This is a genomic window from Rheinheimera sp. MM224 (assembly GCF_947090785.1).
GTDB lineage: Bacteria > Pseudomonadota > Gammaproteobacteria > Enterobacterales > Alteromonadaceae > Pararheinheimera.
On the sequence record NZ_OX352320.1, the window covers coordinates 4,154,241 to 4,211,911 of the forward strand.

Consider the following 57,671-nt stretch of genomic DNA (forward strand, 5'->3'; position numbering starts at 1 on the left):
TAACAAGGCTGCAATAGCGGCAAAACCATTGTAAATTGCAAACAAAATGCCGACCCAATCTGCGCCTTCGTTATAAGCGGCTGAGGTGGTATCGCTGCTGCCATAATGAGTGGCAGTGACAGCGGCTGTGGTATAAATCCATAATGAAAACAACGCAAACCAGGAGAAAAATTGCACTACAGCTAAACGCCGCATAGTGATAGGCATGCTGTACAAATCATCGATGATCTGCACCAACATAGTGTAGTTTTCTTTGGTTTTGTACCAGCTGGTCAGCCATTGCAATAAACCAAAAGCAGCTAAACCGCCGCCAAGAATATACAGCTGTTTGTCCATATCCCAGTTGTACACAACCGTCAGACAGATAATACCGACCAACACAAAAGCCCAGCCACGGTGGAAATAGGTTTTACCTGAACCTGCAGGTTGCATAGCTGGCGCCTGATGATTTGGCTCGGCCAGTTCAGCTTTTTCATATTCAGCCAGTTCAGCAGGGCTGTATTCCTTGCTGCGGATCACAGTCCAAAGTACCGCCAGCAGCAATACAGCGCCGCCGACATAAAATGAATATTTCACTGAGTCAGGGATTTGGCCTTCAGGCGCTGTATTGGCAACCTCAAACCAGTTGGTCAGGATCCAGGGCAAAGCAGATGCTATAACTGCGCCCACGCCAATAAAGAAGCTTTGCATTGAAAAGCCCATAGGGCGTTGTTTGGCATTTAAATTGTCGCCAACAAAAGCACGGAATGGCTCCATAGTCACGTTAATAGCAGCGTCTAAAATCCACAACATACCAGCAGCAATCCACAAGCCAGGCGAGTTGGGCATAAAAAATAAAGCTAAGGTAGTGACTATAGCGCCATAGAGGAAAAACGGCCGACGACGGCCCAGCCTAGTCCAGGTTTTGTCACTAAAGTGGCCTATCAAAGGCTGCACTAATAAACCTGTTAAAGGGGCTGCAATCCAAAGAATTGGGATTTCATCAATACTGGCACCCAGCGTCTGGAAAATCCGGCTGACGTTACCATTTTGCAGAGCAAAACCAAACTGGATCCCCAGGAATCCAAAACACATATTCCAGATTTGCCAAAAACTGAGATTGGGCTTTTGTTGCATATCGTTGTCCTGTTGAGTCCGGCGGCTTTATTGAGGAATAAATCCATCAACCAGCCACTCTTGAATAAAATACGGGTTCGATCTCAGGTGAAGCACTTTGGCTTTTGGTCTGCTGACCTTTACCCTGCGATCTGCATGCAGTCTATCTATGCTGCACATTCTTTTGTAGGGTGCCCGATTAGAACAGCGATACATGCTGCACAACAAGATGAATACGTATTCAGGTCAGGCCCTGAACTGCTTTTATCCAGCAGTACTTGCCTTACTATGCCCTGCCTTACAGAAAAGTAAAAGGACGCTAAAAAGCGTCCTTTGATTTGCGTCCGGTTTGTTACCAGATTTTGACCCGAACCGCATCGTCGCGGTACATACCATCACCAGGTTTTACATCAAAAGTCTGATAAAACTCAGGCATATTCGACAGCACACCCAGCACACGGTACATGCCTGGTGAATGAGGTCCGGTGATCACTTGCTGACGTAAAGACGCGTCACGGAACTTAATACGCCATACCTGAGACCAGCCCATAAAGAAGCGCTGATCGCCGCTGAAGCCATCAATCACAGCAGCAGGTTTACCTTGCAGTGAAGTCTGGTAGGCTTTAAAGGCAACAGTTAAACCACCTAAGTCAGCAATGTTTTCACCTAAACCTAAAGCGCCCTGTAGTTTTAAATCATCAATAGGGTTAAAGGCACTGTACTGGTCAATCATCAGCTGAGCACGTTTCTGGAACTGCTCTGCATCTGTCGGCTGCCACCAATCGGTTAAGTTACCATTGCCATCCGAGCGGCGGCCCTGATCGTCAAAACCATGGGTAATTTCGTGGCCAATCACACCCCCAATGGCACCGTAGTTGACTGCATCATCGGCATCAACGTTAAAAAACGGTGGCTGCAGAATAGCGGCAGGGAATACGATTTCGTTCATTGTTGAGCTGTAGTAAGCATTGACAGTTTGTGGTGTCATACCCCATTCAGTGCGATCCACCGGCTTGCCTAGTTTAGCCACCATGCGGTCGAACTCACATTGGCTGCTGCGCTGCATATTGCCAACCAAATCACCGGCTTTTACTTCTAAACAGCTGTAGTCACGCCACACATCTGGGTAGCCAATTTTAGCGTTAAATTTGGTCAGTTTTTCCTGAGCCGCTTTTTTCGTTTCCGGGCTCATCCACTCCAGCCCATCAATAGCTTGTTTAAAAGCGACCCTCATGTTTTTAATCAACTGATCCATGCGTTCTTTGGCTTCAGGCTTGAAGTGACGTTCCACATAAATCTTGCCAAGCATAAAGCCCAAAGACTCTTCCAGCGCAGCTACAGCACGCTTTTCACGATCACGCTGAGCTTCTAAGCCAGATAAAGTTTTGCCATAAAATTCAAAACTGGCCTGATCAAAGCTGCTGGCTAACAACTGGCTGTTCGCACGAACCAGATGGAATTTTAAGTAAGTTTGCCAGTCTGCAACCGGAATTTCGCTTTGCAGTTTGGCGAAAGCTGTCAGGTAAGTCGGTTGACGTACTACTACGTCTTTTACATCAGCAAGTTTAGCTGCGCCCAATAAAGCGGCCCAATCAAAACCCGGAGCGGTTTCAGCAAGTTGTGCCAAAGTTAGCTTATTATAAGTAGCAGTGCGATCGCGGTTTTGTACACGGCTCCACTGTGCAGTCGCCAGTTTAGTTTCAATTGCGTACACAGTTGCTGCCACTTTGGCTGGGTCAGTCCAACCTGCCAGTTCGGCTACTTTACTGATATAAGCCTGATACTTTTGCTGGATTTCTTTCGACTTTTCATCGCTATTCAGATAGTAGTCGCGATCCGGCATACCTAAACCCGACTGGTTCGCCAGCGTAATGTATTGATCGGAGGCTTTCTGATCCTGGCCAACAAATAACACCACAGGAGTACCGGTACGCTCTGCCTGCAATTCACCCCAAAGTTTTGCTAGGTCAGCATGAGAGGTGACAGCATCCACTTTAGTAAATTCAGCTTTCAGCGGTTCCAGCCCCAAAGAATCCAGTGTGGCTGTATCCATATAAGAGCGGTAGAAGTCGGAAATTTTCTGGATATCTGTGCCTGGCTCTGCAGTTTTTGCGGCCAGTTCCTGCACTATAGCTAGTACTTGTTTATCGGCGTTTTCACGCAGTTCGTCAAAGCTGCCCCAACGGCCTTTATCCGCCGGAATTTCAGTTTTAGCCAGCCAGTTGCCGTTTACATAACGGAAAAAGTCCTGTTGAGGCTTTACGCTGGTGTCCATATTAGACAGCTCAACACCTGAGGTTAAGGTCTTCACTTCAGCCACAGCTGCAGGTGGAGTTTCAGTGGTTTGAGTTGGAGTTTGGGCTTTATCACAGCCTGCCAGTGCAAAAAGTACAGCAAGGGCCAGAGTAGATTTATTTAACATTATTGTTCCTGGAGTTGATTTTAGTTATTAGTTTTTACGCAAAACCAGTGTAAAGAAAAGAAGGGTATTGTCCAGTTTTTAGATTTTGACTGCGACTAGTGGTAATACTGACCAGACAAATGTCGGCTTTATTAATTGTTAAGGCGTCAACCAGGAGTCAGGTTTCCAGGCCTTCAGCAATTTGACTGGTCACCTGAACCAGCCATGGTCTGTCTTGCTCAATAGCAGGTAAATCAAGTTCAGCAATCACAGCGTGAGCCAGTTGCTCTAAGTTTTTTTGTAAGGCGAGTGACAAATGATTGTCCGGGTCTGTCACTAAACCTAAAACAGTGAACCAAAGTACACGCAGATCGGCCAAAGCTTTGCTTTGCTCCAATTCAGAAGCTTGGGCTGTCATTTCCAACTGATACAAGACGCGACGAAACACCTGAGCTTCAAGAGCTTTGGTGTTCGACGCTAAAAGGCGGGTAGTTCGATACAGATCCAGTGGGCTGCGCATCAGACCGGCTTAATTGAACAAACTCAGCAGAGAGCGGGCGCCTTGATCTTTGTTGCCTATGCCCATGGTTTGCTGCTTTAACTGCTGACGGGTTTCCTCTGCCTGTTTTAACAATGCAGCTCTGCTTTCCTCATCTGGTGCAGCCCGGGCTGAGTTACGGCCGCCAGTGCGCTCAGATTCCAGACTGTTAGCCGCCTTACTGACAGCTGTGGCCGTTTCTAACTGTGCTTTGAGTTTTTTATCTTCTTTTGCTAAACGTTCAGAGCTTTCGTTAACTGATTTTTCGGCCGAAGTAAGAGCACTGGTTTTGCCTTCTTTGCCATTTAACAACTCACGGGCTTCTGCCGCTGAACCAATTTTCTCTGGTAAACCAAGGCGTTTATCCAGTTTACTGCTGCCCAGTTCAGACTGGCTGCCATAACTATTAATAGTCACCTTGGTGCTGTCTTTATCTGTCAGTAAATTAACACCTTTACCAGCATCAGCGCCTTTATAGCTGGCCCCTTCCAGTGACTTCTCAATACCAGAACGTAAAGCTGAGTACTCTTTCTGTAATTTCTCGCGTTGTGGTGCAGCTAACGAATCATCTGCCAGCTTAGTCGCAACATCCCGCACCTTCACCAATGAGTCTTTAATATCAGTAGTGGCAGCCTGCGCGCTTTCCACAGCACCTTTGCCTTTGGCCAGGCTTTGCTGCACAGCAGAATAATCTTTAGCCGAATTACGGCCAGGGCTAAATTCCAGTTCTGCTTTTTTGCTGGTAGATGCTGAAGTACTGCTAGTGCCGGAAGTCGCACCTGAACTGGGTGCAGCTGCAGGATTTACTGTTGGTGTTGACGGAATAAAACCCGGGCTGACATTGTTGATCATTACAAACTCCATCTGATCTGGCGACCAGAAATTAAACTACTTACTAGTTTAACCTTATGGCGCTGTTTCGCCAGTTAAATACGGCTATTTTATCGTCAGAGATCCGCCTTAGGCAGTTTTCCGTTAAAGTGGTTGTTTTGATTACAGGGCGTCTTATGCAGCAACTACTACTGATTTACGATGGGGATTGCCCTTTTTGCCGCAACTTTGTTGCTGCACAACGGTTGCAACAGCAGTTTGGCGAACTGACGCTACTGAACGCGCGGGACTTGCCTGAACAAGCCCCACTATTGTTGGCCGAACTGCAGCATCAGAACTTGATCGTCAATCAAAGCATGTTGTTGCGGGTGGATGGGCGCTGGTTAAAAGGTGCAGAGGTGCTGCAATTACTGGCCTCACTCAATGAAAGCAACTGGCGCAACAAGCTCTGGTTGTACTGGTTTCAATCAGCACGCCGTGCCCGCTTTAGCTATCCTTTGCTGCGGGCCGGCCGTAATGTGTTGCTAAAACTGCTGAAAATTCCGCCTTTACCTTATTGAAGTTATAGTTTCAATTGCAGCATCAGACTGCCACGAGCAGGCAATTCCAGCTTGCCTTTGGTACTGATGTTTTTCCCTGTCAACAGATCGGTAAAACGCGCATTGGTTGGCATCAACTCTGAGTAGCGGTTTAAATCCACAGTTTTGGCTTCGGCATTTTTATTAAAAAACACCCAAACCTGTGTCTTACCCTGATAACGGGCGTAACTATAGACGCCATCTACAGGGCTGAAATGTTTCATCTGCCCTTGCTGCAACACAGTGTTGTTTTTGCGATAGTTGGCCAGTGTTTTTACCAGTTGTTGGGCCTGCTGTTGAGCTTTACTTAAACCTTTACCAGTAAAGGCATTGACAGTATCACCTGCCCAACCGCCAGGAAAATCACTGCGCACCAAACCATCGTCGCGCTGCTTCGGGCTTTGTTTCAGAATTTCGGTGCCATAATACAGCTGCGGAATACGAGGCGCCGTCAGCAGATAAATCATCGCCATCTGATACAAATCTCTGTCTTCATTTAATAATGAGAATATCCGCGCTGTATCGTGATTGCCTTCAAACAAGACTAAGTTGGTTGGGTCCGGATAGATCACATCGTTACCCAAAGCCTCATAGAGTTTGACCCAACCTTTATCCCAGGCTTCCTCTTCGGTCAGCGCCGCCAGCAAGGCGTAATAAAGCGGAAAATCCATCATGCTGGGTGTGGAAGACTGATAACCGTCTGAGTTTTGTTTGCCTTTCTGCCAATACGACACTACAACAGGGTTTGCACTCCACTCTTCGCCGACAATATTAAAATTCGGGTATTCGGTCATCAGGCGCTTCGACCATTGGGTCAAAAAGTCTTTGTCAGCATAAGAGTAGGTATCTTCACGAATACCGGATAAGTTCGCGTACTCCACCCACCAGACTGAGTTCTGGATCAGATAAGTCGCTAACAGTGGATGGCGCTGATTTAAATCCGGCATGCTGTCAACAAACCAGCCATCAACAAAAGCTTTGGCGTCGATTTTGGCGGCATAAGGATCCTGCACTGTAGTACGGGCATGGTTGGTCGGATGGAAACTGGAGTTGTAATTCAACCAGCTTTTTTCTGGCAAGTCTTTTAACCACCAATGGTTCGAGCCTATGTGATTTACTACGATGTCCTGAATCACACCGATCCCCAGTTTATTTGCTTCCAACACAAAGTTTTTATAGTCGCTGTTGCTGCCAAAACGTGGATCGATGTTGTACAGATCAGTAGCAGCATAGCCATGGTAAGAATAAGATGGGCCATTATTTTCGGTTAATGGCTGAGGCCAGATTTGTGTAACGCCCAGTTGTTGCAGATAAGGCAAAGCCTGCTGCATACCGGCAATATCCCCGCCATGGCGGCCACCTGGAGCTGCTCTGTTTAACCCTTCAGTTAAACCTTTCACTTCGTCATTGGTGGCATCGCCGTTTACAAAACGGTCTGGAGTGATCAGGTAAATTAAATCTTTTTGGCTAAACCCCTGACGCTGTGCAGAACCTTGCTGGCGAGCTAATAAGCTGTAGTTATGCTTGGCGACGACCTTGCCATTTTGCCTGAACGACAACTCAAAATTGCCGGGTTTCACATCAGGGCTTAGCTCTAAATCTACAAAAAGGTAATTGGGGTTTTCTACTTTTTGCAGCCCTGTAACTTTTACTCCTGGATAACTCAGCACCACTTGAGCCTGCTGAATATCCTTGGCATGCACCATCAGCTGCAGCTTAGGCTCTTTCATACCAGCCCACCAAAAGGCAGGCTCCAGATGTTCGATTTTAGCCGCATGCGCCACAGGAACCAGTAATGCCAGACTCAGCAGTGCTGCCTTTATTGGATGAATAGTTGTCATTGCAGCACCACCTTCAGTTTGGCCTGATCCCAATTCAGCTTCAGCCTCACTTGCTGTTTAGTTTGATCAAACCATGCTGTCCCTGCTGTCAGCTCTGCTTCAGAGCTGACCCATTTCAAGGTTTTGCCATTCACCAGCACTTCTGCGGGTTTAGCCAATTGATGCACAACCAATGTGACTTCACGCTGTTTTGGCATACCGGTGTAACCTAAACCGGTGCGGTTCAACTCCAGTGTCAGGCTGCTATTTGCCTTAGCATTAAAAGTCAGCAACTCATACTGGCCGCTTTTTAACGAATCCGGCGATACACCATCATCTTCATACATCTGGCCTTTGGCTGTGCTCACTGATGAGTCATGGTAATAATGCAGCTCCAACTGACGGCTGCTGTAGTCTTTTAAACTTTGCACAGCGCTCACCATAGGCACAAAAGAGCCAGCCCGCACCAGCACAGGCAAGGTGGTTAAATCGGTTGGCTGCTGAACAGTTTGCCCACCTTGATAGACTTTGTCTGTCCAGTAATCCAGCCAGACGCCTTGAGGTAATTGCACAGCTACAGACTTCACGCCAGCAGCTGTAACAGGCGTCACTAAAAAGGCATCGCCCCATAAGTAGCTGTCTTTGTTAGCGATTAAGCTGGTGTCCGCTTCATTTTCAAAAAATAGCGGCCGCATTAATGGCATACCTGTAGTGCTGTTTTGATAAGCCAAGCTGTAGTTGTACGGGAATAAACGGTAACGTAATTTCACATACTCACGCAGGATATCTTTGGTTTCTTTGTCGTGCAGTACAGGCTCTGGCGCTATTTGCTCCTGAGCATGAGGCCGGTACACAGGCTGGAATACACCATACTGCAACCAACGAATATACATTTCTTTATCAAACACCTCACCACCGGCAAAACCACCTAAATCTGAGTGGGTATAGGCCATACCTAATAAGCCCATTTGCAGCGACAACTCCACCTGAGGTTTTAAACCATCCCAGCTGCGACTGACATCACCTGTCCATGGGATCATGCCAAAACGTTGTGAACCGGCAAAACCAGAGCGCATCATAATCATAGGCCGTTGTGCTGGTTGCTGTTTCAAGCGATTTTGATACACCAGCTCAGCCCAACGATGACCATAAGCATTATGGATTTCATCTGCTGTGCCTACGCTATGAATCGCATCAGAGGGATGTACTTCAGGCTCGCCTAAATCGCCCCACCAGCCTGCCACACCATAGTCCGCCAACTCGTTATAAATACCTTCAAACCAGTGGGTGCCCTCTTTCGAGAACACATCGACCAGACCAGTGTTACCAAAATAAAAATCGAAGGTTTTAGGCTTACCCGCTAAATCTTTGGCTAAAGCTTTGGCTTTGACCGCTTCATCCCAACGGGTAGAAGTGCTTAATACAAAAGGCTCGGTGATTAATACTGTGTTGACGCCTTTGGCTTTAAAGTCGCTGATCATGCCCTTAGGATTTGGAAAGGCTTTTTTATCCCAGGCTAAGTTGCCCATATGCCCCTGAATATCTGGCCCAAACCAATATAAATCCAGTACTACAGCGTCCAGTGGGAAGTCTTCTGCAGCAAATTTATTCACTATGGCGCGGGTTTCTGCTTCAGTGTGATAACCAAAACGTGAAGCAAAATTACCAAAGGCCCAACGGGGTGGCAGCGGCTGTTTGCCAGTGACAGTCACATATTGCTCTATTAGAGCCGGATAAGTTGCTGCCGCCATCACTATGTAAGACGTACGGCCAGCCACTGCTTCGAATTGCAAAACATCTTTTTCTGTTTTACCTAAGTCGACAAAACCACTGGCGCTGTTATCAAACAGCACCAGATATTTTTTGCTCGACATGACAGCAGGCAAACCAAAATACATCTGCTGCGCTTCGGTGGTATAGCCATAACTGGCTTTGTTATATAACGGCAAACGCTGACCGCGTCTATCCATGCCGACAACGCGCTCGCCTGTACCTAACAACTTTTCGTCGTCCTGCAGCTGAAAGCGAAAACCACGCAGAGTTTCATGGGCAAAAAAACCTTGTTCCTCGGCCAATACCAGCTCATTACCACGGTAATAACTTAACTGAAAAGGTGCTTTACTGATCCGAACTTTAAGATCTGTAGTGGCAAATTCAAGCAGCTGTGGCTGCTCAGTCAGAGTAGCTGCAAGCTGTTGTTCTGGCGCAGCCAAAGCAAAAGACGGCAGCTGTTTCATACCGACTTTCTGGTACACAACTTCAACTGCGCTTTTGCTTTTAAAACTCAGGGATACGGTATATTCATCGGTTTGAAGTTGTAGCTTGTTGTCCTGCAGCTGATGTGACTGATAAGTAGCAGCCTGCGTAACAGTACTTACCAGCACCAGCACAAAAGTCAGGCAAATAAGAAATGGTCTCATATAAAAATCCTATCTAAAGCCAAACCATGAACTGGTCTGGCTAAATGCATTACTTTGCTGAAATACCACAAGCGCGGCGCAAAAACTCATCATGTGAAAACAGTTTGGCCAAAGGCTCTTGTTTAATCGCCTTGATGCCGCTGAGCATGTCTTTTAGTTGAGTATCAGAGAAGCTGTCTGCCAGAGGGTGATAATCACGTGGCATTAACCCCTGCCCTAACATCACCTGTAACCAGGAAGCATCATGAAATAAATCATGTTGTTCACGGAAAATACTGCCATCGGCCTGAAATAGCTCAATTTTGTGTTTTAGCGAATCAGGGATTTGCAGTTGACTCATATCACGCCAAAACTGACTGTCCCTGCGTTCTGTCACATGGTAATGCAGCAATAAAAAGTCGCGGATATAAACAAACTCGGCTTCAGATTGTTTGTTGTACTCAGCTACAGTCGCTTGTTCAATACCGTTATGTGGGAACATTTTTAACAAACGCACTATGCCAGACTGCACCAGGTGAATACTTGTCGATTCCAGCGGCTCCAGAAAACCACTGGATAAGCCAACAGCCAGCACATTGTGATGCCACTGCTTACGGGCACGGCCGGTTTTGAATTTAATCAGTTTAGGATCAGCCATTGGCGTGCTTTGCAGATTACCCATCAGCACATCCAAAGCTTGTTGTTCGGTGTAATGGGCGCTGCTGAACACCATGCCATTGCCATTACGGTGCTGCAACGGTATACGCCATTGCCAGCCGGCTTCATGAGCTATGGCTCTGGTGTAAGGCAGAGTCTGTTCAAAACGTTCAGTCGGTACAGCCCAGGCCCGGTCGCAGGGTAATAAGTGACTCCAGTCGTCATAACCAACACCTAGTTTGCGCTGTAATAACAAGCTGACAAAACCAGAGCAATCGATAAAAAAATCCCCCTTAACTTCGCGGCCGTCTTTGAGCAATAAACTTTTGATATGGCCGTTAGGGTGTTGAGTGACCTGGTCCACCATGCCTTCAGTACGCACCACTCCCAAAGGTTCGCTGAATTTACGCAGGAAAGCTGCATATAAACCCGCATCAAAATGGTAGGCGTAAGGCAATTCCAGGATAGGGTCTTTGGCCGTGATAGGAGCAAATTTACCTGCTTCAGCACAAAGATAGTTTAAATCGTACTGCCAGATAGGTGTCATATCACCAAATTGTTGCCGCGCCCTTAACCACAAATGATGAAAGTGGCAGAACGTCAGGCTGCGACCGGGCGCACCAAAGCTGTGATAATAACTGTCCCCCTGAGCGCGCCAGTTTTCAAATTTAATGGCCAGTTTGATAGTGGCTTTGGTTTCACGCAAAAACTCTGCTTCGTTAATGCCCAGCACCTGATTCAGCAGCCGAATAGGCGGAATAGTGGCTTCCCCAACACCTACAGTACCAATGGCATCAGATTCCACCAGCTCGATATCAACTACAGCACCCAGTACTTTTTTCAGCAGAGCGGCACTCAGCCAGCCTGCGGTACCACCACCCAGAATCACTACTTTTTTTATTGGAGACATACTTATTCCCTAAAGAAAAACCCAGCCATCAAGGCTGGGTTTTAAACAGAGTTTGTCAGTAGTCGGGCTGTCTTGCAGCACCGACACAACCTCAGCCTGTATTAGAACTTGTAGTTTAAGCCTAACAGGAAGTTACGGCCAAAGCTCTGATACTGAGTCACCTGACGAGAGTCGCCAGGGTTGTTCTGGATAGTTTTTTCATCCGTTAAGTTCTGACCTTGTAATGAAACACGCAGGCCATCCAACGCATCAATACCTGACTCGCTGAAATCATAACCAATCTGTGCATCCCACAACTCGCCGCCCTGATCCATAGTTGGAGCCAGGCTTAAACTCAGACCACGGGTCTCAGTGGCAAACTCATCACGTTTAGTGCCAGAGACACGAACTTCAAAACCTGCACGCTCATAATAAGCCGTCAGAGTGTAAATCTCTTCTGATAAACCTGGTACACGAACAGGACCAGTAACCTCATCTAACTCACCATCCATAAAGGTGGCGCTGGCGACTAAACCAAAACCATCCAGTACTTCGTCGATGATGTCAAATGGTACGCTGGCTTGCAGCTCGTAACCACGGACAAAACCAGTCAAACCATCCTGACGGATATCCAGACGACCTAAGGTAGTTGCCGGAGGTAAACCAGTACTTGTTTCATGGAATCCAGGTATGTAGTAATCAGCAAAATCATTGATTAAGGTAATATTACGGTGCCAGTTTTTCAGATCTTTATAGAAGAAACTTGCCGCAATAAAACCATTGTCATGGTAATAGTTTTCATAAGATAAATCGAACTGGTCAGCTTCTAACGGCTTCAGTTCAGCATTACCTGCGTTACCAGCAAAGGCGCTGTTTAATGGATTAGGATCCAGAATATTGGTGTCGTTAAAGTTAAAGGTCACCTGGCTGTTTGGACGCATATCGTCCAAGCGTGGGCGGCTCATTACTTTAGATACAGCAGTGCGGATAAACTGACTATCTGCCACTTCAAAACTCAGGTTCATGCTTGGTAATACATCAGTGTAATCAGCACCACCGGACACAGGGATCGCATTGGTGTAGCGATCTGCTCCAGAGGAGGCGTTAAAACCAAAACCTTCCTGATCAGATTTCACAATTTGTACGCCGATATTACCAGTCACAGGGATAGAACCTGCATCTGTATTAATATCTAACATACCGTATAAAGTGGTGATCTTTTCATTGATTTCGTAGGTATCACCAAAACGACCATTTTCCAGGAAAGCGGCATCTGTAGCAATGTAATAACCGTTGTTATACAGAGCTAAACTGTCGTACGCCAATACGCCGTTGATACCCACAAAGCTTAAATCTGCCACACCTAATACATCAGGAATAGCGTCAGAGTTTGGCCACACATTAGCGGTCAGGTAAGCACCGTTGTTTATTTTGCTCTTGGTGCGGTCTTTATACACCACACCAGTTTCCAGACCAGTGAAAATACCCCATTCAACTACGCCATTAAATTGCAGACGCACGCTGTCCAGCTCTTCTTCAAAGATTGGTTTATTTACAAAACCATCTTGTGCAGTAGTTGGACCAAAACCATTGCCTGTATCCTGAAAAGCCGGAACCGGCGCTAATGAACCACCCCAGGATTGTGGGCCAGCTAAACGAATGATGGATGGATCGGTCAGATCAACAGGTGCTATCGTTGGGTGATCACCAAACATTGCACCTGAAGGAGTCATTACCCATGAACGGGCAGTGATTGGTCTGTTATCCGGACCTGTACCACCAGCGCGGCCTACACCTGAATAACTTTCCACATCAGTGATGGTTTTATCTACTTTGCCAGTTGAAATATCGAGCTCAGTGGTCCAGTCATCATTGATGTTGTATTCAAGGTTCAGACCAAAAGTTTTCAGCTCAGCGTCTTGTTCACGCGCATCGTTACGGATCACTGAGAAGAAACCATCGTGATAAGCCGCAGTGGCTAAGCCATCCTGAACTTCAGTCACTGTATAAGCACCTGTGCCCCACTCCGCCATACCTTCTTCCAGACCACGACGTACGTCTGTTTCGTTAAAGTCGATATACAAAGCATCAAATTTAATTTTTAAATCATCGCTTGCATCATATTCGAAGATGGCGGCAATAGAATCACGTTCCAACATAGCAGAACGGGTAAAAGTGTCATGACCACCTAAAATCATAGTACCTGCTGGTACATCTACAGGATCTGTATCACGGCGTGGATTAACGAAATCACCATTGTCATCTACAGCCAGGTTAACATTAGGATAACCCCAGCCACGGAACTGCTGTTCCTGACGTGGTGATTCAAGTGAAGATAACACTAAAGCAAAACCTAACTTGTCATCGACAAATTTATCAATGTAGTTGATAGAAGCTTTGTGACCATGATCGTCAAAATCCGGGTTACCGGCTTCCTGATCGTTTTGCTCATAGTTCAGGTTGACTACAAAAGTATCTTCCGCCGTCAGAGGACGTACGGTTTGCAGATCCACAGTACCACCAATACCCTGCGCCATCAGAGAAGCGTCCGGAGTTTTGTAGACCATAGCAGTAGAAACGATTTCAGATGGGTACAGGTCGTATTCAACACCACGGTTGTCGCCCATACCTAATAATTCACGACCATTTAATGAGGTGCCTACGTAGTTTTCGTTAAAACCACGCACAGACAAACCACTGGTACGGCCGTTACGACGCTCACCGGCTAAACCAGGTAAACGTGCTAAAGATTCAGCCACGCTGGTGTCTGGCAGCTTACCAATGTCTTCTGCTGACAACACTTCAACGATGGAGTTTTCGCTCATTTTTACGGCTTGAGCTTTTTGCAGACTGCCACGGAAACCAGTAACACCTATAACTTCAATTTGTTCTTCTTTGGCAGGTGCTGCCTTGTTAGTTGCTTCGGCCTGTTGTGCGTAGCTGTGTGAGCTAACGCCAGCAGTAGCGATAGCCATGGTGAGTATGCTTAACTTAAATTTATTCATGCCTTATCCCCGGATTTGTTTGTTTTTTTGTTTCAGACTTATATCTGTCTGGTTTTGATAGTAGTCTGACCCTACTAGTTAAACTTATCGCCGCCAATGTTCAACATGAATACGTATTCACCTCCTATGTTGACGCCCCTTTGCAGGGCATTTGTGCAATTTTGCATTCTATTGGTGCAAGCAACCCACTGGATCACCTGATTTATTTGAAGGAATGGACCAGAGCCTGCGCTCTAACTTAATGCAAACTTAGCTCAGTTCATCAAAGTTGCAAGCGGCTATGCATTCAGTCATGCATAGCCGCGGCATGCAGACGTTACAGTGCGGTTGGCTCTGCGGTCAGCGAAGAAGAAATTACAGCACGTACTTTCTGGAAAAACGCCGAAAAAAAAGGCCGTTAAAAAAACGGCCTTTCGCTGGAGCTTTAATCTTCCATTTACTCTACTTTAGTAACATTCAACACTGGTGCTGCAGTGTCTGTTGCGGTGAGTGTGACCTTATAATCGGCCTGCTCGGTAATAGGTAGTTTCAGGTTCGAGCCACCTCTTGTCAGCACTTTATCTGTATCCAGACTGACCGTTTGATCCGCAGAGCCAAAATCTACTGTACTCCAGTCAGCCGAAGCTATCTTGAACTCATGATCCGCGGATACAGCAAGATTAAGTGTCACACTGTACACACCAGCACCGTCGTACTGCAGAGGATTAACTTCACCCCAGCCGTTCATGTTGCCTCGTAAATAGACAGTGGTCTCACCATAAGGCACGAATTCAGTCACAGTGAGCACCGGAGCTTCAGGAACGATAGCATTCACTCTGAAGGTATAAGTGGATGTTTTAGGGATGGTGATTTTCAGGTTAGAACCACCACGACTTAAGGTCTTCGCAGCCCCTAAAGTCACTTGTTGATCGGCTGAGCCAAAATCTACAGTGGACCAGTTCGCTGAAGCTATTTTAAACTCATAGTCACCCGCCGCAATAGTGATACTAGCGCTGTAGACTCCATCTCCATCGTAGCTCATCGCATCTGTTTCACCCCAACCATTCATAGCGCCACGCACGTAAATAGTGGTTAACTCGTATGGAGGTATGTCTGCGGCTCCCAGTGTAGCGTCAGCTTTTAAACCTTCACCCTGAGCACCATTCTGAGGTTTAACAAAAACGGCTGCAGTGTAAGCAGGTACAGTAAAAGTACCTTCTGTTGCAGCTTCGGCAAAGCTGGCATCCTGCACCTGACTATCGGCGGAAACCTGCTGCACCTGATGCAACACAAAACCTTTAGCTGTTGCAACTTCATGAGACTGCTCTGCTGCAGTGCCATTAATCACCACCACCACAGCATCGTGATCAGGATCCAAATCGGCTAAGCCTGTGCCATCGTCAATGCTCATCACAATCAAACCAGGTGTCAGATTTTTACCAATGTTGTGAAAACCCACCCGCTGCATCACATCCTGACCCGTTGTTAAACGAAACAGAGGGCTGCTTTTACGAATTTGCAGGAATTCGTTAAAGACATCAGATGAAAACTGAATGTCATCAGCAGCAGCTTTGGTATTCGCTTTGGTTGCAACAGATGCCATGGTCGCCCAATTGGCACTATTGTCCTGAGCCAGTGGTAAACCTACATTCCAGTTATTCGTTTCCTTGCTGAAATCAACAAAGTTAAACCAGTCACCTGCGTCATAGCTGTTGCGGTCCAGCGATTTAGAGCGCAATAAATCATCGCCCATTTGCAGGAAAGGGATACCCTGACTTAACAATGGGATAGCCAAAGCTATGCTGTTCACCCGCACCCGGTTTTCCAGACTCAAATCAACACCGGCATTATGTAGTTCCAGCTGTAATTTATCCCAGATGGCTTCGTTATCATGCTTGGATACATAGTTAATAATATCTGCCGGATCTGTAGCATAACCTGCAGGCTGAGAGTTCCAAATCACACTGGAAGCCGTGCCGGTATTGCCTCTGTAGTCTTTGATAATAAAGTCTTTTAAGGTGCCGGCTAAACCAATTTCAATATAGTTCTGCTGCTGACGTTCACCGTCTTCGCCTTTGCCAGTAAATAAGGCAGCACTGCGCACGCTGTCGCGTAAACGGTCATTAAAAGTACCTACTTCAGTCCCTGCCATATTGGCCTGACGCGCTTGCTCAAACAGACGATCATCAGCCACTTCACCAAAATTCCAGCCTTCGCCATAGAAGTAGGTGTCAGCATCAACAGCTCGCACAGCGTCACGGGCCGCTAAAATACCAGCTTTGGGATGATGCCCCATAATGTCAAAACGGAAGCCATCAAAGCTGTATTCACGAGCTAACAACACTAATGAGTCTTTGACGAATTTATCCATCATTTTATGTTCAATTGCCGTATTTTCGCAGCAAGTAGAACGCTCAATCATGCCGCTGGTTGGATTGTATCTGTGGAAGTAACCAGGCACTATTTTGTCAAAAACTGAGTTATCAAATACAGCGGACGAATTGGTGTGGTTGTACACCACATCCAGCACTACCCGCAGGCCGATGTCGTGCAGAGCTTTATTCATAGCGCGCATTTCTTTAATACGGGCGACCCCTTCAGCACTGGAAGCATAACTGCCTTCAGGCACATTAAAGTGATGTGGATCATAACCCCAGTTAAAGCCATCAGTAGCTCGCATATCCGCCACTAACTGCTGAGCCAGCTCGCCGGATGGTTGATAAGACTTCAGCAAATCCAGTAATACTGTCGCATCGTTTTCATCTGCACAGACTTTAGCTGCAGCGTTAACAGCACATAACTCGCCGACAGTGTCAGTGATTTCAACCCGCTTTGTGGCATCTTCATTAACAGTGGCCATATCTGTGGCAGGCAACATATGGAAATGCGTTACCCCACTTTCAGCCAGTTTTTTCAGATGCAAAACAGGGGCACTTTCCATCTCTGTAAAGGCCAGATATTTACCTCTGTTAGCTTCGCTGACACTAGTGTCACGGATACTGAAATCACGAATATGGCCTTCGTAAATTACTGTATCTTCTGGATTTTCAATAGTCGGAATAGTCTGGGTTGCCCAGCCTTCAGGTTTTAAATCCTCGTCGGCTAAATTAACAAACTGACTGAAACGACCGTTCGTCGACAAACTGACCGAATAAGGATCTGTGCTTTCTACGGTTTCCACTTTTTTGGTCGTCGGGTGATACACCTTCACTTCAAAGCGGTAGAAAGTGCGGTCCAGGTTGGCCTTGGTGCCGCTGTAACTCCAGATCCCTGTCGCGGCATCTAAGGTCATAGCCTGAGTAGAGGTTAGTGTTTTTGCAGCGTTATACAGCTTTAACGCCACACTTTGAGCAGTAGGCGCCCATAACGCAACCTTCACAGCATCACCTTCATAGCGGACACCTAAAGTGGCTTCATCAGCATCGGCTTCAGCACTGGTGTAAAGGTCATCCAGTACTTTCGCTGCTTGCACATAACTGGCGGTTGCAACTTTATTTTCTGTATCATAAGCAGCTAATACCATTTGGTCTTTGACTATAGATTTCGCCTCAGTTTCAGTGACATCGATCTCAAAAGCTGGCCAGTCAGCAATATGAGGTATCCCGGCCTTTTGGGTGTCTGTCAGCTCAGTTGCTACAAGATCAACCGTTTGGCCATTAATCTGGGCATCCACATTGATCTTGAGATCAGCCTGCGCCGTGTGGTGCAGTTTTACTTTTGACGCCAAAGCCCGGTCTACATTCCAGACAAAAGTGTCAGCGTCAATCCAATGCGCTGAACTGTCAGCAATCTGAGCGCCTAAAGAGGCAACAGGGTAGGTGTACACACTGCTTTTGCCATGAAAAGTCCAGGCCATACGTGCCACTTCAGGTACATCTTTTGGACCCACAGAAAACTTAAAGTCGCCAGCTCCCATAGCTTTACCAGCATCGTCAGTACCAATGTGGATAATAAAATTGGCGCAGGCATCAGCAGTTTCTGCGACACCATCTTTTAACTCCAATACCCAATAAGCTCCGTACACCTCATCCACACCAGTGTGCGTCAATCCTTTATCCCATCCTTCAGCAATGGAGACACTTTCATAAGCGTCACAGGCTTCATTATTCCAGGTATGTAACTTGTACCCTTCGTAGTTATCATCCGCTCTGTTGTAAAACAAAATCGCCTGATTCGGCCCCGGATATATTGAAGCTTTAGGTGCGTCCGGATTATAGCCAAGGATACATTCTTCATTTTTGGCATCTGGGAATTCAGGCGCCAGACATTTAATAGGAGGAGGGTCAATACAAGCAGTCCCCGTATCATTTGGGATCTGCGGTACAGAACAGGTCAGCAACTGTTTGCCGCCTTCTACCGAATCTTCTCCTCCACTGCCGCAAGCGGACAGTATCAATGCTGCGCAGCCAATCAGGCCTAGCTTCAAGCCTTGCGTTATAGTCAACATATAGTCGTGCTCCAATCAATTCTTGTTATGAGCACCCGTTCATTAACTGGGTGCTAAAGTCATCACCCGGGTCAGAACGTATAGTTCGCACCAACAAAATACTGGCGGCCAAAAAACTGGATAGTGCCGGTATTGGCTTCTTCGCCAAAATAACTTTTGGTCGGTTCGTCCGTCAGGTTATTCACCTGAAACAGCACACCAAAGTTATCGTTGATTTGATATGAAGCCTGGTAATCAATCACAGTTTCACCGTCGAAGTTCACAGTCTGAGCTTCTACAGCCACCTGTTCAGACACAAAATTGTCGCGGTAACGACCACTGACCCGGGTTTCAAAACCTTCGTATTCCCAGAACAGAGTCGCTGTCATGACGTTTTTCGATAGTCCAGGCAACGTAATATCTATGGTCTGTTCACCTAAGCTGACCTGTTGCTGGATTTCACTTTCTGTGTAGGAGTAGCTACCGCTAAAACCTAAACCTTGCCAAAAGGAAGGTAAAAATTTAAACACTTGGGTATAAGCGATTTCAGCACCACGGATATAACCGCCTTTCTCGTTATTCAACGCAGTAGTGTAATCTCCGGGTTTTGTAGATACAGTTGAACCGTTGTCGCGGACTATAAAATCCGGGATAGGAAAACCTGCAGCTTTAAAGTCAAAATCAGCGATAGTGAAAGTATTGATAAAAGACTCAATATCCTTGTAAAACAGGGCTGCTACAAAAGCGCCATCTGTTTCAGTAAAGTATTTTTCGTAAGAAATATCATATTGAGTGGCGTAAAAAGGTTTCAGGAAAGGACTATTAGACGACGACCCATTCACCTGTCCTGTATCCTCATCTATGGTATAGCTGGTGTTGGATGCTAAACGATCAATAGGTGGACGCGACATCACTTTCGCTGCAGCAAACCGCAGCTGATCACTGTCAGTTAAAGCAAAATTCAGATTCATTTGTGGCAGATAATCGCGGTAGCTCTGGCCTCGTATACTGGGTTTGTATTGTGTATTGACCAATCCAACTTCGTCAGTAATGTTTTGAGCACCTAAAGTGACGTCACCACCTACATTGGTCAGATCCGTTGCAAACTGATCAGTCTCAACCATACGTACACCGAAGTTACCCGTTACTGGAATAGAAAATAACTCAGTATCTATATTGGCCATCAGATAAGCCGCCAATACATCTTCGTACACTTCTCCACTTTGCAGTACAGACCAGGCACGGTCAGGCCCTCCAGGGACTTGCTGGCTTTCGATCACCCCCTGATTTCCTGTGCCCCAGGTTTGTACTGGTTGCGGAACACCTTGCGGAAACCAGGCATTGAGCGCTTTATCCATATCTATGGCTAAATAGCCCGGGAAATGAGAAAAGGCCCCGCTAAAGTTGACAACTTCGACCATATCTTCGGTCAAACGAAGTGGTGGTTGTGAATTTAAAAACGAAGAATCTGAACCATACTCGTACACTGAGCGATCATTGGAATAATCCCTTTCTGAATAACGCACACCAGCTTCTAACGAAGATATAAATCCTTCACTCTCCAGCTCGTACTTGCCATCCAGTTTATAAGCATTGACCTCGTCAGAGTTTACATAAGGGTAAATACCATATTTGCTGACCATCACTTTACTGATATCAGTAAAAGCGTCTGCCTGATTAAAACCAACATCAGGCAGGTTTAAACCATTCAGCTTGTAAACAATTTGCACATTGGTATCCAGTTCTGGATTTGCCACAGTGGCATCTTGAGCAACCAAAGACCACAACAGACCATTTCTGAAGTTACTGGTCGCTTTTGAGTGGGATACATCAAAATTGAAGCTCAACTGATCAGTAGCTGCAAAATCGGCATTAAAACCGAAGCTTTTCACTTCATCTTCATCTGTGTTGTCATCATTTACTAATTCAACACGGGTATGTCCATCTGTTGTCCGGTTAAACACACCACCAGTCAGCAGATTGCCATTAATGATCGGGTTGTTAATAGCAGCAGTGCGTCCTTCCAGTTTTACCCTGAAACCACGGGCAAAAGCTTCAGTATCAAATTTGGATAAAAAGGCGTCCGCTTTTAAGGTTAACTTGTCAGTAGGCACCCATTCCAGTGCTGCCATATAGCCATTACGGGTTTCTTCGCCTCCCCGATGCTGCATCTCAAAACCTTCACTGACCAGCTCCTCAGGGTCATCTTCTGCAGCACCATCTATATCAACCGGAGCGTTATAAGCGAGGCCCACAAACTGCGTTGACACGCTAGGCTGATACAAACGGGCAAAACCAAAAGCCACACCTAAGGTTTCATCTAAAAACTTGCCCTGATAAGACAAACTAAAACGATCACCAGTCTCCTGACCATTGGGGATTTCATCCGCCCTGTCGTTGTACATACCACGGGCATTGACGGTGAAGTTATGCATTTCTTTGGCTTGAAGCGGGCTGGCGGTTTTTAACTCCACTGTACCTGCAACTCCACCTTCAATCAGAGACACTTTAGGAGATTTATACACAGAGGCTGAAGAAATCAGCTCGGACGGATATTGATCAAATTCGATATTACGTTGACCGCTGGTGGATACCTGCTCACGGCCATTTAAGGTTGAAAATACAAAACCGCCCGCCATACCCCGAATGTTGATTTCAGAAGCCTGGCCACCGGTTCTTACTGCTGAAATACCAGGTAAACGTGTTAAAGCATCAGCCATAGAGACATCAGGTAAAGCACCTAAATCGTCTGCTGAAATGGACTCCACCACTGTGTCGGCAAAACGTTTGTCGTTCAGTGATTTAATTAAACTGCTGGAGAAGCCTTTAACTTCAATGACTTCGACTTCTTCTCTGGTTTTGCTGGTGTTCGAACCAGCACTGACCTGCTCTTCCTGCTGTGCGAGTTGCTGGTTTGCTTCTTCTGCACTGATGCTGCAACTAAAACCTGCTGCAGCAATAGCGAGCGTCAGCAAACTATGCTTATAGTTTGACATGCCTCTTGTCCCCGATTTGGATTGTTATAGACATTCCTTGTACAACACAATCAAAGGACGTCCTGGTTTTTATAAAATCTTCCGTGAACAGTTATTAACCAAGCTGAGCCGCCTCACAACATGAATACGTATTCATGACATACGCTAGTCACAAACTGGTGCAGACCAGGCTGTTTATATAAAAACGGGGACAGACAGAAATTTTCGACACTGCAAACATTGCTTTCAAATGTAACGAAAACCATGATTTAAGCAGCGATATTACGAGATGAAAGGGGTTTCATTTCCAAACATTTAATTGCACTAATTTAGGTTAATTGCGGCTAAAGCAGTGCAAAACGCTAAAAAATAAAGGCCACTTGCGTGGCCTTATTCGTTAAATTTACACCCGATACGAAGCAGCCTGCTGCTGCAAACGTGCAGCTAATTGGGCTAATGAGGTGCTGGCATCCGCACTGTGGGTTGCGCTGCGGGTCATCTCGCCGATACTGACGCTAAACTCACTGATATTTTTATTAATATCTTCGGCCACTATGGTTTGTTGTTCAGTCGCAGCAGAAATTTGCACGTTCATATCCACTATAGTGCCAACAGCAGATTTAATATCCTCAAGCACCACTCCAGCTTCCTGTGCATTGGTGACACTGGTGCTGGCGTATTGACCTGATTGCGCCATTGCCTGCACTGCTTCGCGGGCTGAGGCTTGTAAAGTGTCAATCATGGTACGTATTGATTCGGTCGCTTTTTGAGTATTGGTCGCTAAAGTTCGCACTTCATCTGCCACCACAGCAAAACCCCGGCCTGCTTCACCGGCACGAGCTGCTTCAATGGCTGCGTTTAACGCCAGCAAGTTAGTTTGACCTGCTATCGTTTGGATCACCGCCAGCACCGCCGTTATTTTCTCAGACTCGCCATTGAGTTGCTCTATCACCAGGCTGGCGCCGTTCACTACTTTGGATAACTGCTCAATAGAACTGACATTCTGGATGACTTTTTGATAACCCTGCTGGGTTTTATGATCCACATCATTGGCTTGCTCTGACGTTGCCAAAGCGCTGTTAGCCACTTCCTGAATAGCGGCCGACATTTGATTGACAGCTGTGGCTATTAAATTAGCCTGCTGCTCCTGCTCAAAGGCGGTGCCGCTGACCTGCTGGCTAATTTGGCTCATCTCTTCTGAAGCGGCTGCCAGCTGTGACACTGCATCACCTAACTCAGTAAAAAACTGGTGCACACGGCTGATCGTCTGATTAAAAGCTATGGCGGTAATTGCAATTTCGTCAGTACCGGTAATTTGTGCTCTGATCCGTAAATCAGATTTATCTCCAACCACAGAAATAGCCTGTTGCAACTGATTCAGAGGCTTATGAATAGAGCGGTAAATTAACCAGGACAAAACCCCTAAACATATAAACACCAACAACAGCGCAATCACAAAAAGTTGTAGAAAAAACTGATACTGCTCTGCCGCTTCGACCTTAAATTTCTCAGCCTCCACTAACTGCACATCAATTAAAGCCGCCAAAGATGCACTCAGTGGATCAGCCAGTTGATACAGCTCTGTATTAAAGTCTTTCGCACTACGCTGCACTAAGCTGCCATCGCTGATTTGCCCCTGATACTCTTGCAGTTTTTGCCGAAACACTGACATTTGTTGTTTAGCTTTTTTAGCCAATCCAGCTTCTTCTGTGGTTAAAGTCGTTGCCAGATAAGCCTGCCACACCTGATCGGCCAGCTGGCCTTGTTGCTGCAACTGCTGCACAGTTTCAGAAGCACTTATCACCTCACCACGATATTTATGCAACAGATCAACTGAAGTCACGGCATAAGCATCAGCCACCTGCTTAATTTGCTTCAGCGGCACAACGCGGTCTTCATAAATACTGGTGGCTCCATCACTTAAATGGCCCATTTCCCTGACCGAAATCAAACTAATGGTAATTAACACCAGTAATGGCACACAAACCAACAGCAACAAGCGGATTTTTACCGACATTTGATTTAACATTGGGGTGAACTCCTTAACAGATCAGTAACTTAGCGATTTAACTTTCCTATTGAGCATAGCCCAAAACTGGCAGGTTCAACGGATTAACACAAAATGCGCTTTGATTCAGTTGTTGCCTTTTGTCCGGCTTTTCTGGATCATCGGCAAAGCCCCTCAATTTAATGAAAGGATTTTCTAATGAGTGAAACTTTATTGGCCTCTGTGGCTGGTTTTCCTGAATTTATCAGCTTCTTTTTTCTGGCCATTTTATTAATAGCTTTGTTTTGTCGTTTCTACACCTGGATCACACCACAAGACGAACTCGCCCTGATCAAAGAAAACAACAGCGCTGCAGCCATAGCTTTTGCCGGTGCTTTAATTGGTTTTGCTTTGCCGTTATCCAGCGCTATCACCCATTCACTGTCGTTAGCCGACTGTGCTATCTGGGGTGCTATTGCCTTAGTGGTTCAGGTGCTGACCTTTGCCGTGGTCCGTTTTGCTCTAAAACAACTGCCGGAACGTATCAATAAAGGCGAAGTGGCTGCTGGTGTGTTTTCTGCCGGTTGTTCTATTGCCATTGGTTTGATTAACTCTGCCAGCATGACCTATTAATTTGCACAAACTATTAAGGAGTCACTGATGAAACAAAAAGTGCTGAAACGCAGTAAAAAAGCAGCTTTAGTGTTGATGGTGCCTACTGCAACTTTTTTAATGGCAGGTTGTGGTCAGGAAGAGGCGGTGCAAACTGCAGCTTTTGAAACCGTCGACCAATGTGCCGCTTATTACAATCCTGAACAATGTAAAGCTGACTTAGGTCAGGCTTTGGCTATGCATACCCAGGTTGCGCCTAAATACACAGACAAAGCCGCTTGTGAAACGGACTTTGGTGTAGGCCAATGTGAAACACCGGCTCAGGCCGCAGCAACAGCGGGAACAGAGCAAGTACCACAACAAGCTCAAGCCTCCAGTGGCGGCTTTTTTATGCCAATGATGATGGGCTTTTTAGCAGGTCAAATGTTGAACCGTTCAGGCTCACAGTTAAAACAACCAGTGCAGGCTCAGCCTTTGTATAAATCAAGGGACGACCGAAGCACCTTCCGCACTGCAACCAATACACCCGTAGCTAAAGGTGTAGGCCCAACTTATATCAAACCTTCTTCGGTGCAACCTAAACCTGCAGGTATGGTCAATAGAGGTGGTTTTGGTGCTCAGGCGCAAAAACGTTCCAGCTCAGCCAGCAGCTTTGGTGGTTAAAAGCGCATGAAAAAAGTAGCTTGTGACGAGCGACCGGGCTGGCGCTCTTATGCTGAATCTGTAGGTTTTGAGTTTCATACTTTTGATGGCGAAGCCTATTGGGATGAAACAGCGTATTACCAGTTTAACCTGCGCCAGATTGAGCAGGATTTAGAAGAGCCTACCGAAGAGCTGCATCAAATGGCTTTAGGTTTAGTGGACGACGTCATTCGTGATGAAGAAAAGCTAAGGCAATTAGCCATACCAGAAAAATTCTGGGATTTTGTCGCAGACTCCTGGCGCAACAAAGCGCCGTCTTTATACGGCCGGCTGGATTTAGTCTACGACGGCACTGGCCCTGCTAAATTGCTGGAACTGAATTACGACACTCCAACTTCCTTATTTGAAACAGGTTTTTTCCAGTGGGTTTGGCTGGAAGATCAGATTATGCGCGGCAAGGTGCCACAAGGCGCCGATCAGTTTAATTCTCTGCAAGACCAGTTAGAGGCCGCTTTTGCTAATCTGCCTTTGGCCAATCCATTGTATTTTGCTTCTGTTGCCAACAGTATTGAAGACAAAGGTACAGTAATGTATCTGATGGATATTGCCAAACAAGCAGGGGTCGACAGCCGTTTTATCGAACTGGAGCAGTTAGGCGAAGCCAGTGGTCAACTGGTGGATATGGACGGTTATGCCATAGGTGGTTTGTTTAAGCTGTATCCATGGGAATTTATGGTGCAGGAAGATTTTGCTTCCGTCATTTTAAGTAGTGAGACCCAATGGCTGGAACCAGGCTGGAAAATGTTGTTGTCGAACAAAGGCATATTGCCTTTACTGTGGCAAAAATACCAAGGCCACCCGAATTTGCTGGAAAGTCATTTCGAGCAACCAGGCCAAAGCTTTGGAGCTGGTTGGGTACGTAAACCGCTGTTTTCCCGCGAAGGCGCGAATGTTGAATTAGTCACGCTAAGCGGCGAAAAAATCAGTGAACCGGGCCCTTACGCCGACTCGCCTTTTATCCGCCAGAAGTTGCATCCTTTGCCAAAGTTTGGCGACAGCTACACTATGATTGGCAGTTGGGTCGTAGGCAACAGCGCCGCTGGCATTGGCATTCGGGAAGATAACTCCTTGATTACCAAAGACAGTTCACGCTTTTTACCTCATATTATTTTGGATTAACTCCATTCAGACAGGCCAGATTGATGCTGGCCTGTTGTTATCGATTGTGTTTTTATCACTCGCAGAAACAAGATTGAACAACACAGGGCAAGATCACGAAGTTTTTTGAACAATTTCAACTCGTTGTTTGCATGCTTTTGAACTCAACAGGCATGTTTAGTTTTACCTTTTAAGTTAGCCAGTTCGATCGTTAAACAACGGTAAGAAAATTAACACTCACGCCACTGCAGTAAGACCAGCACCAGCTCTATTTTCTGCTCATGACCCCTCTACTGATCTGACCCAAAGATATCTCAGACACATCAATGTGGTTAAAATACATCCAGCTAACAACTGGTGATACACAATATTCTGATAGAGTAAACCTTCCTTCATGGTTGAATGAGGCTGGTTATGTCAGTAATTAGGCATTTTAAAAATATTAGAGTGGTGGTTTGGACACTTTCGATGATGTTCGTTGGATTTGCTCTTGGTCAAAAGGGACATTCAATTGACTTGAAAAATATACTATTTTCAAGTGGGTCAGGAGCATTAGTTGGTTTTATTATTGGTATGGTTATAGAAAAACTTCATCTGAAGGATCGCTAGTCAGAGCAAATTAAAAAATCAATCCCCCCATCGGCCAAGCTACATCCGCTATTTATCCGCTTTTCATCAGCTCAACGTAAGGATTTTCAGTGTTTTAGTTTTTATTCTGTCAGCCTGGATATCAGCTATTTTCAGTCAGACAGGAATATAAGATGAGCCTACTATCAGCGTCAAAACAAATCAACCTGATCATGTTTAGCACTTTATGGCTGCTGGCCTCTTGCGGAGGAGGCGGCGATAACGGCGCGGCACCTGTTAAAGAGGTGAACACCAATTTTCCGGTAGGTTTGCCTGTGCCGGACAACAGATTTGTCGACACTTATTCACTGTTGGTTTTTGGTAACAGCCATGTGCGCTCTCACAATCTGGCCGATTTGATTGTTCAGATGATACAAACAGGCAGGCCAGGTGCAAAAGCTACAGCAGAACTTGCTGCTGGCATTCTTTTTCTGGATGAGCGCTTCAATAATCAAAACGACCTTAGATTGCTGCAATCCAAAACCTGGACACATTTGATCCTGCAAGGACAAAAATATTCCACCAGTGGTATTTACTACTATCCAACAGATAAAACTGTGACCTGGGTAAAAGCCAGTAAAGCACAACAGGTGACTCCCATACTTTTTCCTGAGCACCCTACAGCAGGGAATAAGACAGAAGGCATGAGGGTGCATCAGTTACATCAGTCAATTCAGCAAGAGGAGAGCAGTTGCCTTGCTCCTGTCGGATTAGCGTGGGATAAGGCGCTGGAGTTATACCCACAACTAGCGCTGCACAGCTCTGATGGCAATCATGCGGCTTTGGCGGGTGCATTTTTAACGGCTCTGGTGTTGTATCAAAGCATTACAGGCGATAATGCCGACACCTTACCACAGCTGAGCAACATAGCCTTATCGGCTCAAAGCCAGCAACAGCTGCGCCAGGCTGCAGCGGCAACTTTGCAGCAGTATCCTGCCTGCCCGTTCTAAGCATTAATAGCCACAAAAGACTTAAAATATATTCATGCACTAAAAGAGGATAAAAAACCAACACAAGGCTAAATGAAAAATCATAAACATATGATAAAAAACAACTTTATTAAAAACACTAAATCCAGTTAAATTAACTGTTGGTTATTTATCCAAAATTGTTTAAAGTGCGCGCTCATTTGTGCTGCCTATACTGCGCCAGCTCTGGCTTTTGCATTCCTTTGCTATGCTTAAGCCGCTGTCGTATTCCTGTCACAAGGCAGCCTTAGTCTTATTTTGTTTTTGCCAGAAGGAAACAAAGTGCGCACCACAGAACTTGTTGATGGCTTTCGTCAGTCCGCCCCTTATGTGAACTCTCACCGTGGCAAAACCTTTGTGGTGATGCTTGGTGGTGAAGCTATAGATCAGCCCGGCTTTCGCAGCATTATTAATGACATAGCTTTGCTAAATACCCTCGGCATTAAGATAGTGCTGGTGTATGGCGCACGGCCACAAATTAATAAAGCGTTGGAAAAAGCCGGTTTAAATTGCGATTACCACAACCGTATCCGGGTGACGGACGATGATTCCTTCCATGTGATCAAACAAGTCGCAGGTGCTTTGCAGTTAGATATTACCGCCCGTTTATCCATGAGCTTAAGCAATACGCCAATGCACAATGCTCAAATCAACGTGGTGAGCGGTAACTTTGTCATAGCTCAGCCTTTGGGTGTGGACGATGGCATCGACTACTTGCACAGCGGCCGTGTGCGTCGTATTGATGTGCAGGGTATTCGCCGCCAGTTGGATAACAACGGCATCGTATTAATGGGCCCAGTGGCGGCTTCTGTAACCGGCGAAAGTTTTAACCTGACAGCCGAAGAAATTGCCACTCAGGTCGCGATAAAACTCAAAGCTGAAAAAATTATCGGCTTTAACGAAGCCGGCGGTATTGTTGGTGAAGATGGCGATATTACCGCTGAACTGATGCCCAATTACGCTGAACATTTAATGTGGCAGATGGAACAAAAAGAAGATGTATGCACAGCAACAGTCGCCTTTTTGCATGCCGCTATTACCGCCTGTCGCTCTGGCGTTTCGCGTTGTCACTTAGTCAGTTATGGCGACAATGGCGCTATGTTGCAGGAATTATTCTCCCGTGATGGTATTGGTACTCAGATAGTGACCGAGGCAGCAGAACGTTTACGTGCTGCCAGCATTACTGACATAGGCGGTATTCTGGATTTGATACGTCCACTGGAGCAACAAGGTTTATTAGTGCGTCGTTCGCGTGAACAGCTGGAAATGGAAATAGACCAGTTTGTGGTGATTGAACGTGATGGTTTAATTATTGGCTGTGCTGCGCTTTATCCATTCCCGGAAGAAAACGTTGGTGAATTTGCCTGCTTAGCTGTGCATGAACAATACCGTGATGCCGACCGTGGCAGCGCCTTGCTGAAAAATATTATTCAGCTGGCTCGCCAACGTAAATATTACCGTTTATTTGCGCTGACCACCCGCAGTATTCACTGGTTCCAGGAGCATGGCTTTGAGCTGGTGACAGTGCAGGATTTACCAGAGAAAAAACAACAGCTGTATAACTATCAACGCCGCTCTAAAATTCTGGCTTTGGATTTATAAAGCTTTTTTCTGTTGTATTTGCTCTACCACAGTCCGGGCTAAGGCCCTGGCTGTGGTCCACTTGCCTCCGGATACAGTCAGCAACTGCTGCTGCCAATTTAATGCATACTCCCGACTGGCGGTGCTGGCACTGTCGCTGCCTCCCAATAAAGGCCTGACTCCGGCAAATTTCCCCAACACATCGGCATCACACAATGGGCTGGCAAAATAGTGGTTATACAATTTCAGCAAATAGGCCTGCTCTTCGTCACTGCACTCTATCGGTTCTGCCAGACTTTGCCGTACTTCTGTAGTGCCCAATAAAGTTTTCCCCTGATAAGGCAATACAAAGACAATACGGCGCTCCCCCGGCACTTCCAGCATATGACCATAACGACTTACTGCAGGCACCAGCAAATGACTGCCACGCACCAGATCCAAAGCTTGTTGCAGCGGCAGCTCCGATTGCTCCAATAGCTGATTACTCCATGGCCCCGCCACATTCACCACTAGATCAAAGACTTGCCAGTCAGAACTGTTAGCCGCAAATACCCCACCGCTGGCCGTAATTTGCGTTACCGGGCAATGCTGGTGAATTTGCACTCCGGCTTTGATGGCTTGTTCTGCCACCCAAAGCCCAAGTTTACGGTCGTCCATCTGGCCATCAAAAAACAAATAAGCCCCTGTTAAACCATCAGTTTTTAATTCAGGCGAACAACGTTTTGCCTGCTCTGCCGTCAGCCAGCGATGCCGGCCTATGCCTTTTTTTCCACTCAGTACGTCATAAAGCCACAAACCAATTTTGATTTGCCAGCGCGGCCTTTGGCCATTTTGATAGATAGGATAAAGCAGAGGTAATCTTTTGGTTAAGTGTGGCGCTTTCTTCAACCACCAGCGTCTTTCCTGCAAGGCTTCATGCACCAGACGAAACTCGCCCTGTTCCAGATAACGTAAACCACCATGCAGTAATTTAGAGGAGGATTTGCTGGTCGCCTGCATCAGCTCATCGCGTTCAAACAAGGTCACCTGATGGCCAGCCAACGCCAATTGCCAGGCGGATGACAAGCCATTAATACCACCACCTATAACAGCTATGTTCATATGCTAATCCATTAAGTCTTTGATCTATCAAAGCAGAACACAGCTGCTTTGTCGAACTGCTTTGCCGAACTACTTTGCTGGCTCTGGCTGGCTGATAAGCAGCATGATCTGGCCTGAATTCTGGCAGACAGTTCATGCTGTCTCTGCTGAAATAGGTTGAAATGAATTAACAGGAGACGGCGATGTTAGAACTCAGACCCAACTGTGAGTGTTGTGATGCCGATTTAGCACCAGCAGAACCAGCCTATATCTGCTCTTTTGAATGCACCTTTTGCCCGGATTGCAGCCACAAACTGGCTAGGGTCTGCCCAAACTGCGGCGGAGAATTAGTCAGACGGCCGATACGCCCTGCTTCTAAACTAGCCGCCAATCCACCTTCAGCGGTACGGGTGTTTAAACCTGATTGCAAAACAAAAACAACACCTTAGTTCATCAGCGCCATAGCGGTTTGAATTTGTTGTTCAGTTAAACCCTGATCCTGCATTGAGCTGACTAAATTATTTTTAGAGTCCACTAAACCCCGACTTAAACTACTGACTTCTGCTTGTAACGCCTTTACCTTTTCCTGTTTTTCTTCAGGTGGCATAGAACTGTTACTCATCAGTTGTTGCAGCTCTTGTTGTTTTTTCTCAAGCTCTTCCTGCTTATCACGAATAGCTTTCAGTGACTGCTTAACGCTGTCCGGCAGTTCACTTTCGTCTATATCTTTATCTCTTTCCGCTTTTTTGGATTTTTGTAATCCCAGTGGCGATAGATCCACATGGATACCCACAGGAGCTTTACTGCTGTCTTTTTCCGGGGCTGAGGTTTTGTCATCAGAAACAGGGGCTGCCTGCGTTGCTGCAGGCACTGCGTTTTGAATGCTCAGATTGAGCATCTGGTTTAAGTCCATTTTTAACATCAGCTTTGCACCGAAAATAGAGAATCACTCTATTATCGGTACCAGCTCCATAAACTTTAATTAGCTTTAGCGGGTTTGACCGTCGCCTATCACTATGTACTTTTCTGTGGTCAAGGATTCCAGCCCCATGGGGCCATAGGCGTGCAGCTTAGAGGTTGAAATCCCAATCTCGGCGCCTAAGCCCAGTTCGCCACCATCGCTAAAACGTGAGGACGCATTCACCATCACCACAGCGCTGTTAATTTGCTTTAAAAAACGTTGTGCTGTACTGATATCCTGAGTGCAAATCACCTCGGTATGATTGGAGCTGTGCTGTTGGATATGCACAATGGCGTCATCGTAGCTGGCTACTATTTTCAGTGAAATTGCCAAACGCAGATATTCGGTATCGAACTGTTGGGGTTGTGCGACAACGGCATTAGTGAAATAGGCAGCCGATTGCTCGCAGGCAAACACTTCAACCTGATATGGCGCTAATGCAGCTGCAGCCAAGCGCAAAAATTCAGGGGCTACGGCCTGATGCACCAACAAGGTTTCCAGCGAATTACAGGCACTGGGTCTTTGGACTTTACCATTTATAAGTAAAGCGATTGCCTTCTCAAGGTCTGCCTCTTTATCCACGTACAGATGACAGACACCTTTGTAGTGTTGAATCACCGGAATTTTACTATTGTCGCTGACAAAATGAATTAAACCTTCGCCGCCTCGTGGTATCACTAAATCGACCGTGTCTTTTTGCTGCAGCAATTCCAGTAATAAAGCCCGGTCCGGATCTGGGATTACACTAATAGCTGCTGGATCAATACCCTGCTGCGTCATGGCTTTATGCAAAGAAGCTGCAATAGCCAGGCTTGAATTTAAGGCTTCACGGCCTCCGCGCAAAATCACCGCGTTGCCTGATTTTAAACACAAAGCCCCAGCGTCTGCTGTGACATTAGGCCTGGCTTCGTAAATCATCGCGATGACGCCAAGCGGAATACGCATTTTACCCACTTGAATGCCGTTAGGCCTTGGTGCCATCTGGCGAATTTGCCCTACAGGGTCTGGTAAGGCCGCTATATAACGCACTGCATTGGCTAAGGTTTTAATCCGATCTTCAGTCAAAAGCAGGCGGTCCAACATAGCCTCTGCTAACTGCTTTTCGCGCCCTGCCGCCATATCTTTGGCATTGCCAGCCAGAATCAAAGCGGTATCGGCTTCCAGTTGATCAGCCATTGCCAGCAGTAACTGATTTTTATCGGCCTCGGATAACTGCGCCAGTTGCAAGGCCGCGATTTTAGCTTGCTGGCAAATAGCTTTAATATTTACGCTTGTCATGCTCAGCCCTCCACCAGCGCTAAATCGTCGCGGTGCACCACCACTTCGCTTGGGCAATAACCCAAAATACTTTCAATCTGCTGACTATGTACGCCACGGATTTTACCAAGCTCAGCCACACTGTATTGGCTGATACCTTTGGCCAGTTGTTTACCGGCTTGGTCACACAACCAAATAGCGTCACCTTTATCAAAATCACCGCTGATGCTGCTGATACCTTTTGGTAGCAAAGAGGCACCTTTATGCAATAACGCCTGCACAGCGCCGCTGTCGAGCTGTAGCTCACCCCGGGTTTTTAAACTGTGTAACAACCAGTGTTTTTTTGCACTTAAACGTTCCTGCTGTTTATGAAACAGCGTGCCACAGGCTTTACCAGCCAGCAGAGCTGCAAAGCTGTCGGCTTTCTGGCCGTTAATAATTAAAGTATCAATGCCTTGTGACGTGGCTTTACTGGCCGCCTGCAACTTGGTCGTCATGCCACCTGTGCCAATGGCATGGTGACTGCCTCCCGCCATGGCATAAATTTCCGGCGTGATTAGATGTACTTCAGGAATAAGCAGCGCATTGCTGTCAGAACGTGGATTAGATGTATATAAACCATCGACATCAGAGCAAATAATCAAAGCATCGGCATCAACCACTGTAGCGACCAAAGCAGCCAGATTGTCGTTATCCCCTACTTTCAACTCAGCGGTTGCTACCGTATCGTTTTCATTCACTATAGGAAGCACGCCGTGATCGAGCAAAGTACGCAGCGTATTGTGGATATTTAAATAACGGTTACGGTGCTGTAAATCATCATGTGTCAGCAGAATTTGCGCACAATCCACATCCAGCAAATTGCGCCAGCTTTGCATCATGCGGGTTTGGCCTACAGCGGCCATAGCTTGTTTAACATTAATGGGTAAGGGGTGATGGGCAAAGGGAATTGCAGCACGGCCTGCAGCCACACTACCAGAAGATACCAATACCACTTCAACCCCTTGTTGCCTGCACTCGCTGATAAACCCAGCGATGGCCAGCAAATAACGGGTGGAGCAACCTTTTGCTTCCGGTGCAATCAGGGCACTGCCCACTTTAAGCACCAGACGTCGCCACTTTAACCCAGCCATAAAACCCATTTATCTCCAGTTATAATTTAACCACCCGAGCATACCTATTTAGACGTATATATGTCTATAGCCTTCGTACTTGCAACCACAGCGGCGTTGACTGCGTGCTCTCGCCCCAGTCACTTATTTCAGCAGACTAATTTTGCTTACTGGCGAGTATTCGCCTCAATCCATAAACACATAGTGAACTATGCTCCTGAGGTCTCCATCACTTGTCGCCTTGCTGCAGCTGCAATTACTTTGGCTACTCGTTTTGGCCTCAAAATAACGCATAACAACAGTAAATGGCGTATAGCATAAGTAAAAGGTATTTCGGTAAAATCTGACCAACAATGCATTACTTTTTTGTCCTAAGCAGAGCCTGATGTCGCACAACACTATTTCACTGAACCAACAGCGCCAACCTTTGGATCACCTCGACTCTGTCTGGCTGTTTGGTTACGGCTCACTGATTTATAAAACTGACTTTGACTATTTGGCCGCTAAACCAGCCTGCATTTATGGTTGGGAACGCCGTTTTTGGCAGGGCTCACATGATCATCGTGGTACGCCTGAGGCGCCTGGGAGGGTGCTAACCCTGATTGAAGCACCAGGATCACGTTGCGCCGGCATGGCTTATCAAGTAACACCAGCGACCTTTGAACATTTGGACCATCGTGAAAAAAATGGATATTTGCGTGTGTTTACTCCACTACATTGGCTCAGCGAAGCGGGTGAAACTCAAGGCGTGGTGTATTTAGCCAGCCCAGATAATGAGGCTTATCTGGGCACGGATACAGAAACCGCTATCGCCGCGCATATAGCACGAAGTCATGGTCCAAGTGGGCCGAACAGTGAATACGTGCTTCAACTGGCACAGGCGCTGCGCGATATGAATGAGCAAGACGAACATGTGTTTGCGATTGAGTGCGAACTGTTAAGGCTGTTAAAGCAAACCTGATCGCTGCACCATTCCTTCACCCAAATACTGGGGGAGCTTCTTACTTTGGCTCTGTTCAGCTTTATTCATCGCCATCCATGGCGATCTCTCCAAAGAGCCAAGGCTCCGCGTTGTTAAGCATTGACCCGGGCAATGTTTTTAGTTCAGCGCTAATTCAGTTCAACTGAGGTACAATTGCGTCACAATAATTCAGGAGATTTCGCATGATAGCCAAACAGTTAGGTTTAGTTGCCTTATGCAGCACTTTAGTTTTATCCGGTTGTGCCAGTATGAATATCGCACCGGAAAATCAGAACACCGCCAAAGGCGCAGCCATTGGTGCTGGTGTAGGTGCAGTGCTGGGTAAAGCAACAGGCAACCACAAAAACAAAAGGCTGGCTATTGGTGCAGCTATTGGCGCTTTAGCAGGCGCTGCCGTGGGTCGTTATATGGACCATCAGGAAATGGCTTTGCGTGATCAGTTATCCGGTACTGGTGTCAAAGTGCACCGTGACGGCGATATTTTACGTTTAGAAATTCCATCACAAATTACTTTTGCTGTGAATCAGTCATCTATCCAGCCTCAGCTGTATCCGGTGCTGAATGATGTAGCTAAAGTACTGGGTGAATACGACAAAACTATGCTGGTCATAAGCGGTCATACCGACGATACCGGTGCTTATGATTACAATATGCAGCTGTCAAAAAAACGTGCTGAAAGCGTAAAAGATTATTTAGTGGCGCAGCGTTTAAACCCAATCCGAATTGAAACTCAGGGTTTAGGCCCAAGCTACCCAGCTGTACCTAACAATTCTGAAAGCAACAGAGCGATGAACCGCCGCGTTGAGATTCATATCGAAGCTATAACGGAATAGGATGGCTTAGGCTAAAGCTTTTAAACATATAAAGCTGTTAAAAGTGTAAAGCTGTTAAAAATTTAAAACTCCGGCTATGCTGCCGCTGCATTTATTGCAGTAGCAGCATAGCCGGAGTTTTTTTATGGGTTTATTGTGGTTAGTCACGCTGATTTGGGCTTTTAGTTTTTCCTTGATCGGCGAATTTTTATCTGGCCGGGTTGACCCTTACCTGGCTGTCAGCAGCCGTATGCTGCTGGCCTTAGTGTTATTCCTGCCCTGGTTACTGAAAAGCACCAGCTCCCGCTTTCAGGCTATGGCTCTTGCCGCTATTGGTGCTATCCAGTTGGGGCTGATGTACCTGCTGCTGTATCACAGTTTCCTGTATTTAAGTGTCGCTGAAGTACTGCTGTTTACCATTCTAACCCCTGCCTATATCTCAATACTGGATTACTTCTGGCGTTATAAAAAGCTGCATCTGCGCTGGTTAGGCCCTGCCTTGCTGGCTATTGTGGGTGCTTTAGTCATTCGCTATCAAAACTTAAGCGCAGATTTCTGGTGGGGTTTAGTGCTGATACAAGCGGCCAACTTATGTTTTGCTTTTGGTCAGGTGGCTTATCGCCAGCTGGATTTGGGTTCAACAGGCTCACAACGCTATAACTTCGGTTGGTTTTTTGTTGGTGCCACTCTCATCAGCTTACTAGCGACAGCGCTGTTTGCCGATTGGAACAAAATGCCAACGACCACTCTGGATTACGGCATTTTAGTCTGGTTAGGTCTGGTTGCTTCTGGTTTAGGTTATTGGTTATGGAATGCTGGCGCCCGACAAGTGAATGCGAACCAGTTGGCGGTGATGAATAACGTGCTGATCCCGGCAGGCCTGGTAGTGAACTTTGTATTTTGGCAACAAAACGTCAACTGGTGGACTTTATCCGCAGGTTCCGTATTAATTTTAGCCAGCTTAGGCTGGGCAAGCTGGCAGAAAAACCTGAAACAGAATTGAACTCTTGATATCAAATCAATAAGATAAAATCATAGAAAACAAGGATGTGAGATTTTTATGTGGATTATTATCCGGCTGTTGCTGAGTCTGGCTGTCGCTGTGTCGCGAATGATTTACCGGCTGAGTCCCAAGGCATTGCCAGAGGCAGGGAATTATCAGGGTATGCCTTATTACCTCGATACCAGCGAGGATAAAGAAGGAGACAGAATTGCATTCCAGCTGGGGATGCCGTTTCCTACAGAAAGCCTGTTTAAATTTGGACCAGAAGGAAACGCCGCCAGGCTATGTAAAGCTTTGGGGATCAGCACTGAATATCAGAGCGGTGATACAAACTTCGATGAAAAAATCTATCTGGCCTGCGACCATCCAGTGCTGTTGCAACAACTGGGCAACAGTACTCAAAGCCGTGATTTAATTCTGGAGTTATTGGTCAACCGGCAGTTTGTCAGCATCTGGTCTGACGGTGAAGTGTTGTGGGCTTCAAAAAACAGCGATCAAGATCCAAGTGAAACTGAAATCCAGTTACTGGCTCAGCTGGTTGCGAGCCTGATGCCAGTTTGTCAGGCCGCCCTGCAACACAAAACATCTTTTTTCTGGCGGTTTTTATGGGTTGAAGCTTTTGTCTGGGGATTGTTTGGCTACGCTGCGACAGTCTTTTTGGAAAACCGTTTTAATCATCATGACTACCACCTGGACTCTGTGACTCTGTTTCAATACGGTCTTGTTGCAGCAGCTCTGCTGATGGCTGTCCTGATGTTGATTATCATACTGTTACTCAGAAAATCATCCCGCGGTCATACCATAATAACGGAAAGCTTTGTGTTGTTACTGCTGACGTTACCTCTCTGTGGCATGCAACTGGTATCAGATATCAACCGCAACTTTGACAGCGCTGAGGCACAGCAGCAGATTGGTATTATTAATTCTGTCACCAAAAGAACCAGCAGTGGCCGCAGATCCGGCCTATGGACACCACGCACGACCTACCAACTGAAACTACAGGACCAGTTATCGGCATTTGGTACCCAAGTACCGCAACGAATTGATATATCAGAAAGCACTTATCAGCACGCAGACGAGGGCAAACAGTTACTGCTGAGTATTAAACCCGGTTTTTTAGGCTTACCCTGGTATGAAAAAATGACGGTGTATCCAGCACACACCAAAATTCAGCCATAAACATAAAGTAGGGGCGACCTTTATGGTCGCCCGCCATTCCATCATTTCTCTGCAAAAGCCTTCTTTACAAAATTAGGCAAAGCCATAGCAGCCTGATGCACTTCGGCATTGTAATACTGGGTTTCAAAGGCAGGGTTTTGTGCCGCGGCAACGCGGAAGCCGTCCAATTTGGTCTCTTTACGAGCCAAAGTACAAGTCCACCAACCTGATGGATACACCATCTGCGGGAACAACAGGCTTTGTAAATCAGCAAAACCAGCGTCTGACATGGCATCACGCATGGCTTTTAAAAGTGGCATATGGATCAGTGGCGACTCGCTTTGTTGCACTAAAATGCCACCTGGGCGCAGTGCTTTTAAGCAGCTTTCATAAAATGCTCTGTTAAATAAACCTTCACCCGGCCCTATAGGGTCGGTGGAGTCGACGATCACTACATCCAAAGATTCTGGTGCAACATCACGCATAAACTGAATACCGTCGGCAAATTTTAAGGTTGCGCGTGGGTCGTTATTGGATGCACAGAGTTCAGGAAAGTATTTTTCCGCCATGCGGGTCACTTGTTCGTCGATATCAATTTGAGTGACTTGTTCGATATCAGGGTGTTTTAATACTTCACGCAAAGTACCGCAGTCACCACCACCTATAATCACCACCTGTTTTGGCGCTGGGTGAGTAAATAACACAGGGTGGCTTAACATTTCGTGATATAGGAAATTGTCACGGCTGCTCAGCATAATAACGCCATCAATCACCATCAGATTACCAAAATGCGTAGTCTCAAACATTTCGATATGTTGAAAAGGCGACTGCACCTCATCCAGTTTTTTGGTGATGGCCAAACCAAAAGCACTACCACTGGCCGCAAAAATTTCGGTGAACCATTTGTTGTCGCCCGACATACTTATCTCCTGAAAATCAACTAAGCTGGGTATTTTGCCAGTCAGGGCAATATGAGACAAACTTTTCATGTTTTTTTCACTGCATTGGCTTTAAAATAGCGCATCATTTTTTTAAGGGCACGACAATGGCAGATTGGGGTATCGAAAAAGCACGATCCATATATAACGTAGCAGTCTGGAGTGAAGGCTATTTTGATGTTAACAACAATGGCGACCTGGTAGCTTATCCGGATCAGGACCATAAAAAACCTGGTATTAATTTCCCGGAACTGACTGCCCGTTTTAAAGAGGAAGGCTTAACCCTGCCCGTATTGGTACGTTTTACCGATATTCTGCAGCACCGTGTTGGCACCTTAATTAATTCTTTTGCTCAGGCCAAACAAGAGCGTGAGTACAAAGGCGAATACACAGCCGTTTACCCTATCAAAGTAAACCAGCAATTTTCTGTAGTGAAAAAGCTGGTGAGCCATGACAGCGGTAAAGTAGGTTTAGAAGCGGGTTCCAAACCTGAGCTGATGGCTATTTTAGGTGTCACCGACAAACCTTTGCGTATTGTCTGTAACGGCTACAAAGATTCTGAATTCCTGCGTTTAGCCACTATTGGCCAGATGATGGGTCATCAGGTTTATGTGGTAGTTGAGAAAATCACTGAATTAAAAACCTTAATCCGCGAGATCGACAGTTTAGGTCAGGCGCCTATGATTGGTATCCGTATCAAGCTGAACTCAGTCGGTAAAGGCAAATGGCAAAACACCGGTGGTGAAAAAGGCAAGTTTGGTTTAACAGCCACTCAAGTGCTGCAAGCCATCGACATTCTGCGTGACGCTGGCAAACTGGACTTATTGCAGTTAGTGCACTTCCATATCGGCTCTCAGATTGCCAATATTCGTGATATTCACAATGCGATTCGTGAATGTGCCCGTCACTACGCTGAACTGCGCACTTTAGGTGTGCCTATCACTACGGTTGACGTAGGTGGTGGTTTAGGTGTGGATTACGAAGGTTCAAACTCACGTTCAGCCTGTTCGATGAACTACACCATGCTGGAATACGCCCGCAACGTGGTGTACGGCTTAAAAGAAGTCTGTGACGAATACGACTTGCCACATCCGAACATTATCACTGAATCTGGCCGTGCTATGACTGCACACCATGCTGTGTTAATTACCGATGCAATTGACGTTGAACGCGCTCCGGGCTTAGTGAATATGCCAGAGCCAAGCGAAGATTCACCGGCCGTGATTTGGGCTTTGTGGGATTCGTATAAAAACGTTACGCCACGTACAGCGGTAGAAGCCTACCACGATGCAGTGCATTATTTTACCGATGCCCACGCTCAGTATGTGCATGGTTTGCTGACGTTAAAAGACTGGTCTTTGCTGGAGCAAATTTACTTTGCCACCATCAACAAAGTGAAAAACAAGCTGGATTTATCCTCGCGTTCACACCGGGATATTCACGATGAGTTAAACGAGAAATTAGCCGACAAGCTGTTTGTGAACTTCTCTTTGTTCCAGTCTATGCCGGATGCCTGGGGTATTGACCAGTTATTCCCCGTGATGCCACTGGAACGCATGAATGAGTCGCTGGAACACCGCGCTATTATTCAGGACATTACTTGTGACTCTGACGGTGTACTGAAAAGTTATGCCGACGGTAACGGTATTGAATCCAGCTTGCCACTGCCTTCTTACAAAGAAGACTCGCAGTTCCTGTTGGGTATGTTTATGGTCGGCGCTTACCAGGAAATTCTGGGCGACTTACACAACCTGTTTGGTGACACAGACTCAGTCCATGTTGAATTGGATGACGAAGGCGGTTACCGTCTGACCAATGCGATTAAAGGCGACACAGTGGCTGACGTTTTACGTTATGTACAGTTTGACGCGAAGAAGCTGCTTGCCTCTTATCAGAAGCAATTAGCGCGGATGGACTTTAGCCCGGAGATGCAGGCGTCTTATTTAGATGAACTGAAATCCGGGGTTTATGGTTACACCTACTTCGAAGATTAAGGTAAACTTGCCACTGATCGGATGAGAGAAAAGCAGGCCAGCCTGCTTTTCTTTTTTAAACTAATGATTAGGTGGTGACTGAATGCTGCATTTTCTACCAGCCCCAATACGTGGCTCGATTTCTTTTCTGCTGTACTTTATCAACACTATTTTTTGGGCCACCCCTATCCTGATCCTGGCCATAGTGAAGTTGCCTCCGGTAAAAACCTGGCAAACCTGGATCACCTATTTACTCGACTTCTGTGCTACCAGCTGGATCACGTTAAATAACTTAACCAGCCGAACCTTTACCCGCATTCGCTGGGATATCAAAGGCATAGATAATTTAAGCGTCAAAGATTGGTATCTGGTGATGGCGAATCATCAGTCCTGGGTTGATATTCTGGTGCTGCAAAAAGTCTTTAACCACAAAGCGCCGTTTTTAAAGTTTTTCCTGAAAAAAGAACTGATTTATGTGCCTGTAATTGGCTTGTGCTGGTGGGCACTGGATTTTCCTTTTATGCAGCGTTTAACAGCAAAACAGCTGGCGGAAAAGCCTGAACTCAAAGGCACTGATATAGCAACGACCCGTAAAGCCTGCGAAAAGTTTCGCTACAAACCAGTCTCTGTGATGAATTTTCTTGAAGGCACCCGCTTTACTCAATACAAACATGACAAACAACAATCGCCTTTTACCCACTTGCTCAAACCAAAAGCGGGTGGCATTTCTTTTGTACTGAATGCTATGGGTGAACATTTGCACAAGCTGCTGGATGTGACCATTTGTTACCCTAAAGAAATCCCTACGTTCTGGGATTACATTTCCGGCAAGGTACAGGATATTAAAGTGCGGGTACGGGTATTACCTATAGATCCCAACCTGATTGGGGATTATGAAGATCCGGTGTTTAAACAAAGATTTCAAGCCTGGGTGAATCAACTCTGGTTAGATAAGGATCAGTTACTAAGCGAGCTGAAACAGGGAGAACGGAGCTAATGTTGTATTGGTTACCTGTAGTACTTAAAGCCCCTTTGGCGTTTTTGCTGTTTAGCTGCAATCTGGCAGTGTGGGGCACGCTGGTCACGCTGATTGGCATAGCCAAGTTGTTGTCGCCAAGCGCAACAGCCAGAGCATTCTGGTCTAAACCTGCACACTGGTGTTACCGCGGCTGGTCACGTTACAACAAGCTATTAATGGAGCTGTTTAACAAAGTCGAATGGCAGGTCAGCGGCGTGGCTGAACTGAAAAAAGACAGCTGGTATCTACTGATATCCAACCATAAAAGCTGGCTGGATATTCCGGTGTTAAGCCAGTTTGCGTTAAACCGTATTCCTGAACCTAAGTTCTTTTTAAAAGAAGAGCTGAAATGGGTGCCTTTTATTGGTTCAGGGTCCTGGGCTTTGGATATGCCTTTTATGAAGCGCTACAGCCAGGCACAAGTCGCGAAGAACCCAGAGCTTAAAGGCAAAGACATAGAAACTACCCGCGCCTCCTGCGAAAAGTTTAAAAATACCCCGACTACTATTATTAACTTTGTCGAAGGTTCACGTTTTACCACAGAAAAACATAAGCAAAAACGCAGCCCGTTCCGGCATTTATTGCCGCCCAAAGCCGGTGGTATTGCCTTTACTTTGGCCAGTATGGGCCCCCAATTTCATTCAGTACTGGATGTCACCATTCTGTACCCTGACAATCCGGGCCATGTGGCTTTAGATATGCTTTGTGGCCGCTTAAAACGCGTTGTAGTCTTAGTTGAAATTCTACCGGTAGATAATGAAATTATTGGCGATTATTTTAACGACGAAGCTTTTAGAGTCACCTTCCAGAACTGGCTGAATCAGCGCTGGCTGAAAAAAGATCAGGCTATTGCGGCTTATCATCAACCAGAGACATCAGCTTCGGAAAACGCCTTGTGTTAGATCAATATTTACAACAAGCGGCCAGTTATTTTGGCCAGACTATACCGCCAGAGCATTTGCTGATGTTAGCCATCCGGCTCGTGTTGGCATTGGTATTGTTATGCCTGCTTTTTGCCCTGGCCCGCCGTTATCTGATGCCTGTCATAGCTCATCTGCTGGATAAAGTAGATGGCGAATTAGAACATCAAACCCAAAGAGAACGGCTGCAACTGGCCAGCCATGTTGCGCATTTAGTGCCTGCGGTGGTACTGATTAGCTCTGCCGAAAAGTTTTTCCTGCACTGGCCTGATTTTATGTCTGCTGTGCATCTTGGTCTTTGGATTTACCTCTATTGTTTTGCAGGTATGGCTTTTGCTGCACTGATTAATTTTGCTGCTGCCATTTATAGTGCTGTAGACCGTCAGAGTAATGTGCCTTATCTGGGGCTGGCCCAAATTCTGAAATTACTCGACTTTATCGTAGTAGGCATACTGATCTTAAGCATGCTGCTGGACAAATCTCCGGTCTATTTACTCAGCGGTTTAGGCGCTTTAACAGCGGTATTATTGCTGGTGTTCAAAGACACTATTTTAGGTTTAGTCGCCAGTATTCAGTTAGCCACCAATAACATGGTGAACCGCGGCGACTGGATTGAAATGCCGAAATACGGCGCAGATGGTGCCGTGACTGAAGTAGCATTGACCACTGTTAAAGTACAGAACTGGGACAATACCATCACCACTATTCCTACTTATGCGCTGATTTCCGACTCCTTTAAAAACTGGCGTGGTATGCAACAATCCGGTGGCCGCCGTATTAAAAGAGCCATCAAAATTGATATCCACAGCATAGGTTTTCTGGACGAAGCGGAAATACAACAACTGTTGGAGCAACAAGTACTGCAGCCATTTTTTGCGACACAAAATGCGAAGGACTTGTTACAGCAACCGCACCTGACCAACCTGAAGCTGTTTCGTTATTATACCCAGTGGCTATTGCAGCAAAACCCAAACATTAATCAGGATATGACTTTGATGGTGCGTCAGCTGGAATCTAACGAAGTCGGTTTACCGCTTGAAGTCTATTGCTTCAGTGCAGATAAAGTCTGGGGTAACTATGAGCAAATTCAGGCCGAAATTTTCGAAACCTTATTTGCCACTTTACCGCTTTTTACTTTGAGCACTTTCCAGCGGATAGGTGGCAGACAGCAGGAGCTTTAACTTTTACTGGCGCTAATCATCAGATTACGGGGTGTCAGTTGATAGTCACAGAATTGTTTAACCTGTACCTGATAGCCTTGTTGTTGCAAAAACAAGGCTCTGTCCAGTACTAGCCACTGCTCCAGTAAAGGCCGGAACAAGGATCGAACCAGCTGCATTTTTTGTACTAATAAATGCCGTTGTTGCCCAAGCTGCAGATAATGCTCCCAGTTTGTATCTGCCTGAATTTGCCATTGATGCTGCTCTGCGGCCCAGCTTGCAAAAGCACTGAACTCGCCACTAAACCAATGCTTAGGCACAGAAGACAAAGGCCGGTATTGAGTCCCCCCTTGCAATGCCTGATACAACTCCTGATAGGCCAGACGCCACATCACTTCGATGTGACGCAAGCGTGTCACCCGCTCTCCTGCTGTGACCTGAGCCTGCACTGCCAGCTTGAGTTCGTCACGGCTTAACTGGCCCAAAAAACTTTGCTGAGCTTGTGTTGATAACGCCTGATACTGCTCGCAAGCTATTAAATGATAACAACAAGGCACTATGTCCAGTTGCTTTGTGCCAACACGGCTTGCCAGTTGTAGCAAGCGGATATGCAAATCACCACAGGCGTGCAAAGCCACAACCTGCTGACCTGCTTGGAGGTGCTTTGAGCTGTCTTCGGATAACACATCTGCCTGAATAAAATGGTGTGACAGCTTGAGTTTTTGCGCCTGCTGTTGGCCCTCAACACAAAGCGCCTCTTGCCATTCCAGGCTGGTTACCTCTCGCTGCTGGCTAAAACAAAGCCAGCGTCCTAAATGGCCTTTGCCAGCACACCATTCCAGCACGGGCAAATCCACCTTTTTCATCTCTGTCGCAAAAGCCTGAATTTGTTCCAGTTTCCGTCCTTTAATATCACGGCTAAACCAGAATGGCAGCTCAGTTTGCGTTGGCTTTTTGCTGTCAGGTGTTGCAAGGTCAAAAGGACTGAACTGATTTAGCTCAGGAAAGAACTCAGAAAAATAGCTGCGCCGATACACTTCATCCTGATCAAGTTGCTCTATTTCTGCAGCAGTGAGCCGCTGTAAATTCTGCCCTACTGTTGTATCAGCCCAGGGCAAAACAGTGAAATGAAAAGGGCTGAAGCGCCAGAACTGCTGGTACTGAGTGAGCAATAAATCCAAGTGTAAAAACTGGTCAGATAAAAGCTGAGGCATAAGCGGATAAAACATCTGTAACTCGAAAATGTGTCGCTACTATACCACCGCAGGCTGCAAAAGCGGTCTGAGCTTTTTCCTTAGTATTTGTTCAGCATCACCAGACTTCAACTGGCATCAAGACTAAAAATAATGCACACTCAGTCACATAGATCATGACCCGAACAAAGAGACATTGCGGTGACAGAACTCAAACGTATTATGCATGTGGAAGACGATCCATCCATTCAGGCCGTGGCTAAAGTCGCATTAGAGGTGGTGGGTGGTTTTACCGTCGAAACCTGTAGTGGCGGTGAAGAGGCTTTAAAAGGTTTTCACGCTTTTCAACCGCAGCTGATTTTACTGGATGTGATGATGCCAGGTATGGACGGCCCCAGTACCTTAAAAAAAATGCAGTCGGATTTTGACTTAAGCGCCATTCCTGTGGTGTTTATGACAGCTAAAGTGCAGGCTAATGAAATTGAATCTTACAAAGCCTTAGGCGCTGCCGATGTAGTAGTGAAACCTTTTGACCCTATGACTTTGTCGGATCAAATCCGCGCAATCTGGCAGAAGCTTCAGGGGGCAGAGTCTTGACTCTGACCCCAAAATCGAAGACCGAGCTGAATTCAATAGGAGGGTCAGAGCTTGCGCTCTGACCCTTTATTCTTTATCCGACGCCTGCCGCTTCTGTTCAACCTGCTCAAATAACTTTTGTAAGTCCTGCTCGTACTGCTGCATATCTTTGCCTTGCCCCAGATAAAAAGGCAGAGGTAATAAACGTGAATCGTACTGCAAGCTGCGATCAAAAGGCGAAGGAGGAGTGAGTAAAGCTGCCCACTGGCCTGAGGTCGCCAATAAAGCAACGGCCACAGCAACAGAGGTTTGAGCCTTGATGGACCAGTGCGTTGCCAGCCATAAATTGCCACTAAACAAAGCAGCTAAGATCAAGGTATAACCCAGTACTTCAACTACCTGTGCCACAGCTGAACCATCCAGATTAAAACCCAGCCAATAACAAAATGCGCCCCAGACAGAGCTGCTTGCCAGCGCCGCATAGGTCAGGCTTAACTGAGGCAGAAAATGACTTTCCTGCTGATTAAACCTGCTCCAGAGCGCCAGAATGGCGGGCCAGATACAGAATATCAACAAGGTTTTAGGCAATTCCAACAACCGGACAGTCCATAAATGCTCCAGTTGCTTTGGTAAAGTTAACCAGATGTCGACCACCTGATCAGCCGCCAATATCAAAGCAAATAGTAGGATAAAGGCCCAATGCCCCATCGCCTGTAACCGCTGGGCTGTCACACTGAAAGGCATAGTTTCAGCGACAGGGTGTGCATCGTCATACAAGCGCAGTGCCTGTTCACCTAACCAACAAATCTCACCCGAACGCAGCGGCTCTTTCGCCACTACAGCTTTTCGATCCAGCACAAAACTGCCATTGACTGAACTTAAATCTTCCAGCCACCAATGACCTTTTTCGTCCTGTTGCAGCTTGGCGTGATAAGGGCAAACATGTTTATTAAACAAAATAACATCGTTATCAAAAGCACGGCCTAACTTCACCTGGGGCTGTGAAAACTTATGCCGCTCTGTGACTTTTTGCTGCTTGTTCAGTACTTCCACTATTACTGCCATACCACAGCTCCAATAAACTTACGGCTGAACTCTAAGGCCATTTTTTGATCAACACCTGCTAATGTAAAGTGGCTGATCACGCCTTGTTGCTGATGGTCTAAAGAAGCAGAAATATAAGCCACATCAAAAAGTTGCGGATAATTACGATAGGCTCTTAAACAAAATACTGCCTTGGCATGCTGACCTTCCACCGGACTCACCAGCTGATTCTGGCAGGAATAAGCGGTCACATCGTCTTCACCTGCACTGTTGTCGGCATTCATCTGATTGATGCTGTGCTGGTAACGGCGGAAAAACTGCAGTGGGTGTAAGTCTTTGGCCTGCAGCCATTCAAACTGCATTTCGATGCGGCCTGTACTGAATTCTGATGATAAAAAGATTTCTTCCGGCTGATTACAAAAGGCATTTACTCTTTTGACATCGTCTTTGTCTTTTTCCACATTGGACGTGCCCCAGCAGCGGATAAAAGGCACTATTTCGTCCGGCACTGTGGCAGGACCAAAGTTTTTCAGCTGCCAGTCTGCCTGCAGAATTTGCTGAAACATCGCTTGCTGGTTACTGATCAGTTGCTGGTGAATATCCTGTTTTATATCAGCCACAGGCTGTTTCGCCAGTAGCTTTTGTAAGGCTGCTGCTGGTACTAAAAACCCCAAATCATTACCGGCTGACGCCACATTGACGCCAATCACCTCACCTGTTTCATTCACCGCAGGGCCACCGCTCATGCCGCTGTTAATAGCGCCGGTAAAATGAATACGAGGGTAAAAGCTATGTTTTTGCAGACCGTTGTAGGTACCAGGTACCACTATTAGGCCTAAATCATGAGGATTTCCCAAAGAATACACTGCAGCCCCTTGCACCGGAGCCTGCTGTTGCACCTGAAAACTCTTGGCTGCTTTGTAGTCGGTTTTTAGCAGAGCTAAATCGTTGACCACATCAACGGCCACTATTTCAAGTTTGCCCTTTTGCTGATTTTGCGCCAGAAATTCCAGCTGATACTTCTGCGGGAATAACACAGCTTCGGACACTACATGGTAGTTGGTGACCACCAGATTAGGTTCGGCCAGTAAAAAACCACTGCCTATCGCCGACTTAGCGCCTGAAGCATGCTCCAGTACTTTAATTTGCAACAAGGCATCGGCGTAATCGGCAAATACTTTTTCAGCCACAGCAGCACTGTAACCGGGGGCTGAGCAACAGCACAGAACCAGCAACAACAAGCTGGTCCATGTTTTTTGCAGCATAGGGAATCCTTTCAAATCAGGAATTAATACAACAGGCTATAGAGTTTACGTCTGTAGCTGGACGCTAAAGGCTCACCTTTTGGTAAAGTGGCCAGAATATCCAGATAGAGCTTTTTCGCCTCACCAAAGTTCAGATCCTGCTTCAATATTTCAAACAGCAAGGCCAAAGCTTCAGCAGAACGTTGCACCTGATGGTACTGCACGGCCAGTTTTTGTTGCAGTTCTTTGTTATCAGGGTCTGTGACTAAAGCCTGTTCCAACGCTTTCACTTCAGGGCTATCAGCAGCTTGTTGCGCTAACTCTAAACGCGCTTTGACACTGTGATACAACGCATCCTGATCGGCCATCAATACAGTCGCCAGGGCTTTTTCGGCAGCCTCTAACTGACCCAGCTCCACTTGCACCAAGGCCAGTTGTAAACGGATATCCACCCGGTCAACGGCCAGTTCATTGGCTTGTTTTAGCAATGGATAAGCTTCAGTCCAGTTTTGTTGCTCCAGCAAAGGCATAGCCTGCTGCAACAACTGATCTTCAGGCTTAGGTAAGAAGGCGCTTAAACGCTGCAAAATAGCCTGTTCAGGTTCTTCACCAGCAAAACCATCCACTGGCTGACCTTCTTTAATAAAGAGCACTGTAGGCACTGAACGCACACCAAAATGAGCTGCAAGCTGCTGCTCCTGATCACAATCCACTACGGCCAGCGTCAGCGCATCCGGATAATTTTGGGCAATACGCTGTAAAACAGGGCCTAAATTTAAGCAGGCCGGACTGCGCTCAGAATAAAAATAAAACAGCACAGGCTGGGCAAAAGAGAGCTCTAACAGTTCACGAACATTTTCTATAGTAACGGGCTTGATATTGGCTGACACAACTCACCTATTTTTATTCAAACCGGACAGCTCCGGTTTTATGGAATGCTTTGAACCACTATGTGGCCGGCACCTTAGATTTGCAAGTCGGGGGTGAGCATTGTTCATATAACGCCATAGCATCCTTTAAAAGCTTTTCGCCTTTGGCGAGATCGCTTTTAATGTCGTTGAAGCAATTGGTCCCAATATTAAAATCTATCCCGAAGATTTAGTACTTCTCGCTTTCCATTGTGCTCCTCTCCAGAGCTCCGCATCGCATCACTACAACAACGAGACTTTTTTTGGTCAGACCAGAAAAAGCGGTCGACTTTCAATGCTTCTTCCCTTAAATTAGCCATCAAGCCTGCTAAATAAAATATAAAAACGACCACTGAGTCGGATCCATACCTCAAGGTATACAGGCACATAGTTTTGACAGACCCCTTACTCTGTCCGTCCACGTAAAAGAAATTATGCTGTTCTGCTTCGGCTGAGCAGTGATTTTTGCTTTGAGCTCAATTGCGCCCGCAATAGGGCTTAAAGTTCGCACGTGCAAACTATGAGACCTGAACAATGACAAGCCAAAACACCCAACCAGAACTGCTGTCTGGTGGAGCCATGCTGATCCGCGCCTTAGCTGACGAAGGCGTTGAGTATGTCTATGGTTACCCCGGCGGTGCCGTGTTACACATTTACGATGCGATGTTTCAACAGCATCAGGTGAAACACGTGCTGGTCCGCCATGAGCAAGCCGCGACCCATATGGCGGACGCCTACGCAAGAGCAAGCGGCAAAGCTGGTGTAGTGCTCGTCACCTCTGGCCCTGGTGCTACTAACGCTGTTACCGGCATAGCCACAGCCTATATGGATTCAATTCCTATGGTAGTGATCTGTGGTCAGGTGATGAGCCATCTGATTGGCGACGATGCCTTTCAGGAAACCGATATGCTGGGTATTTCCCGCCCTATCGTGAAACACAATATGTCGGTGCGTCGCCCCGAAGATATTCCGTATTTAGTGAAAAAAGCCTTTTATATAGCGCAAAGCGGCCGGCCAGGTCCTGTGGTATTGGATATTCCAAAGGATATGACGATTCCAAGCCAGAAGTTCCCGTACGAATATCCAAAAGATATCAAGCTACGCTCTTACAACCCGAACGCTAAAGGCCATCCTGGCCAGATTAAAAAAGCCCTGACCACTTTGTTAGCTGCGAAAAAACCTGTGCTTTATGCAGGCGGTGGTGTGATTTTAGGTCAGGCTTCAGAAGAGCTGACAGTGCTCGCCCGTAAGCTGAATGTTCCGGTCACCAATACTTTAATGGGCCTGGGCGCTTATCCTGCGTCCGATCCACAGTTTATTGGCATGTTGGGCATGCACGGTAGTTATGAAGCCAATCAGGTGATGCATAACGCCGATGTGATTTTTGCCGTAGGCGCGCGTTTTGACGATCGTGTGACTAACGCCACCAAAAAATTCTGCCCCAATGCCACCATTATTCATATCGATATTGACCCGGCCAGTATTTCCAAAACCATCAATGCGCATATTCCTATTGTCGGTTTAGTGAAACCTGTATTGCAGGAAATGCTGCATCAGCTGGAGAAAAACAAAGGCGAATTGGATAAAGAAGCTTTAAGCCAATGGTGGCAACAAATCAAACAATGGCGTGAAGTGCATGGTGGCCGGTATGACCAAAGCCCGTCGCATTTAAAACCTCAGGCTGTGATTGAAGCTGTGCACCGTCACACCAAGGGCGATGCTTATGTCACCTCAGACGTAGGCCAGCATCAGATGTTTGCTGCTCAGTATTACAAGTTTGATAAACCTAACCGCTGGATCAACTCAGGTGGCCTCGGCACCATGGGTTTTGGTTTACCGGCCGCTATGGGCGTCAAGCTGCATTACCCTGATGCTGAAGTGGTCTGTGTGACAGGCGAAGGCTCTATTCAGATGAATATTCAGGAGCTGTCCACCTGCAAACAGTATGGCCTTGGCGTCAAAATTATTAACCTGAATAACGGTTATTTGGGCATGGTAAAACAGTGGCAGGATATGAACTACGACAGCCGCTATTCCAGCTCTTATATGGATTCCTTGCCTGACTTTGTGAAGTTAGCCGAAGCTTATGGCCATGTGGGTATTCGTGTCACCAAAGCTGAAGAGTTAGAGCCTGCGTTAGAGCGCGCTTTTGCCCTCAAAGACAAGCTGGTGTTTTTAGATATTCATGTCGACCCGACCGAGCATGTCTATCCAATGCAAATACCAGGCGGCGCCATGAATGAAATGTTTTTAAGCAAAACGGAGCGGACTTAAGATGCGGCATATTTTATCTGTATTGCTGGAAAACGAGTCCGGCGCTTTAGCCCGCGTGGTAGGTTTATTTGCCCAGCGTGGTTATAACATTGATTCACTTACAGTCGCAGCTACTGAAGACCCTACTATCTCGCGTTTGACGCTGGTGACCCGGGGTGATGATCAGGTGATAGAACAAATCACCAAGCAGCTGCATAAACTGATTGAAGTCGTCAAATTGGCCGATTTAAGTGAATCGGCTCATATTGAACGTGAATTGATGATGGTCAAAGTCAAAACCACGGCCGAGCAACGCGAAGAAGTAAAACGCTGCGCCGATATCTTCCGTGGTCAGATTATTGATATCACAGCCAATACCTATACCATTCAGGTAGTCGGCACTTCAGACAAACTGGAAGCTTTTATTCAGGCATTAAACGGTACACAAATACTGGAAACAGTGCGCAGTGGTGTGTCTGGTATTTCCCGCGGTGAGCGAACTTTAAGTTTGTAACAACTGGTTTTATTTAATTTAATAAAGCGGACTATGGTCCGCTTTATTATTTTTATGACACTAGCTCTCACTTACAACCTGTGCTGATACAGCACTTTTCTCTACAACTTTCTGCTTCATATGCCGTCCATACACCAGCTCAAACAGTGGAGTGGCCATTAGTGTAGTGACTATCGCCATCAGCACCATAATGGAAAACAACGCAGGTTCTATCACGCCAAACTTCAGCGCTATATTGATAATAATCAGCTCCATCAAACCACGGGCATTCATTAAAGCGCCAACAGCCATAGCAGTTCTGTTATCACTGCCGGTTAAACGGGCCGCGGCCCAACAGGCTATACCTTTAGCAAAAACTGAAGCTGCCAGTATTACCAGAGCGACAGACATTACTTCCCAGTCCGCCAATATAGTCAGCTGAGTTTTTAAGCCTGAATAGGTGAAAAACATCGGCAACAATACAAAAATAGTGATTTTTTCTAAGCGCTTACGTAAGTGTTCCACTATGGCACCCCGTGGCATGGCGATGCCTAAAATAAAGCCACCAAAGACGGCATGAAGCCCGACCCATTCCATCGAATAAGCAGACATAGCAAAGAGCACCAGCAGGAAAGCAAACTGGCCCCAGCTCATTTCGCCTTTCGCTTCAATCCGATCGGCCAAAGGCTGCAGCCAGCCCGTCACTTTGGTAAACATTAAAGTCGCGTAAGCCACCCCACCCACTACAGCTTTCACGGCTAACAAAGCACCACCACCAAAACTGGCCAGTACTACAGCCATCACGGTCCAGGCTGCCGCATCATCAATAGCACCGGCAGCCAAAGCCAGAGCACCTAAAGAAGTACCGGACAAACCTCGTTCATAAATAATGCGGGCCAACATAGGAAAAGCGGTAATAGCGATGGCAGCACCTAAAAACAACGCGGCATTACCGTAAGAAATATCGGCCGCAAATAAACCCGGCATGTCCAACAGCCATAAACACAACAAAGCAGCAACGGTAAAGGGCACTAACATGCCAGCCAAAGAGACAGCAATAGCGCTGCGGGCCTGCTGTTTAAACAAGTTGGTATTAAACTCCAGCCCGACTAGAAACATATACAAACCCACACCCAACTGAGCACCAAAATACAGTACAGGCATAGTGTCGGCAGGGAAAATTTGTTGCTGTATTTCAGGCCAGAACAGGCCAAACAATGAAGGTCCTAATATAACGCCAGCGATCATTTCGCCAACCACTTTCGGCTGACCAATAAAACGAGCCAGATAACCAAAGACTTGGGCTGCGACCAGAATAAAAGCCAGTTGCAGCAAAAAGGTGCCCACAAACTCCAATGAATTCATCATTTATACTTCTATAGTTGTTGATGTATAGGTTGTTGTTTTATCGGGGAAAAGGTTGTGCTCTGTTACCGTGCTGCCAGTTTAAACCGGTCTCTGAATTCGAGACTACAGAGCGGTTTAAACCAGCGCAAGCGGATTTCTGTAATTTCAGCTTAAGCGAATGATTGTATGGGCATTTTATTTATTCAGGCTATTTACTCAGATACCACCAGATAAACAGCAGTGCAAAACCAAATAAATAGGTTAATCCCAGCCAGGATAACAAGCGGATCCAGGGCTGCATCAGATGTTTTTGCTGACCCCGCATCAGGCGGTAATTCAGCCAGGCAAACACCGGGGTCGTGACAAAAGCCAGACTCATGGCAAAAGTCAGCATAGGGCCTAAAGCAGATTTAAAAAATAAAATCACCGCCATACCAGAAGCAGCCTGAGCCAACAGCCAAAGGTTGTAGCTATTTTTCCGTTCTGTTTTTTGCCAGCCCAGCAATTGAAAGGATTCATTGATAGTACGGGCATAACCATCCAGCACTGTCAGTGTAGTGCCAAACATACAAAGAAAGGCCACCAAAGCCACCAGCAACTTTGACCAGTCGCCTATAGTGCTGGCATACATCGAAACAAACTGATTGGTATAAGCTGCTCCAGCTAATTCTACTTTCTGATCTGAGCCATACTGCACCAAAGCACCTAAAGCCAGAAACACCAGCGCCAGTGCAGTAGTGCTCCAGTAGCCTAAGTTAAAGTCAAACAAACCATCCTGTTTATTGACAGGGGTATGCTGCTGCTTGGCTTTCAGCCACAACGAATTAATAGCGGAAATTTCAATAGGAGCAGGCATCCAGCCCATCAACGCCACTAAAAAGCCTAAATACATCAATTGCCATGGCGAAGGGCCAACAAAATCCGGCGCAGCAGTTGGACCTTTGTTAAAGGCAATAATGGCTGCCGCTACAGTGGTGATCGTCAGCAACACCATCACCCATTTGGATACACTGTCGAGTAACTTGTATTGGCCAGCCAATAAAATCAGCAAACAAACCGCCAGCAAGATCAGACAAAGCACGGTCAAGGACAACTGCACCGGCATAAAAAACTGCAACAAGCTGGCGGTCAACAGTAATACACCAGCCGTATTCACCACTGCTGCTATTAAATTCAGCCAGACAAAACTTAATAAATAACCCCGACCTTGTTTTTTATAACCTTCGAGTAAGGTTTCACCGCTTTGCAGGCTGTACTCCACACCGAAGCGGAAAAAAGGGTATTTCAGCACGTTCACCAGCAGAATCAGTATCGCCAGTTGCCAGCCAAACAAAGCACCAGCCTGAGTAGAAGCCACTATATGTGAGCCACCAATAGCAGCAGTAGCCAATAAAATTCCTGGCCCTAAAGCTTTTAGCCTGCTGTGCCAGTTCGACGAATATCCCTGTTGCATAAGTTTTTGTTTTTATGTTTAAAAAGCCGTGGCCCAGCTTAGCCAAAGCCAAAGCGGAACACCATCAGGCCGGAGTAAAAACTTCAGAGGTCGGTCCTTCGGCTTGCCGCTTTGCCTGTGCTCTGGCATGCTGCGCGCATAGATACATCTGTCCGGAAAAAAACGAATGAGTCAGGAACCCTTAGTCGATCAGGAAATTATTTTTGAAGTGCTGGAAAATCAGCTGGCCGACAATAATCCCAAGCAAGTAAAAGAAACCCTGATGCGTTTATGCATGACAGGCCATAGCAGAGAAGATGCGTTGGAACTGATGGCTTGCGCTTTAGCGCCAGAAATGGAGGCGGTGATTGAACGCAACGAAGCCTTTAATCTGCAGCGTTACATCGAGCATCTGGCGTTATTACCGGAAATGCCTTGGGTGACAGAATAATCTGATTGGCATCTATTGGACGCTGGACGGGCGGGGATAAACCCGCGCCCCTACAACGCAATCCGCAAAATAAATTCGTAGGGGTGACCTTTATGGTCTCCCGCCTGGTGAGCGAGAGCAGTCAACGCCGCTGTGGCGCCAAGGACGACGGATTTTCAGAAATAGATAATCATCTCTGCTGCTTCACAGCGACAATCAAAACCACAACGCACACATTCATAACCGTTATGACTATCTTCCCGCCATTTATCTGGATGGATTTTTACCAGCTGCCCACCCTGTTTACTGAAATACTTCACTGCAGCATTACCCGGGCTTTGCCGCCATAAATGTGCCACACCGGCTTTTGCGCCTTGTTGTTTTAACGCAGCTATAGAGCGGTTCATCAGCTCAGCGCCCACACCCCGGCCCTGCCAAAGTGGGGCTATGGTGTTGCATTTAAAATAGCTGGTATCGGCGACAGCGCTTTGCCAAAGCTCTGTACTGCACCATTGATCAGGTTGCCATTGTCCGGCAGCCCAACATAAACGAAAACCCACCAGTTGTTGATCTGCATAAGCCACAAAGCTGGCATCTATGCCTTGTTTAATACTTAACTGATGGTAATAAGCCAAAGACTGCTGATCCAGATAGCCATCACCATGCACCTGATTGGCTAATTGCAGCAAAGCAGCATAGTCCTGCAATTGCAGTTGGCGGTACTGAATAGCGATGGAAAACATAAATGGCTCTTGGTTTTTTATCTGCTTCTTGCCATGATCACTAAAAATCTCATCCAATACAATATAGTCGCAAGACAAAAGGAAAAACGGATGTACGACCCGCTTATCGACCCCCATCCGGGCCAGGGACAACCTTACCCAAATAGCTACTGGGCTGCTCATTCAGGCACAGCCCCTGCGGATGATGGCCAGCTGCAACAGGATTTGACGGTAGATGTCGCCATTGTTGGCGCTGGTTATACAGGTTTATCCTGCGCTTATCATCTGGCGACTGAACATGGTGTAAAGGCCGTGGTGCTGGAGGCAAATCAAACGGCCTGGGGTTGCAGCGGCCGTAATGCCGGTTTTGTGCTGAAATCATCTGGCCGAAAACCCTATTCAGTCATGCGCTCGCAGTATGGCGAAGCCGCTATGCGTGGTATTTATAACGAATTTTGTGCAGGTCTTGAAACCGTCAAATCGCTGATCGCCACAGGCATAAACTGTGACCAACAAGAAGCTGGTTATTTACGTATGGCGCATAAGCCATCAATGATTAAAACCCTGCAGCAACAAGCCAGCTTGTTACAAAAGGAATTTGGTTACCAGGTGGAGCTATTCAGCCGTGATGAGTTACAACAAAAATTTGTCGCCGACCAGCATGCCTACGCCGCCCTACGTTTTTATGATGGTTTTGGCGTCAACCCATTAAAACTAGCCTGGGGTTATCAGCAACTGGCGCAAAAAGCTGGCGCTAAAATTTATAGTGCAAGCCCTGTCACTCAGTGGCAACAAGATGGCGAACACCAACTGTTAATCACTCCAAAAGGCAATGTCAGAGCGAAAAAGGTGGTAATTGCCAGCAATGGTTATACGCCTAAGCAGTTGCACTGCGGTGTGCAATCCCGCACCTTGCCGGTTTTATCGCAAATTATTGTCACCGAACCTTTGTCTGAAACTCAACTGGCTGCCTGTAATTTTTTAACCTCGCAAGTCATTATGGATACCCGCGCTTTAAAGTATTACTACCGTAAATTACCCGACAACAGAATTCTGTTTGGTGGCCGTGGCGCTATTACAGGTCAGGGTGCTGAAGATCCTTATTTCGCCAGGCGTTTGCTTGAGGTGCTTAAACTCAGTTTTCCGGCCTTGCAATCATTAACCTATGACTACAGCTGGTCAGGCTGGATTTGTATGACTCTGGATGATATTCCGCATCTGGCGCAGGCCGATGATAAAGGCAATGTGCTTTACAGTATGGGTTATTGCGGCAGTGGCCTGACCTTTTCAGTTCAGGCTGGCAAACGATTAGCGGAACGTTTAATGGGAGTTCCTTTGCCTGAAATTCCGTTATATCAGAGTGCCTTACCCCAGTTTCCGCTACCAGCTTTGCGTCGTTTAGGCCAGTGGGGATATTTTCACTATGGGATGGTCAAAGACCGTTGGTTCTAATCCTCTTCGTACTTGAAGCTGCAGCGTTGTTGACTGCACTCCTCGCCCCAGTAGTTTGTGGCAAATGATTGTTGCGATGACCGGCGAGGTCTCGCTTCAACCCAATTGCACATAGGACAACTATGCTCCTGGGGTCTCGCTCACTTGTCGCCTAGCTGCAACTCCAATTACTTTGAGGATCCGACTTGTCGTACCGAAGCCGCAGCAATTTCTTGGGTATATAAACAGAGTCAGGTAAACTAGCGGCCATATCTGGCGTGAGAAAAGACATCATGAGTTCAAGCAAAGCATTAAAAAAGAAAATCAGTAAAAGAGCCAAACAAAAGAAAAACATTCTGGTGAAAAACTCCATCCGGCTGAAACAGAAAGCGGAAGAAACTCAGACAGAGGTTATTGAAGCTGGTTCTGAAGCTCCTGAAGCTGCTGATTCACTTCAGAAAAATACTTCAGCTGCAGCTGAGTAAAAATGGGCTCTTGCTGCACTTCAGCCAGAGCCTTGTCAAACTTGGCCCGCAACCGCTCATTCTTAAATGCCGCGCTGTATAAACTGGGTGAGAATACCGGAGCCAAATCAAAAGGCTGCATACTCTGGCCCGCCAGTTTGGCGTAGTAATAAAAGATATTTCTATCCATCACCACCACATCACAACGTTCCAGTAATAACATTTGCAGTTGTTGACTCTGGTTCGCCACTTCCTGATAATTCAGCGCTAAACGCACCATTTTTTGGTATTCAGGCCCTAATAGAGTTCTCGCATTATGAAAGGCCACCACAGAATAAGGTTTGAGTTGATCTAACCGCTGCAACTGCAGACTTTTTGATGCCAGACTGGCCGCCACATTCTGATACCGGATATAAGGCTGTGAAAAATAGAACTGCTGCTCTGTTGATTCAGGCTTTTGTAAGGTCGCTATATCTGCTCTGCCATCCAGCATTAAGTCTTTAATTCGGGCATTGGGGACATGCAAAAATACAGCTTCATAGCCCATTTTTTTGGTGAGTAAACGCAGCAAGTCCAGCTCGTAGCCTGAACT

The 57,671-nt window shown here is 46.5% G+C and carries 45 protein-coding genes (2 of these 45 cut by a window edge); 21 read left to right on the plus strand and 24 right to left on the minus strand.

Annotation, left to right across the window (positions count from 1 at the left end; all coding sequences use genetic code 11):
* The 4 genes from OM978_RS19380 to OM978_RS19395 form a co-directional block, all read right to left on the minus strand.
* A protein-coding gene (locus OM978_RS19380; protein WP_264344014.1) for an MFS transporter crosses the window boundary here: on the minus strand, window positions 1–1,116 show its 5' portion. It extends 396 nt beyond the left edge of the window; 1,116 of the gene's 1,512 nt are visible here — the first part of the coding sequence; its start codon is at window positions 1,114–1,116; the stop codon falls past the left edge of the window.
* A 331-nt stretch (window positions 1,117–1,447) separates the two neighbouring features.
* Window positions 1,448–3,517, minus strand: a complete 2,070-nt coding sequence (locus OM978_RS19385) for a M13 family metallopeptidase (RefSeq protein WP_264344015.1) — start codon at window positions 3,515–3,517, stop codon at window positions 1,448–1,450.
* 157 nt (window positions 3,518–3,674) lie between these two features.
* Complete coding sequence (locus OM978_RS19390) at window positions 3,675–4,016, minus strand: flagellar biosynthesis regulator FlaF (RefSeq protein ID WP_264344017.1); 342 nt, start codon at window positions 4,014–4,016, stop codon at window positions 3,675–3,677.
* Window positions 4,017–4,025: 9 nt separating this feature from the next.
* Window positions 4,026–4,886 carry a hypothetical protein gene (locus OM978_RS19395; RefSeq protein WP_264344018.1) on the minus strand — a complete coding sequence of 287 codons (861 nt, stop codon included), beginning with the start codon at window positions 4,884–4,886 and terminating at the stop codon, window positions 4,026–4,028.
* Window positions 4,887–5,041: 155 nt separating this feature from the next.
* Here OM978_RS19395 and OM978_RS19400 point away from each other — a divergent pair, with 155 nt between their 5' ends.
* Entirely contained in the window at window positions 5,042–5,425 is a 384-nt protein-coding gene (locus tag OM978_RS19400; protein ID WP_264344019.1) for a DUF393 domain-containing protein, read from the plus strand.
* Between the two features lie 2 nt (window positions 5,426–5,427).
* Here OM978_RS19400 and OM978_RS19405 read toward each other — a convergent pair whose 3' ends face one another.
* From OM978_RS19405 to OM978_RS19435, 7 genes are all read right to left on the minus strand, one after another.
* Entirely contained in the window at window positions 5,428–7,284 is a 1,857-nt protein-coding gene (locus OM978_RS19405; protein ID WP_264344020.1) for a glycoside hydrolase family 13 protein, read from the minus strand.
* Entirely contained in the window at window positions 7,281–9,683 is a 2,403-nt protein-coding gene (locus OM978_RS19410) for a TIM-barrel domain-containing protein (protein ID WP_264344022.1), read from the minus strand. The genes OM978_RS19405 and OM978_RS19410 overlap by 4 nt, the downstream gene beginning before the upstream one ends.
* Window positions 9,684–9,732: 49 nt before the next feature.
* Window positions 9,733–11,229 (minus strand): tryptophan halogenase family protein, encoded by a 1,497-nt coding sequence (locus OM978_RS19415; protein WP_264344024.1) that lies wholly within the window; start codon window positions 11,227–11,229, stop codon window positions 9,733–9,735.
* Between the two features lie 101 nt (window positions 11,230–11,330).
* Window positions 11,331–14,213, minus strand: a complete 2,883-nt coding sequence (locus tag OM978_RS19420; RefSeq protein WP_264344026.1) for a TonB-dependent receptor — start codon at window positions 14,211–14,213, stop codon at window positions 11,331–11,333.
* 436 nt (window positions 14,214–14,649) lie between these two features.
* A complete protein-coding gene (gene pulA / locus OM978_RS19425; protein WP_264344027.1) occupies window positions 14,650–18,639 on the minus strand; it encodes a pullulanase-type alpha-1,6-glucosidase in 3,990 nt (1,329 codons plus the stop codon).
* A gap of 71 nt (window positions 18,640–18,710) precedes the next feature.
* Entirely contained in the window at window positions 18,711–21,614 is a 2,904-nt protein-coding gene (locus OM978_RS19430; RefSeq protein ID WP_264344028.1) for a TonB-dependent receptor, read from the minus strand.
* Window positions 21,615–21,996: 382 nt separating this feature from the next.
* Window positions 21,997–23,622 carry a methyl-accepting chemotaxis protein gene (locus OM978_RS19435; protein ID WP_264344029.1) on the minus strand — a complete coding sequence of 542 codons (1,626 nt, stop codon included), beginning with the start codon at window positions 23,620–23,622 and terminating at the stop codon, window positions 21,997–21,999.
* A gap of 177 nt (window positions 23,623–23,799) precedes the next feature.
* Here OM978_RS19435 and OM978_RS19440 point away from each other — a divergent pair, with 177 nt between their 5' ends.
* The 6 genes from OM978_RS19440 (at window position 23,800) to argA (ending at window position 29,189) form a co-directional block, all read left to right on the plus strand.
* Window positions 23,800–24,213, plus strand: a complete 414-nt coding sequence (locus OM978_RS19440; RefSeq protein ID WP_264344030.1) for a DUF350 domain-containing protein — start codon at window positions 23,800–23,802, stop codon at window positions 24,211–24,213.
* 27 nt (window positions 24,214–24,240) lie between these two features.
* Complete coding sequence (locus tag OM978_RS19445) at window positions 24,241–24,855, plus strand: DUF1190 domain-containing protein (protein ID WP_264344031.1); 615 nt, start codon at window positions 24,241–24,243, stop codon at window positions 24,853–24,855.
* Window positions 24,856–24,861: 6 nt separating this feature from the next.
* The gene (locus OM978_RS19450; protein WP_264344032.1) at window positions 24,862–26,013 is read left to right on the plus strand and encodes a glutathionylspermidine synthase family protein; all 1,152 of its coding nucleotides are present in this window, start codon (window positions 24,862–24,864) and stop codon (window positions 26,011–26,013) included.
* A gap of 393 nt (window positions 26,014–26,406) precedes the next feature.
* Window positions 26,407–26,601 (plus strand): hypothetical protein, encoded by a 195-nt coding sequence (locus tag OM978_RS19455; protein WP_264344033.1) that lies wholly within the window; start codon window positions 26,407–26,409, stop codon window positions 26,599–26,601.
* A 152-nt stretch (window positions 26,602–26,753) separates the two neighbouring features.
* On the plus strand, window positions 26,754–27,569 hold the full coding sequence (locus tag OM978_RS19460; protein WP_264344034.1) for a hypothetical protein: 816 nt from the start codon (window positions 26,754–26,756) through the stop codon (window positions 27,567–27,569).
* A gap of 300 nt (window positions 27,570–27,869) precedes the next feature.
* Complete coding sequence (gene argA, locus OM978_RS19465) at window positions 27,870–29,189, plus strand: amino-acid N-acetyltransferase (RefSeq protein WP_233009200.1); 1,320 nt, start codon at window positions 27,870–27,872, stop codon at window positions 29,187–29,189.
* Here argA and OM978_RS19470 read toward each other — a convergent pair.
* Window positions 29,184–30,269, minus strand: coding sequence for a glycerol-3-phosphate dehydrogenase/oxidase (locus OM978_RS19470; protein WP_264344035.1), 1,086 nt, complete (start codon window positions 30,267–30,269; stop codon window positions 29,184–29,186). The two genes, argA and OM978_RS19470, sit on opposite strands and share 6 nt — an antisense overlap.
* A gap of 182 nt (window positions 30,270–30,451) precedes the next feature.
* Here OM978_RS19470 and OM978_RS19475 point away from each other — a divergent pair, with 182 nt between their 5' ends.
* Window positions 30,452–30,697 carry a DUF1272 domain-containing protein gene (locus OM978_RS19475; protein ID WP_264344037.1) on the plus strand — a complete coding sequence of 82 codons (246 nt, stop codon included), beginning with the start codon at window positions 30,452–30,454 and terminating at the stop codon, window positions 30,695–30,697.
* Here OM978_RS19475 and OM978_RS19480 read toward each other — a convergent pair.
* From OM978_RS19480 to proB, 3 genes are all read right to left on the minus strand, one after another.
* The gene (locus tag OM978_RS19480; protein WP_264344038.1) at window positions 30,694–31,170 is read right to left on the minus strand and encodes a hypothetical protein; all 477 of its coding nucleotides are present in this window, start codon (window positions 31,168–31,170) and stop codon (window positions 30,694–30,696) included. The genes OM978_RS19475 and OM978_RS19480 overlap by 4 nt on opposite strands.
* A 66-nt stretch (window positions 31,171–31,236) precedes the next feature.
* Window positions 31,237–32,487: a glutamate-5-semialdehyde dehydrogenase gene (locus OM978_RS19485; protein WP_264344040.1), complete on the minus strand. Its 1,251-nt coding sequence runs from the start codon at window positions 32,485–32,487 to the stop codon at window positions 31,237–31,239.
* A 2-nt stretch (window positions 32,488–32,489) separates the two neighbouring features.
* Window positions 32,490–33,608: a glutamate 5-kinase gene (gene proB / locus OM978_RS19490; protein ID WP_264344041.1), complete on the minus strand. Its 1,119-nt coding sequence runs from the start codon at window positions 33,606–33,608 to the stop codon at window positions 32,490–32,492.
* A 355-nt stretch (window positions 33,609–33,963) separates the two neighbouring features.
* Between proB and OM978_RS19495 the strand changes: the two genes are divergently transcribed.
* The 4 genes from OM978_RS19495 to OM978_RS19510 all read left to right on the plus strand — a co-directional run bounded on the left by OM978_RS19495 (window position 33,964) and on the right by OM978_RS19510 (window position 37,554).
* Window positions 33,964–34,539, plus strand: coding sequence for a gamma-glutamylcyclotransferase (locus tag OM978_RS19495; RefSeq protein ID WP_264344042.1), 576 nt, complete (start codon window positions 33,964–33,966; stop codon window positions 34,537–34,539).
* A 203-nt stretch (window positions 34,540–34,742) separates the two neighbouring features.
* Window positions 34,743–35,393 (plus strand): OmpA family protein, encoded by a 651-nt coding sequence (locus OM978_RS19500; protein WP_233009193.1) that lies wholly within the window; start codon window positions 34,743–34,745, stop codon window positions 35,391–35,393.
* A 124-nt stretch (window positions 35,394–35,517) separates the two neighbouring features.
* A complete protein-coding gene (locus OM978_RS19505; RefSeq protein WP_264344044.1) occupies window positions 35,518–36,375 on the plus strand; it encodes an EamA family transporter in 858 nt (285 codons plus the stop codon).
* A gap of 57 nt (window positions 36,376–36,432) precedes the next feature.
* Window positions 36,433–37,554 carry a hypothetical protein gene (locus OM978_RS19510; protein WP_264344045.1) on the plus strand — a complete coding sequence of 374 codons (1,122 nt, stop codon included), beginning with the start codon at window positions 36,433–36,435 and terminating at the stop codon, window positions 37,552–37,554.
* Window positions 37,555–37,595: 41 nt separating this feature from the next.
* Here the strand turns inward: OM978_RS19510 and speE are convergent, their stop codons facing one another.
* Window positions 37,596–38,453: a polyamine aminopropyltransferase gene (gene speE / locus OM978_RS19515; RefSeq protein ID WP_264344047.1), complete on the minus strand. Its 858-nt coding sequence runs from the start codon at window positions 38,451–38,453 to the stop codon at window positions 37,596–37,598.
* 125 nt (window positions 38,454–38,578) lie between these two features.
* Between speE and speA the strand changes: the two genes are divergently transcribed.
* From speA to OM978_RS19535, 4 genes are all read left to right on the plus strand, one after another.
* Entirely contained in the window at window positions 38,579–40,465 is a 1,887-nt protein-coding gene (gene speA, locus OM978_RS19520) for a biosynthetic arginine decarboxylase (protein WP_264344048.1), read from the plus strand.
* Between the two features lie 82 nt (window positions 40,466–40,547).
* Window positions 40,548–41,441 carry an acyltransferase gene (locus tag OM978_RS19525; RefSeq protein WP_264344050.1) on the plus strand — a complete coding sequence of 298 codons (894 nt, stop codon included), beginning with the start codon at window positions 40,548–40,550 and terminating at the stop codon, window positions 41,439–41,441.
* Window positions 41,441–42,364: an acyltransferase gene (locus tag OM978_RS19530; RefSeq protein ID WP_264344051.1), complete on the plus strand. Its 924-nt coding sequence runs from the start codon at window positions 41,441–41,443 to the stop codon at window positions 42,362–42,364. Before OM978_RS19525 ends, OM978_RS19530 begins: the two co-directional genes overlap by 1 nt.
* The gene (locus tag OM978_RS19535) at window positions 42,358–43,563 is read left to right on the plus strand and encodes a mechanosensitive ion channel family protein (RefSeq protein ID WP_264344053.1); all 1,206 of its coding nucleotides are present in this window, start codon (window positions 42,358–42,360) and stop codon (window positions 43,561–43,563) included. The genes OM978_RS19530 and OM978_RS19535 overlap by 7 nt, the downstream gene beginning before the upstream one ends.
* Here the strand turns inward: OM978_RS19535 and OM978_RS19540 are convergent.
* Complete coding sequence (locus OM978_RS19540; protein ID WP_264344054.1) at window positions 43,560–44,771, minus strand: SAM-dependent methyltransferase; 1,212 nt, start codon at window positions 44,769–44,771, stop codon at window positions 43,560–43,562. The two genes, OM978_RS19535 and OM978_RS19540, sit on opposite strands and share 4 nt — an antisense overlap.
* A 165-nt stretch (window positions 44,772–44,936) precedes the next feature.
* On the opposite strand from OM978_RS19540, the gene OM978_RS19545 reads away from it, so the two are divergent.
* Window positions 44,937–45,332 carry a response regulator gene (locus tag OM978_RS19545; protein ID WP_264344055.1) on the plus strand — a complete coding sequence of 132 codons (396 nt, stop codon included), beginning with the start codon at window positions 44,937–44,939 and terminating at the stop codon, window positions 45,330–45,332.
* A 66-nt stretch (window positions 45,333–45,398) separates the two neighbouring features.
* Here OM978_RS19545 and OM978_RS19550 read toward each other — a convergent pair whose 3' ends face one another.
* The 3 genes from OM978_RS19550 to OM978_RS19560 are packed head-to-tail and all read right to left on the minus strand — an operon-like array spanning window position 45,399 to window position 48,489.
* A complete protein-coding gene (locus OM978_RS19550) occupies window positions 45,399–46,376 on the minus strand; it encodes an FHA domain-containing protein (protein ID WP_264344056.1) in 978 nt (325 codons plus the stop codon).
* Complete coding sequence (locus OM978_RS19555; protein WP_264344057.1) at window positions 46,367–47,620, minus strand: S1 family peptidase; 1,254 nt, start codon at window positions 47,618–47,620, stop codon at window positions 46,367–46,369. Before OM978_RS19555 ends, OM978_RS19550 begins: the two co-directional genes overlap by 10 nt.
* 23 nt (window positions 47,621–47,643) lie before the next feature.
* Complete coding sequence (locus OM978_RS19560) at window positions 47,644–48,489, minus strand: tetratricopeptide repeat protein (RefSeq protein ID WP_264344058.1); 846 nt, start codon at window positions 48,487–48,489, stop codon at window positions 47,644–47,646.
* A gap of 552 nt (window positions 48,490–49,041) precedes the next feature.
* Between OM978_RS19560 and OM978_RS19565 the strand changes: the two genes are divergently transcribed.
* Together OM978_RS19565 and ilvN are read left to right on the plus strand one after the other, a co-directional pair.
* Window positions 49,042–50,781 (plus strand): acetolactate synthase 3 large subunit, encoded by a 1,740-nt coding sequence (locus OM978_RS19565; RefSeq protein ID WP_264344059.1) that lies wholly within the window; start codon window positions 49,042–49,044, stop codon window positions 50,779–50,781.
* A gap of 1 nt (window position 50,782) precedes the next feature.
* Window positions 50,783–51,274 carry an acetolactate synthase small subunit gene (ilvN, locus tag OM978_RS19570; RefSeq protein WP_233009179.1) on the plus strand — a complete coding sequence of 164 codons (492 nt, stop codon included), beginning with the start codon at window positions 50,783–50,785 and terminating at the stop codon, window positions 51,272–51,274.
* A gap of 60 nt (window positions 51,275–51,334) precedes the next feature.
* Here the strand turns inward: ilvN and OM978_RS19575 are convergent, their stop codons facing one another.
* Together OM978_RS19575 and OM978_RS19580 are read right to left on the minus strand one after the other, a co-directional pair.
* Entirely contained in the window at window positions 51,335–52,621 is a 1,287-nt protein-coding gene (locus OM978_RS19575; protein ID WP_264344060.1) for a cation:proton antiporter, read from the minus strand.
* Between the two features lie 187 nt (window positions 52,622–52,808).
* Window positions 52,809–54,053 (minus strand): NRAMP family divalent metal transporter, encoded by a 1,245-nt coding sequence (locus OM978_RS19580; protein WP_264344061.1) that lies wholly within the window; start codon window positions 54,051–54,053, stop codon window positions 52,809–52,811.
* Between the two features lie 166 nt (window positions 54,054–54,219).
* Between OM978_RS19580 and OM978_RS19585 the strand changes: the two genes are divergently transcribed.
* Window positions 54,220–54,483: a hypothetical protein gene (locus OM978_RS19585; protein ID WP_233081130.1), complete on the plus strand. Its 264-nt coding sequence runs from the start codon at window positions 54,220–54,222 to the stop codon at window positions 54,481–54,483.
* Between the two features lie 155 nt (window positions 54,484–54,638).
* Here the strand turns inward: OM978_RS19585 and OM978_RS19590 are convergent, their stop codons facing one another.
* On the minus strand, window positions 54,639–55,205 hold the full coding sequence (locus OM978_RS19590; protein ID WP_264344062.1) for a GNAT family N-acetyltransferase: 567 nt from the start codon (window positions 55,203–55,205) through the stop codon (window positions 54,639–54,641).
* Window positions 55,206–55,295: 90 nt separating this feature from the next.
* Between OM978_RS19590 and OM978_RS19595 the strand changes: the two genes are divergently transcribed.
* Window positions 55,296–56,636 (plus strand): NAD(P)/FAD-dependent oxidoreductase, encoded by a 1,341-nt coding sequence (locus OM978_RS19595; RefSeq protein WP_264344063.1) that lies wholly within the window; start codon window positions 55,296–55,298, stop codon window positions 56,634–56,636.
* A gap of 390 nt (window positions 56,637–57,026) precedes the next feature.
* Here OM978_RS19595 and OM978_RS19600 read toward each other — a convergent pair whose 3' ends face one another.
* A protein-coding gene (locus tag OM978_RS19600) for a substrate-binding periplasmic protein (RefSeq protein WP_264344064.1) crosses the window boundary here: on the minus strand, window positions 57,027–57,671 show its 3' portion. It continues 111 nt past the right edge of the window; only the last 645 of its 756 coding nucleotides appear in the window; the start codon falls outside the window, past its right edge; the stop codon is at window positions 57,027–57,029.

Excerpts from the sequence above, each read along its gene's own strand:
- OM978_RS19495 (WP_264344042.1), top strand. The coding sequence starts at position 33,964 with ATGTCGCACAACACTATTTCACTGAACCAACAGCGCCAACCTTTGGAT.
- OM978_RS19405 (WP_264344020.1), bottom strand. The coding sequence starts at position 7,284 with ATGACAACTATTCATCCAATAAAGGCAGCACTGCTGAGTCTGGCATTA.
- OM978_RS19480 (WP_264344038.1), bottom strand. The coding sequence starts at position 31,170 with ATGTTAAAAATGGACTTAAACCAGATGCTCAATCTGAGCATTCAAAAC.
- speE (WP_264344047.1), bottom strand. The coding sequence starts at position 38,453 with ATGTCGGGCGACAACAAATGGTTCACCGAAATTTTTGCGGCCAGTGGT.
- OM978_RS19500 (WP_233009193.1), top strand. The coding sequence starts at position 34,743 with ATGATAGCCAAACAGTTAGGTTTAGTTGCCTTATGCAGCACTTTAGTT.
- OM978_RS19455 (WP_264344033.1), top strand. The coding sequence starts at position 26,407 with ATGTCAGTAATTAGGCATTTTAAAAATATTAGAGTGGTGGTTTGGACA.
- OM978_RS19470 (WP_264344035.1), bottom strand. The coding sequence starts at position 30,269 with ATGAACATAGCTGTTATAGGTGGTGGTATTAATGGCTTGTCATCCGCC.
- OM978_RS19485 (WP_264344040.1), bottom strand. The coding sequence starts at position 32,487 with ATGACAAGCGTAAATATTAAAGCTATTTGCCAGCAAGCTAAAATCGCG.
- OM978_RS19395 (WP_264344018.1), bottom strand. The coding sequence starts at position 4,886 with ATGATCAACAATGTCAGCCCGGGTTTTATTCCGTCAACACCAACAGTA.
- OM978_RS19505 (WP_264344044.1), top strand. The coding sequence starts at position 35,518 with ATGGGTTTATTGTGGTTAGTCACGCTGATTTGGGCTTTTAGTTTTTCC.
- OM978_RS19440 (WP_264344030.1), top strand. The coding sequence starts at position 23,800 with ATGAGTGAAACTTTATTGGCCTCTGTGGCTGGTTTTCCTGAATTTATC.
- OM978_RS19420 (WP_264344026.1), bottom strand. The coding sequence starts at position 14,213 with ATGAATAAATTTAAGTTAAGCATACTCACCATGGCTATCGCTACTGCT.
- OM978_RS19410 (WP_264344022.1), bottom strand. The coding sequence starts at position 9,683 with ATGAGACCATTTCTTATTTGCCTGACTTTTGTGCTGGTGCTGGTAAGT.
- OM978_RS19400 (WP_264344019.1), top strand. The coding sequence starts at position 5,042 with ATGCAGCAACTACTACTGATTTACGATGGGGATTGCCCTTTTTGCCGC.
- OM978_RS19550 (WP_264344056.1), bottom strand. The coding sequence starts at position 46,376 with ATGGCAGTAATAGTGGAAGTACTGAACAAGCAGCAAAAAGTCACAGAG.
- OM978_RS19585 (WP_233081130.1), top strand. The coding sequence starts at position 54,220 with ATGAGTCAGGAACCCTTAGTCGATCAGGAAATTATTTTTGAAGTGCTG.
- OM978_RS19575 (WP_264344060.1), bottom strand. The coding sequence starts at position 52,621 with ATGATGAATTCATTGGAGTTTGTGGGCACCTTTTTGCTGCAACTGGCT.
- OM978_RS19510 (WP_264344045.1), top strand. The coding sequence starts at position 36,433 with ATGTGGATTATTATCCGGCTGTTGCTGAGTCTGGCTGTCGCTGTGTCG.
- OM978_RS19475 (WP_264344037.1), top strand. The coding sequence starts at position 30,452 with ATGTTAGAACTCAGACCCAACTGTGAGTGTTGTGATGCCGATTTAGCA.
- ilvN (WP_233009179.1), top strand. The coding sequence starts at position 50,783 with ATGCGGCATATTTTATCTGTATTGCTGGAAAACGAGTCCGGCGCTTTA.
- OM978_RS19445 (WP_264344031.1), top strand. The coding sequence starts at position 24,241 with ATGAAACAAAAAGTGCTGAAACGCAGTAAAAAAGCAGCTTTAGTGTTG.
- pulA (WP_264344027.1), bottom strand. The coding sequence starts at position 18,639 with ATGTTGACTATAACGCAAGGCTTGAAGCTAGGCCTGATTGGCTGCGCA.
- OM978_RS19390 (WP_264344017.1), bottom strand. The coding sequence starts at position 4,016 with ATGCGCAGCCCACTGGATCTGTATCGAACTACCCGCCTTTTAGCGTCG.
- OM978_RS19565 (WP_264344059.1), top strand. The coding sequence starts at position 49,042 with ATGACAAGCCAAAACACCCAACCAGAACTGCTGTCTGGTGGAGCCATG.
- speA (WP_264344048.1), top strand. The coding sequence starts at position 38,579 with ATGGCAGATTGGGGTATCGAAAAAGCACGATCCATATATAACGTAGCA.
- OM978_RS19435 (WP_264344029.1), bottom strand. The coding sequence starts at position 23,622 with ATGTTAAATCAAATGTCGGTAAAAATCCGCTTGTTGCTGTTGGTTTGT.
- OM978_RS19555 (WP_264344057.1), bottom strand. The coding sequence starts at position 47,620 with ATGCTGCAAAAAACATGGACCAGCTTGTTGTTGCTGGTTCTGTGCTGT.
- OM978_RS19415 (WP_264344024.1), bottom strand. The coding sequence starts at position 11,229 with ATGTCTCCAATAAAAAAAGTAGTGATTCTGGGTGGTGGTACCGCAGGC.
- OM978_RS19430 (WP_264344028.1), bottom strand. The coding sequence starts at position 21,614 with ATGTCAAACTATAAGCATAGTTTGCTGACGCTCGCTATTGCTGCAGCA.
- OM978_RS19385 (WP_264344015.1), bottom strand. The coding sequence starts at position 3,517 with ATGTTAAATAAATCTACTCTGGCCCTTGCTGTACTTTTTGCACTGGCA.
- OM978_RS19460 (WP_264344034.1), top strand. The coding sequence starts at position 26,754 with ATGAGCCTACTATCAGCGTCAAAACAAATCAACCTGATCATGTTTAGC.
- OM978_RS19530 (WP_264344051.1), top strand. The coding sequence starts at position 41,441 with ATGTTGTATTGGTTACCTGTAGTACTTAAAGCCCCTTTGGCGTTTTTG.
- OM978_RS19450 (WP_264344032.1), top strand. The coding sequence starts at position 24,862 with ATGAAAAAAGTAGCTTGTGACGAGCGACCGGGCTGGCGCTCTTATGCT.
- OM978_RS19595 (WP_264344063.1), top strand. The coding sequence starts at position 55,296 with ATGTACGACCCGCTTATCGACCCCCATCCGGGCCAGGGACAACCTTAC.
- OM978_RS19540 (WP_264344054.1), bottom strand. The coding sequence starts at position 44,771 with ATGTTTTATCCGCTTATGCCTCAGCTTTTATCTGACCAGTTTTTACAC.
- OM978_RS19525 (WP_264344050.1), top strand. The coding sequence starts at position 40,548 with ATGCTGCATTTTCTACCAGCCCCAATACGTGGCTCGATTTCTTTTCTG.
- OM978_RS19580 (WP_264344061.1), bottom strand. The coding sequence starts at position 54,053 with ATGCAACAGGGATATTCGTCGAACTGGCACAGCAGGCTAAAAGCTTTA.
- OM978_RS19590 (WP_264344062.1), bottom strand. The coding sequence starts at position 55,205 with ATGTTTTCCATCGCTATTCAGTACCGCCAACTGCAATTGCAGGACTAT.
- proB (WP_264344041.1), bottom strand. The coding sequence starts at position 33,608 with ATGGGTTTTATGGCTGGGTTAAAGTGGCGACGTCTGGTGCTTAAAGTG.